At 66.3% G+C, this 57,128-nt stretch carries 48 protein-coding genes (2 of these 48 cut by a window edge); 32 read left to right on the top strand and 16 right to left on the bottom strand.

Annotated elements, in window-relative coordinates; all coding sequences use genetic code 11:
- The 6 genes in view from AC30QB_RS08610 to AC30QB_RS08585 are tightly spaced (at most 54 nt apart) and all read left to right on the top strand, a layout consistent with a single transcriptional unit that may run on beyond the window.
- Positions 1-1,047, top strand: the 3' portion of a protein-coding gene (locus AC30QB_RS08610; protein WP_489545792.1) for a protein kinase domain-containing protein. The gene continues 444 nt to the left of window position 1, outside the view; only the last 1,047 of its 1,491 coding nucleotides appear in the window; its start codon lies off the left edge, out of view; it ends in the stop codon at positions 1,045-1,047.
- Positions 1,048-1,058: 11 nt separating this feature from the next.
- Entirely contained in the window at positions 1,059-1,682 is a 624-nt protein-coding gene (gene kynB / locus AC30QB_RS08605) for an arylformamidase (RefSeq protein WP_489545791.1), read from the top strand.
- Positions 1,682-2,923, top strand: a complete 1,242-nt coding sequence (gene kynU, locus AC30QB_RS08600; protein WP_489545790.1) for a kynureninase — start codon at positions 1,682-1,684, stop codon at positions 2,921-2,923. Before kynB ends, kynU begins: the two co-directional genes overlap by 1 nt.
- Positions 2,920-3,759 carry a tryptophan 2,3-dioxygenase gene (kynA, locus tag AC30QB_RS08595; RefSeq protein ID WP_489545789.1) on the top strand — a complete coding sequence of 280 codons (840 nt, stop codon included), beginning with the start codon at positions 2,920-2,922 and terminating at the stop codon, positions 3,757-3,759. The genes kynU and kynA overlap by 4 nt, the downstream gene beginning before the upstream one ends.
- A 15-nt stretch (positions 3,760-3,774) precedes the next feature.
- Positions 3,775-4,614 carry a helix-turn-helix domain-containing protein gene (locus tag AC30QB_RS08590; RefSeq protein ID WP_489545788.1) on the top strand — a complete coding sequence of 280 codons (840 nt, stop codon included), beginning with the start codon at positions 3,775-3,777 and terminating at the stop codon, positions 4,612-4,614.
- 54 nt (positions 4,615-4,668) lie between these two features.
- Entirely contained in the window at positions 4,669-5,127 is a 459-nt protein-coding gene (locus tag AC30QB_RS08585) for a VOC family protein (protein ID WP_489545787.1), read from the top strand.
- Positions 5,128-5,129: 2 nt separating this feature from the next.
- Here the strand turns inward: AC30QB_RS08585 and AC30QB_RS08580 are convergent, their stop codons facing one another.
- The 4 genes from AC30QB_RS08580 to AC30QB_RS08565 all read right to left on the bottom strand — a co-directional run bounded on the left by AC30QB_RS08580 (position 5,130) and on the right by AC30QB_RS08565 (position 10,751).
- Positions 5,130-5,681, bottom strand: a complete 552-nt coding sequence (locus AC30QB_RS08580; protein ID WP_489545786.1) for a hypothetical protein — start codon at positions 5,679-5,681, stop codon at positions 5,130-5,132.
- Positions 5,682-5,779: 98 nt separating this feature from the next.
- Entirely contained in the window at positions 5,780-7,303 is a 1,524-nt protein-coding gene (locus AC30QB_RS08575) for a Do family serine endopeptidase (protein WP_489545785.1), read from the bottom strand.
- A gap of 98 nt (positions 7,304-7,401) precedes the next feature.
- The gene (locus AC30QB_RS08570) at positions 7,402-9,561 is read right to left on the bottom strand and encodes a hybrid sensor histidine kinase/response regulator (protein ID WP_489545784.1); all 2,160 of its coding nucleotides are present in this window, start codon (positions 9,559-9,561) and stop codon (positions 7,402-7,404) included.
- A gap of 62 nt (positions 9,562-9,623) precedes the next feature.
- Entirely contained in the window at positions 9,624-10,751 is a 1,128-nt protein-coding gene (locus AC30QB_RS08565; RefSeq protein WP_489545783.1) for a pyridoxal-phosphate-dependent aminotransferase family protein, read from the bottom strand.
- A 231-nt stretch (positions 10,752-10,982) separates the two neighbouring features.
- On the opposite strand from AC30QB_RS08565, the gene AC30QB_RS08560 reads away from it, so the two are divergent.
- Both AC30QB_RS08560 and AC30QB_RS08555 read left to right on the top strand, forming a co-directional pair.
- Complete coding sequence (locus AC30QB_RS08560) at positions 10,983-11,450, top strand: VOC family protein (protein WP_489545782.1); 468 nt, start codon at positions 10,983-10,985, stop codon at positions 11,448-11,450.
- Positions 11,451-11,583: 133 nt separating this feature from the next.
- Entirely contained in the window at positions 11,584-12,714 is a 1,131-nt protein-coding gene (locus AC30QB_RS08555; protein ID WP_489545781.1) for a lactonase family protein, read from the top strand.
- A 62-nt stretch (positions 12,715-12,776) separates the two neighbouring features.
- On the opposite strand, the gene AC30QB_RS08550 is transcribed toward AC30QB_RS08555, so the two are convergent.
- From AC30QB_RS08550 to AC30QB_RS08535, 4 genes are all read right to left on the bottom strand, one after another.
- Positions 12,777-14,309 carry a sensor histidine kinase gene (locus AC30QB_RS08550; protein WP_489545780.1) on the bottom strand — a complete coding sequence of 511 codons (1,533 nt, stop codon included), beginning with the start codon at positions 14,307-14,309 and terminating at the stop codon, positions 12,777-12,779.
- Entirely contained in the window at positions 14,306-15,079 is a 774-nt protein-coding gene (locus AC30QB_RS08545; protein WP_489545779.1) for a response regulator transcription factor, read from the bottom strand. The genes AC30QB_RS08550 and AC30QB_RS08545 overlap by 4 nt, the downstream gene beginning before the upstream one ends.
- A gap of 177 nt (positions 15,080-15,256) precedes the next feature.
- Positions 15,257-15,943, bottom strand: a complete 687-nt coding sequence (locus AC30QB_RS08540) for a glutathione S-transferase family protein (RefSeq protein WP_489545778.1) — start codon at positions 15,941-15,943, stop codon at positions 15,257-15,259.
- A gap of 56 nt (positions 15,944-15,999) precedes the next feature.
- Positions 16,000-16,503, bottom strand: a complete 504-nt coding sequence (locus tag AC30QB_RS08535; protein ID WP_489545777.1) for a DUF7482 domain-containing protein — start codon at positions 16,501-16,503, stop codon at positions 16,000-16,002.
- Positions 16,504-16,799: 296 nt separating this feature from the next.
- Here AC30QB_RS08535 and AC30QB_RS08530 point away from each other — a divergent pair, with 296 nt between their 5' ends.
- Complete coding sequence (locus AC30QB_RS08530) at positions 16,800-17,180, top strand: thioredoxin family protein (RefSeq protein WP_489545776.1); 381 nt, start codon at positions 16,800-16,802, stop codon at positions 17,178-17,180.
- 20 nt (positions 17,181-17,200) lie between these two features.
- A complete protein-coding gene (locus AC30QB_RS08525; RefSeq protein WP_489545775.1) occupies positions 17,201-17,935 on the top strand; it encodes a cytochrome c biogenesis CcdA family protein in 735 nt (244 codons plus the stop codon).
- Positions 17,936-17,993: 58 nt separating this feature from the next.
- Here AC30QB_RS08525 and AC30QB_RS08520 read toward each other — a convergent pair whose 3' ends face one another.
- Complete coding sequence (locus tag AC30QB_RS08520; RefSeq protein ID WP_489545774.1) at positions 17,994-18,830, bottom strand: AraC family transcriptional regulator; 837 nt, start codon at positions 18,828-18,830, stop codon at positions 17,994-17,996.
- A gap of 90 nt (positions 18,831-18,920) precedes the next feature.
- On the opposite strand from AC30QB_RS08520, the gene AC30QB_RS08515 reads away from it, so the two are divergent.
- The 14 genes from AC30QB_RS08515 to AC30QB_RS08450 all read left to right on the top strand — a co-directional run bounded on the left by AC30QB_RS08515 (position 18,921) and on the right by AC30QB_RS08450 (position 31,244).
- A complete protein-coding gene (locus tag AC30QB_RS08515; protein WP_489545773.1) occupies positions 18,921-19,457 on the top strand; it encodes a peroxiredoxin-like family protein in 537 nt (178 codons plus the stop codon).
- Positions 19,458-19,544: 87 nt separating this feature from the next.
- Complete coding sequence (locus AC30QB_RS08510; protein ID WP_489545772.1) at positions 19,545-19,997, top strand: DUF302 domain-containing protein; 453 nt, start codon at positions 19,545-19,547, stop codon at positions 19,995-19,997.
- Between the two features lie 2 nt (positions 19,998-19,999).
- Entirely contained in the window at positions 20,000-21,418 is a 1,419-nt protein-coding gene (locus tag AC30QB_RS08505; RefSeq protein ID WP_489545771.1) for a radical SAM protein, read from the top strand.
- Positions 21,415-22,206 carry a DUF547 domain-containing protein gene (locus tag AC30QB_RS08500; protein ID WP_489545770.1) on the top strand — a complete coding sequence of 264 codons (792 nt, stop codon included), beginning with the start codon at positions 21,415-21,417 and terminating at the stop codon, positions 22,204-22,206. Before AC30QB_RS08505 ends, AC30QB_RS08500 begins: the two co-directional genes overlap by 4 nt.
- A 182-nt stretch (positions 22,207-22,388) precedes the next feature.
- On the top strand, positions 22,389-23,273 hold the full coding sequence (locus AC30QB_RS08495) for an SMP-30/gluconolactonase/LRE family protein (protein ID WP_489545769.1): 885 nt from the start codon (positions 22,389-22,391) through the stop codon (positions 23,271-23,273).
- Positions 23,270-23,953, top strand: coding sequence for a GntR family transcriptional regulator (locus AC30QB_RS08490; RefSeq protein ID WP_489545768.1), 684 nt, complete (start codon positions 23,270-23,272; stop codon positions 23,951-23,953). The genes AC30QB_RS08495 and AC30QB_RS08490 overlap by 4 nt, the downstream gene beginning before the upstream one ends.
- 11 nt (positions 23,954-23,964) lie before the next feature.
- Complete coding sequence (locus AC30QB_RS08485; RefSeq protein WP_489545767.1) at positions 23,965-25,050, top strand: isocitrate/isopropylmalate dehydrogenase family protein; 1,086 nt, start codon at positions 23,965-23,967, stop codon at positions 25,048-25,050.
- 12 nt (positions 25,051-25,062) lie between these two features.
- Positions 25,063-26,085: a Gfo/Idh/MocA family protein gene (locus AC30QB_RS08480; protein ID WP_489545766.1), complete on the top strand. Its 1,023-nt coding sequence runs from the start codon at positions 25,063-25,065 to the stop codon at positions 26,083-26,085.
- 59 nt (positions 26,086-26,144) lie between these two features.
- Positions 26,145-27,146: a TRAP transporter substrate-binding protein gene (locus tag AC30QB_RS08475; RefSeq protein ID WP_489545765.1), complete on the top strand. Its 1,002-nt coding sequence runs from the start codon at positions 26,145-26,147 to the stop codon at positions 27,144-27,146.
- A gap of 6 nt (positions 27,147-27,152) precedes the next feature.
- Complete coding sequence (locus AC30QB_RS08470; protein WP_489545764.1) at positions 27,153-27,728, top strand: TRAP transporter small permease; 576 nt, start codon at positions 27,153-27,155, stop codon at positions 27,726-27,728.
- Positions 27,725-29,008: a TRAP transporter large permease gene (locus AC30QB_RS08465; RefSeq protein ID WP_489545763.1), complete on the top strand. Its 1,284-nt coding sequence runs from the start codon at positions 27,725-27,727 to the stop codon at positions 29,006-29,008. Before AC30QB_RS08470 ends, AC30QB_RS08465 begins: the two co-directional genes overlap by 4 nt.
- Positions 29,009-29,041: 33 nt before the next feature.
- The gene (locus AC30QB_RS08460) at positions 29,042-29,332 is read left to right on the top strand and encodes a putative quinol monooxygenase (protein WP_489545762.1); all 291 of its coding nucleotides are present in this window, start codon (positions 29,042-29,044) and stop codon (positions 29,330-29,332) included.
- Positions 29,329-30,588, top strand: coding sequence for a 3-oxo-tetronate kinase (gene otnK / locus AC30QB_RS08455; RefSeq protein ID WP_489545761.1), 1,260 nt, complete (start codon positions 29,329-29,331; stop codon positions 30,586-30,588). Before AC30QB_RS08460 ends, otnK begins: the two co-directional genes overlap by 4 nt.
- Positions 30,588-31,244, top strand: a complete 657-nt coding sequence (locus AC30QB_RS08450) for a class II aldolase/adducin family protein (protein ID WP_489545760.1) — start codon at positions 30,588-30,590, stop codon at positions 31,242-31,244. Before otnK ends, AC30QB_RS08450 begins: the two co-directional genes overlap by 1 nt.
- A 73-nt stretch (positions 31,245-31,317) precedes the next feature.
- On the opposite strand, the gene AC30QB_RS08445 is transcribed toward AC30QB_RS08450, so the two are convergent.
- Together AC30QB_RS08445 and AC30QB_RS08440 are read right to left on the bottom strand one after the other, a co-directional pair.
- Complete coding sequence (locus tag AC30QB_RS08445) at positions 31,318-32,688, bottom strand: NAD-dependent succinate-semialdehyde dehydrogenase (protein WP_489545759.1); 1,371 nt, start codon at positions 32,686-32,688, stop codon at positions 31,318-31,320.
- Positions 32,689-32,734: 46 nt separating this feature from the next.
- Entirely contained in the window at positions 32,735-33,418 is a 684-nt protein-coding gene (locus AC30QB_RS08440) for a type 1 glutamine amidotransferase domain-containing protein (protein WP_489545758.1), read from the bottom strand.
- Between the two features lie 344 nt (positions 33,419-33,762).
- Here AC30QB_RS08440 and AC30QB_RS08435 point away from each other — a divergent pair, with 344 nt between their 5' ends.
- Together AC30QB_RS08435 and AC30QB_RS08430 are read left to right on the top strand one after the other, a co-directional pair.
- Positions 33,763-34,389, top strand: a complete 627-nt coding sequence (locus tag AC30QB_RS08435; protein WP_489545757.1) for a hypothetical protein — start codon at positions 33,763-33,765, stop codon at positions 34,387-34,389.
- Complete coding sequence (locus AC30QB_RS08430) at positions 34,386-35,546, top strand: zinc-binding dehydrogenase (protein ID WP_489545756.1); 1,161 nt, start codon at positions 34,386-34,388, stop codon at positions 35,544-35,546. Before AC30QB_RS08435 ends, AC30QB_RS08430 begins: the two co-directional genes overlap by 4 nt.
- Before the next feature lie 13 nt (positions 35,547-35,559).
- Here the strand turns inward: AC30QB_RS08430 and AC30QB_RS08425 are convergent, their stop codons facing one another.
- From AC30QB_RS08425 to AC30QB_RS08405, 5 genes are all read right to left on the bottom strand, one after another.
- Complete coding sequence (locus AC30QB_RS08425; RefSeq protein ID WP_489545755.1) at positions 35,560-36,036, bottom strand: GNAT family N-acetyltransferase; 477 nt, start codon at positions 36,034-36,036, stop codon at positions 35,560-35,562.
- Between the two features lie 7 nt (positions 36,037-36,043).
- A complete protein-coding gene (locus AC30QB_RS08420; RefSeq protein ID WP_489545754.1) occupies positions 36,044-37,537 on the bottom strand; it encodes a M48 family metalloprotease in 1,494 nt (497 codons plus the stop codon).
- Between the two features lie 265 nt (positions 37,538-37,802).
- Positions 37,803-39,233: an aldehyde dehydrogenase family protein gene (locus tag AC30QB_RS08415; RefSeq protein WP_489545753.1), complete on the bottom strand. Its 1,431-nt coding sequence runs from the start codon at positions 39,231-39,233 to the stop codon at positions 37,803-37,805.
- A 105-nt stretch (positions 39,234-39,338) separates the two neighbouring features.
- On the bottom strand, positions 39,339-40,640 hold the full coding sequence (locus tag AC30QB_RS08410; RefSeq protein WP_489545752.1) for an ATP-binding protein: 1,302 nt from the start codon (positions 40,638-40,640) through the stop codon (positions 39,339-39,341).
- Between the two features lie 73 nt (positions 40,641-40,713).
- A complete protein-coding gene (locus tag AC30QB_RS08405) occupies positions 40,714-41,394 on the bottom strand; it encodes a response regulator (protein WP_489545751.1) in 681 nt (226 codons plus the stop codon).
- 154 nt (positions 41,395-41,548) lie between these two features.
- Here AC30QB_RS08405 and AC30QB_RS08400 point away from each other — a divergent pair, with 154 nt between their 5' ends.
- From AC30QB_RS08400 to AC30QB_RS08375, 6 genes are all read left to right on the top strand, one after another.
- Entirely contained in the window at positions 41,549-43,033 is a 1,485-nt protein-coding gene (locus AC30QB_RS08400) for a TAXI family TRAP transporter solute-binding subunit (RefSeq protein WP_489545750.1), read from the top strand.
- A 95-nt stretch (positions 43,034-43,128) separates the two neighbouring features.
- On the top strand, positions 43,129-44,235 hold the full coding sequence (locus tag AC30QB_RS08395) for a zinc-binding metallopeptidase family protein (RefSeq protein ID WP_489545749.1): 1,107 nt from the start codon (positions 43,129-43,131) through the stop codon (positions 44,233-44,235).
- 153 nt (positions 44,236-44,388) lie between these two features.
- Positions 44,389-47,370 (top strand): hypothetical protein, encoded by a 2,982-nt coding sequence (locus AC30QB_RS08390; protein WP_489545748.1) that lies wholly within the window; start codon positions 44,389-44,391, stop codon positions 47,368-47,370.
- Positions 47,371-47,380: 10 nt separating this feature from the next.
- Positions 47,381-50,881 carry a DUF6603 domain-containing protein gene (locus AC30QB_RS08385; RefSeq protein WP_489545747.1) on the top strand — a complete coding sequence of 1,167 codons (3,501 nt, stop codon included), beginning with the start codon at positions 47,381-47,383 and terminating at the stop codon, positions 50,879-50,881.
- Between the two features lie 33 nt (positions 50,882-50,914).
- Positions 50,915-53,728 (top strand): hypothetical protein, encoded by a 2,814-nt coding sequence (locus AC30QB_RS08380; protein WP_489545746.1) that lies wholly within the window; start codon positions 50,915-50,917, stop codon positions 53,726-53,728.
- Positions 53,725-57,128 carry the 5' portion of a hypothetical protein gene (locus AC30QB_RS08375; protein ID WP_489545745.1) on the top strand. It continues 1,117 nt past the right edge of the window, so 3,404 of the gene's 4,521 nt are visible here — the first part of the coding sequence; its start codon is at positions 53,725-53,727; the stop codon falls past the right edge of the window. Before AC30QB_RS08380 ends, AC30QB_RS08375 begins: the two co-directional genes overlap by 4 nt.

Raw genomic sequence — 57,128 nt, 5'->3', positions numbered from 1 at the left:
CGCCAGCACCTGGTGCACCTCGACGTGAAGCCCAGCAACATCATGTTCCGCCCTCTCGTCGATGGAGCGGGGGGCGAAGCCGTGCTCGTCGACTTCGGCCTCTCGCGCCACGAGCACCTGCCCGACCTGCTCGATGAAGACTTCGAGCTGCCCATGGGCACCGCGCCCTACATGTCGCCTGAGCAGGTGCAGTTCGTGCGTAACGACCCGCGCAGCGACCTCTTCGCGCTGGGCGTGATGCTCTACCACCTCATCACCGGCGAGCGCCCCTTCGGCTCGCCCGACAACGTGCACGGCCTGCGCGAGCGTCTGTACCGCGACCCGGTGCCCCCCATCACACTGCGCCCCGACTGCCCGCCCTGGCTGCAGGAAATTGTCTTGCACGCGCTCGAGCCCTTGCCTGAAGACCGGCAACAGACCGGAGCGCAGCTCGCCTTCGAGTTGCAAAACCCCGATCAGGTGCCACTCACCGAGCGCGCCACGCGCCGCGCCCGCAGCGGCACCATGAAAGTGCTAGGCCGCTGGTTCTCGGCCCTGGGTGCCGAGCCTTCCGTGCGCGCCACCACCTCGGCGCAGCTCGCGCGCAGCCCCATCTTGTTGGTCGCCGTCGATGTGGCCCGGGCCGATCGAGAGTTGCTCGAAACCCTGCGCCTCACTGCCGAGCGCTTGCTGCAAACAGAGCCAGGGGCGCGGCTCGCCTGCCTCGCGATTCTGAAGATCAACCGCATCGGCATGGACGAGCGCATGGAGCCCGACGGCAGCAGCAAGCACGTGAACCTGCTGGTGCAGCTCAAGCATTGGGCGCGCCCACTGATCCAGAACCTGAAGCTGCCCCCGGAAGGGCGCGTCACCTTCCACGTGATCGAAGCCCCCGACACCGCCAACGCCATCGTCGACTACGCGCGCAAGAACCAGGTCGACCACATCATCATGGGCGCGCGCAGCAGTGGCACCTTGCGCCGCTACCTCGGCAGCGTGTCGACCCAGGTGGCGGCAGAGTCTGGTTGCAGCGTCACCGTGGTGCGCGCGCCTCGTCACGACGCATGAGAGGGCAAGCCATGAAACGCCTATGGGACATCTCCCCGCCGATCGCACCCGACTCGCCGCTCTTCCCCGGCGACGAGGCCTACTCGCAGAAATGGACGGCCCGCATCGGCCCCGGCTGCCCCGTGAACCTCTCGGCCATTACCATGTCGCCGCACATCGGCGCGCATGCCGATGCGCCCCTGCACTACGCCGACGGCGCCGCGCCCATCGGTGATGTAGACCTCGCGCCCTACCTCGGCACGTGCCGCGTCTTCCACGCCATCGGCCCGGCGCGCCTGATACAGATCGCCGACCTGGCGAACGCTGCCAAAGACCTGCCGCCGCGCGTGCTCGTGCGCACCTGCAAAACGGCGCCCACCGCCTGGTCGAGCGAGTTCTCGGCCTTCGCCCCTGAGACCCTCACCTGGCTCGCCAGCCTTGGCGTGCGCCTGGTCGGCATCGACAGCCAATCGGTAGACCCCGCCGACAGCAAAACCCTGGCCAGCCACCAACAGTTGTTGAAGCACCACCTGCGCGTGCTCGAAAACCTGGTACTCGACGACGTGCCCGCAGGCGACTACGAGCTCATCGCCCTGCCCCTGAAACTGATGCAGGCCTGCGCCTCGCCGGTGCGCGCCGTGCTGCGAGAGCTGTGATGGCGACCACCAGACAAGACTGCCTCGCGCTCGACGCGCACGACCCTCTCGCCCCCTTGCGCGAGCAGTTCACGCTGCCCGAAGGCGTGATCTACCTCGACGGCAACTCGCTGGGCGTGCTGCCACGCGCCACTGCGGGCCGCGTGCAGCAGGTGGTGCAACACGAATGGGGCGCAGGCCTGATCCGCAGCTGGAACACGGCCGACTGGATCAAGCTCCCGCAACGCGTGGGCAACAAGATCGCCAAACTCGTGGGCGCAGGCGAAGACGAGCTGGTGGTGGCCGACTCCACCTCGGTCAACCTCTTCAAGGTGCTCAGCGCGGCGCTGCGCATCGTTAAGACCGATGCACCTTCGCGCAGGTGCATCGTCTCGGAGCGCAGCAACTTCCCGACCGACCTCTACATCGCCGAAGGCCTGGCACGCGAGCACGGCATGGCGCTGGTGCTGGTTGAGCACGACGAGATCGCCCAGCACCTCAACGCCGACCTCGCCGTGCTGATGCTCACGCAAGTCAACTACCGCACCGGCCGCCTGCATGACATGGCCGCGCTCACCCAGGCCGCGCACGCCGCTGGCGGAGTCACGGTGTGGGACCTGGCGCACAGCGCAGGCGCCCTGCCCGTCGACTTGCGCGGCAGCAACGCCGACTTCGCCGTGGGCTGCGGCTACAAGTACCTCAACGGCGGCCCCGGCGCACCAGCCTTCGTGTGGGCCCACCCGCGCCATGCCGATCGCTTCTGGCAGCCGCTCTCCGGTTGGATGGGGCACGCCGCGCCATTCGAGTTCACGCCCGACTACCGGCCAGCCGCGGGCATCGCGCGCTACCTGTGCGGCACCCCGCCCGTCATCTCGCTTGCCGCACTGGAGTGCGGCGTCGACAGCGTGCTCGCCGCCGACATGCAGGCCCTTCGCCGCAAGTCGATCGCGCTCACTGAGCTCTTCATCGAGCTGGTTGAGTCACGTTGTGCCGGCTTGCAACTCGCCTCGCCAAGAGACGCCAGCACGCGCGGCAGCCAGGCCAGCTTCGCGCACCCGACGAGTGGCTACCCCATCATGCAAGCGCTGATTGCGCGCGGCGTGATTGGTGACTTTCGCGCACCGGACATTCTTCGCTTCGGCTTCACCCCGCTCTACACCCGCTACATAGACGCGTGGGACGCCGTCGAGCACCTGGCTCAGGTGCTGCACAGCGGCGAATGGCGCGAGCCGCGCTTCAACCAGCGGTCGGCGGTGACATGAAAAAGTCCAAGGACATCGTGCAGGAAGAAGGCGCCCAACTCGACTTCTCCAAAGACATGAGCTACGGCGACTACCTGCACCTCGACGAGGTGCTCAACGCCCAGGTGCCGCTCTCGCCCGACCACAACGAGATGCTGTTCATCGTGCAGCACCAGACCAGCGAGCTGTGGATGAAGCTGATGCTGCACGAGCTGGGTGCGGCCATTCAGTGCGTGGCGAAAGACGAGCTGGGCAGCGCCTTCAAGATGCTGGCCCGCGTCAGCAAGATCATGGAGCAGCTGGTGCACGCCTGGGACGTGCTCGCCACCATGACACCGCCCGAGTACTCGGCCATCCGCCCCTACCTCAGCAACAGCAGCGGCTTCCAGAGCGCGCAGTACCGCTGCATTGAGTTTCTCCTGGGCAACAAGAACGCCGCCATGCTCAAGCCGCACGCACACCGGCCCGACCTGCTGGCGCGCGTAGAGGCGGCCTGGCGGGCACCTTCGCTCTATGACGAAGCCCTGCGTCTGCTCGCCCGCCGCGGCCTGCCGGTGCCCAGCAGCCACACCGAGCGCGACTGGACGCAGCCCTACACCGCCAGCCGCGAAGTCGAAGAGGCTTGGCTGGTCGTCTACCGCGACCCGAAGCAACACTGGGATCTCTATCAACTAGGCGAAGAGCTCACCGACCTGGAAGACGCCTTCCGCCTCTGGCGCTTTCGCCACGTCACCACGGTCGAGCGTGTGATCGGCTTCAAGCGCGGCACCGGCGGCACGGGTGGCGTGAGCTACCTGCGCAAGATGCTTGACGTGGTGCTGTTCCCCGAGATTTGGTCGCTGCGCACCGACCTCTGATTCATCATCCAGGCCATGCTGCTCTCGCGCCGCCCTATTGCTCCCCTGTCGCCCTATGTCGACACGCTGTGGGCCAGCGAGCGGGGTGCCATGCCCCATGCGCGTGAGTTCAACCTGCCCACCGGCCGTGCCGACATCGTCGTCCCGCTGCTCGATCACCAGGCCATCACCCGCTATACCAGCGCACAAGACCTGCAAGGCGATCATTTCCGCGGCGGCGTGGCGCAGGGCGCGCAAGACCGGGCCTTTCAGCGCGACACGCAAGGCGCCTCGGCCGTCGTCGGCGTGCACTTCAAACCCGGCGGAGCGGCCGTGTTCTTCGGCGGCGCGCTGCCCGAGCTGTACAACCGCACCGTGCTGCTCGATGCGCTGTGGGGCCCAAGCGCCCGCCTGCTGCGCGAAGAACTGCAAGAGGCTCAAGGCCTGCACGCCCGCCTGCTGCGGCTAGAGGCTTACCTGCTCGCGCGGCTGCAGTGCGCCAAGCCACCCGATGCGATGGCCATGTCAGCCCTGCACACGCTGGCGCAGCAACCCGCCGCCGGACTGATCGAGCCACTGCAGCGCGCCAGCGGCTGCGGCCCCACGCAGTTCATCGCGCGTTTCGAGCAAGCGGTGGGGCTCACGCCCAAGCGCTACGCGCGCGTGCTGCGCTTTCATACACTCATAAAAGGCTTGGCGCGGCAGCCACCCGGCGATTGGGCGCAGACCGCCGCGGAGGCGGGCTATGCCGACCAATCGCACCTCATCCGCGAGTTCAAGCGCCTGGCCGGCATCACGCCCACGGCCTATCAGCCCATCGCGCCTGACCAGCCGACGCACATGGCCGTGGCTGAAAAAATCTCCAATACGCGGTGAACCCTGGTGCATAGGATGCATGGCATCTCACAGCCCCACTCAGGAGTCATTGCCATGACCGCAGCCCGCAACACCATTCACGAGCTCTTCGCCTACCTTTGCGTGCCCGACACGCAAAAAGCCATCGACTTCTACGCCCACGCTTTCGGCGCGACGGAGCTTTACAGGCTCACCGAGCCCTCGGGCCGGATCGGCCATGCGGAGCTGCAAATGGGGCCCAGCGCCGTGCTGATGCTCTCTGACCAGTTCCCCGAGTACGGCATTGCCGCGCCACCGCCCGAGGGCTTGTCTGGCATCAGCATCCATCTGCATGTGGACGATTGCGACGAGATGGCGCGCCAAGCCGTGGCCGCAGGCGCCACCCAACTCAGCGAAGCCGCCGACCAGTTCTACGGTGAGCGCAGCTGCAAGGTGCGAGACCCCTTCGGCCACACTTGGCTGCTCGGGCACTCCATCGAAAAGCTCACGCCCGAAGAGATGCAGCGCCGCTACACCGAGCTGATGGGCGGCTGACCCTACTGCTGTTGGGGCGTGGCGGGTTGCGGGGGAGGTGACTGGCCCACCTTGCTGTCGCTGGTGCCCTGCGGGAAGACGACGATCGCACGCGTCGTCTTGCCATTGCTCACCGCCACCTGAGACTCCTTCAGCTTGCCGCCGAGCGTGGTCTGCAGCTTGTACTGCCCGGGCGGCACCTTGGCCCACAAGTAGGGGCCATCGGTCTTGGCGTCGAGCACCACATTGCCGCTGCGGTCGATCAGCTTGACGCCGGCGCCGGCCGTGAAGCCATTCTTAGCGCCGTCTTTCTCGTAGACCTCGATGTTCAGCGGGAACTGGTTGCGCGAGCTTCTGAATGCCGGCAGCTGTTCATAGCGAGTGCCGCCGGTGACGTAGCTCACCGTACCCGAGGTCTTCGCCTCGGGCAGCGGTACTGCCTCATCCGGCGTGACTGATTTGCCCGCAGCGCCAGGGGGCGGCGAGGTGGCTGGCTCTTCTGCCCAAGCGGCAGAACCACCGAACAACGCGGCCACGGCCACGGCGGAAACGATTCTCTTGAGTGCGAGTGTCATGGAGTGCCTCTTCATTTTTTTCAACACCTCCATTGGGCCCGCAATCAAACCTTTCTGTTCCCCCCGCGGTGCAGGTCGCGGCCAAGTCCTACGCGCGCTCAGCCAAGATTTACCGGCACGAAGATGCGTTCTCCGTCACGCTCCACCAGCAGCGCCACGCTTTTGGGTTTGCCGCTCATCACGCTCTTCACTTGCTCAAGAGAAGTGACCGGCTTTCCGTTGATCGCCACCAACACGTCACCCGCTTCCACACCGGCCCGCGCGGCTGGCCCGCTCACGTTTTCGATCACCAGGCCGCCCTCGCTCTGCACTTGGCCGCGCTCTTCACGGGTGAGCGGGCGCAAGGCCAGGCCCAGCGAGCCAGCGCGGTCACCCGTGTCGTTGTCGGCCACTTGCTTGTCGGCCTCTTCAGCGCCGCCAAGCTTGGCATCTATGTCACGCGAGGCCCGGTCGCGCCAGACGGTGAGCTTCACCTTCTCGCCGGGGCTGGCCATGCCGATCACGCTGCTGAGCGCGCCCGAGCGCACGATGGGCTCGCCGTTGACCTCGGTGATCACATCACCGGGCTTCAAGCCGGCCTGTGCTGCCGCGCTGCCACGCTTCACGCTGGCGATCAGCGCACCATCGGGCCGCTTCATGCCAAACGATTCAGCCAGGGTCTGGTTCACGTCCTGCACGGTCACGCCCAGGCGGCCGTGGGTGGCCTTGCCGGTGGCCACGATTTGGTCCTTGACCTTCAAGGCCACGTCGATGGGGATTGCAAACGACAAGCCCTGGTAGCCACCCGACTGCGAGTAGATTTGCGCGTTGATGCCTACCACTGCGCCGCTGCCGTCGAACAGCGGGCCACCCGAGTTACCCGGGTTCACCGCGGCATCGGTCTGGATGAAAGGCACCACCGAGTCGCCTGGCAACGAACGACCCTTGGCGCTGACGATGCCTTGCGTGGCGGTCTGCTCAAAGCCAAAGGGAGCCCCCACGGCCATCACCGGGTCGCCCACTTCCAGCTGCTTGGGGTTGCCCAAGCGCACGATGGGCAGGTCTTTTGCGTCGATGCGCAGCACCGCAATGTCGGTGGTGGGGTCAGCGCCCAGCACCTTGGCGGCGTATTCGCGGCGGTCGCTCAGCTTGACGGTCACCTCCTTGGCTTCACGCACCACGTGGGCGTTGGTCAAGATGAGGCCATCGGCACTGATGATGAAACCGGAGCCCTGGCCGCGAAACGGCTGCGACGGGTTGCCGCCATGGCCGCGCTGTTGCATGCCGGGCAGGCCGCGGAAGAACTGGAAGAACGGGTCGTTCTCGGCGCCTGGCGGCATACCGCCTTGCTGTTGCTCTTCTAGCGATGCCTTGTGCATGCCTGAGACCGTGACACCCACCACCGCAGGCCCGGCCTGCGCAAAGATGGCGCGGTAGTTGGGCACCGTGGCCAGCGCAGGGATAGGTACCACCGGGGCCATGGCGGCTGCCGCAAGGGTCGGCGTGGCCGCCGCCACTTGCGTGGCGGCTTCGGTGTTCTGCGTCAGCTTGAGCCACTCGGTCTTCACACCGAATGCCCCGGCCGTGCCCATCGCCAGCACGCCAGCAGCCACCAGGGTGGCGTTCAAGGGGTTGAGTTTCATGTGAGCCTCTCTACACAAATTCTGCGCGGGACATTCCGCCTGTTGCAGAAGATAGAGAGGCCCGGTTAGCGCAGCATTAGTGCTGGGTTAAGCCAGGATTAAGCGTGACGCTCCAGAGCCGCGCTCACCTGCCCGTGCTGCCACTCGAAAGCGACCCCAAGCGCCAGCACGCGCTGCGTCTCGCCCATGTCGATGGCCATTTGCAAGGCGCGCGCGGCTTCAGACAAGCCCTCAGCGCCGATGGTGCCGGCCGACGACACCAGCGAGTGCGCAAGACCCGAGGCGCGGTCGAGTTCATTCGCCGCCAGCGCTGTGCGAATCTGCGCACCGCTGTCTTCATGCAGCGCCTGATAGCGATCGAGCAGACGCTGGTACAGGTCTTGGCGCCCCAGGCAGCGTTTCAAGCCCAGCTCGGCGTTGATGCCCGGCGCTGCCACTGGGTCTTCTGCCGCCACCGCCCGCTCTGGCGCTTCAAGCTTCACCCATTTGCCCAACACCCCGAAGAGCTCGCTCGGCTCGAAGGGCTTGGTCACGTAATCATTCATGCCCACGGCCAGGCACTTCTCGCGGTCGCGCAGCATGGCGTGGGCCGTCATCGCGATGATGGGCAGCGCCGCGTAGGCCGCGTCTTGGCGGATCAGGGTGGTGGCCTGGTGGCCGTCCATCACCGGCATCTGCACGTCCATCAGCACCGCGTCGAAAGGCTGCGCGCGCACCAGGTCAACGGCTTCCTGCCCGTTCACCGCCACCGTCACAGTGGCCCCGGCCACGTCGCTCAGCAGCTCGCTGGCCACCATGCGGTTGAACTCGTTGTCTTCGACCAGCAGCAGCCGCTTGCCCTGCAAGAAACCTTCGGTCTCTTCAGCGCCCGTGGGCTGGGCTCGCGCCTCAGGCGCGGCCAGCGGCGCGCTGTTGCCGATACCAAAGACAGCGGTGAAATGAAACTCGCTCCCACCGCCGGGCTCGCTTTGCACGCCGATCTCGCCGCCCATCAACGCCACCAGCTTCTTGCAGATGACCAGGCCCAGCCCCGTGCCGCCATACAGGCGGGTGGTCGAGGCATGGGCCTGGTTGAAGGGTTGGAATAAGCCCTCGATCTGCTCGGGCGTCATGCCCACACCCGAGTCACGCACGGCCAAGCGCAGCATCACGCGGCCCGGTGATACCAGCCCCGCCTTCGCCACGTGAACCACGATCTCGCCGCGGGGCGTGAACTTGACCGCGTTGGCACACAGGTTGACCAGCACCTGCTCCAGCCGCAGCGGGTCGCCCACGAGCGAGGGCGGCACCTCGGGGTCGACCTGCACGCGCAAGCCCAAGTCTTTCTCCTGCGCCTGCAGCGCCACCATCGAGCCCATCTTGTCGAGCACGGCCGAGAGCTGGAACTCGCACGACTCCATGTCGAGCTTGCCCGCCTCGATCTTCGAAAAGTCGAGGATGTCGTTGATGATCACCAGCAGCGAGTCGGCCGCGACCTTGGTTTTGGCGAGGTAACCGCGCTGCTTGGCCGTCATGTCGGTGCGCAGCGCCAAGCCCGTGAGGCCGAGCACGGCGTTCATGGGCGTGCGGATCTCATGGCTCATGTTGGCGAGAAACTCGCTCTTGGCGCGTGTGGCCGACTCGGCCGTGTCGCGCGCCAGCGCAAGGTCGCTGTTGGCAGCTTCGAGCTGGGCGGTGCGCTCGTGCACGCGCTGCTCCAGGCCGGCGTTCAGCCGGTCGAGCTCGCGTTGCTTGGCCAGGCCCGCCTCTACTTCCTTGCTCAGCTCGGCCGTGCGCTTGCTCACCATGCTGCGCAGCTGCAAGATGAAGAGCACGGCCAGCAGCACCAGGGCCAGCAGCGCGACCACGGGCCAATAGTCAAACTCTCGCTCGTAGCGCTGCGCCGTCCACTTCTGGCGAAAGCGCTCGCCGTCGTCTTTGGGTCTGGCGGCCAACGCCTGATTCAACATGCCGGTGAGCTCGGGCCAGCCGTTGCGCACCCACTTGGTCGCCAGACGCTTTCCGGCCAACGAAGGCCTGCCGGTGATGCGCTTGCCCAGCGGCGCAAAAATCACCGTCGGCGTGCTGAGGAAGGGCTCTGTGACCTGCACAAGCTGTCTCAGCAGTGGTGTCACGCGCGGTGCTTGCGCGCCTTGCGCGGCGGCCCACCACGCAAAGGCCAGCAGCGCCCCCAGCAATACGCGCTTCGCGCACTGCACCCAGACAGCGTGGCGTCTCATGGTGCGCAGCGTGATGTCACCGAAGCCCAGAGTAGTCATGGTCGTCATGGCCCGAGGTGGCAAGCATTTTCAAGCTGGCGGCGACCTGAGCCGGTGGCACCTCAGCGCATGCGCTGCAGCGCCTCTTCCAGGTGCCGCACCGTGCGCTCCACATCGCCCAGCTTGTCGAGCCCGAAGAGGCCTATGCGCCAACTGCGGAAGTCGGGCCCTTCATCACATTGCAAAGGCACGCCCGCGGCCGTCTGCAAACCCAGGCCAAGAAACTTTTTCGAAGACTGGATCTCGGGGTCTGTGGTGTAGCTCACCACCACGCCCGGCGCCTCGAAGCCCGGGGCGGCCACACTCTTGAAACCGTTCTTGGCGAGCAGCGCGCGCACGCGGTTGCCCAGCTCCTGCTGCGCGGCGCGCGCCTTCTCAAAGCCGAAGGCGCGGGTTTCGAGCATCGCCTCGCGCACGCGGGTGAGCGCATCGGTCGGCATGGTGGTGTGGTACGCGTGGGCCCCGCTCTCGTAGGTCTCCATGATCTGCAGCCATTTCTTCAGGTCGCATGCAAAGCTGGTGCTGGTGGTTTGGTCGATGCGCTGGCGGGCAAGCTCGCTCAGCATCACAAATGCACAACCGGGCGAGCCGCTCCAGCCCTTTTGCGGCGCGCTGATGAGCACGTCGACACCACAGGCCACCATGTCGACCCACATCGCGCCGGAGGCGATGCAGTCGAGCACAAACAGGCCGCCGTGCGCATGCACCGCCTCGCCCACAGCGCGCAGGTAAGCGTCAGGCAGCATCATTCCCGAAGCGGTTTCCACATGCGCGGCAAACACCACGCCGGGCGCTTCGCGGCGAATGGCGGCCACCACGTCGTCGATTGGGGCCGGCGCAAAAGGGGCCTGCGCTTCGGCCGAGAGGGCCCGCGCCTTCAGCACCGTCGAGCTGGCCGGAATGCCGCCCATGTCGAAGATCTGCGTCCAGCGGTAGCTGAACCAGCCGTTGCGGATCACCAGAGTCTTCTGCCCGGTAGCGAACTGGCGCGCTACCGCTTCCATGCCGAAGGTGCCGCTGCCGGGCACCACGACAGCCGACTTCGCCTTGTAGGCTTCCTTGAGCGTGGCCGAGATGTCGCGCATCACGCCCTGGAACTTCTGCGACATGTGGTTGAGCGCGCGATCGGTGTAGACCACCGAGAACTCAAGCAGGCCTTCGGGGTCGACGTGGGGGAGCAATCCGGGCATGGTGGGCGGGGCAGAGTCAGGGGATGAATCAGCTTAGCACCGCGACACGCGCAGCCCGAGCGGCCGCGGCCCCCGCAGACCAGGGCAGCCCCCGGGTTTTCACCTGCCTTGTCTTGTCGAAACGGCCAAGCCTGGTTCGTCGTGATGATGGAGCCCGCCTCTACTTCTATTCCGGCCGGGCCTCATCTGCCCACACCCGCCACTCCAACTTCTTCTGCCAGGAGCCCACACATGAGCAAGACCCCCGTCAAACCCATTCCCGACGGCTATCACAGCCTCACCCCGCTCCTCGTCTGTGCCAACGCCGCAGGGGCCATCGAGTTCTACAAGAAGGCCTTCGGTGCCGTCGAAGAGGCGCGCATTCCGGGCGCCAGCGGCAAGCTGCTGCACGGGCAGGTGCGCATTGGTGACTCGCCTCTCATGCTCACCGACGAGTGGCCCGACATGGGCGCGCTGGGGCCGGCGTCACTCAAGGGCAGCCCGGTAACCATCCACCTCTTCGTCACCGACGTCGACGCCGCCATGGCCCGCGCCGAAGCGGCCGGCGCCAAGGTCAAGAAGCCTGCGTCTGACATGTTCTGGGGTGACCGCTACGGCGTACTCGAAGACCCGTTCGGCCACAGCTGGTCGCTGGCCACGCATGTACAAGACCTGACGCCTGACGAGATCAAGCAAAACCTGGCCAAGATGAACGGCTGAGCGCAGCTGTCCCGGTGCCGTTCAAAACGTTGACGAACTCGTGAGGACTTGATCGAAGGGTGGCTTCAACACTTGGCATCGCGCCGCAGCCGCAGCGCGACCCTTGCCACCCATCGATCAACGGAGCATCACCATGAATCCCACCCGACGTCACGCGTTCAAAGCCCTAGGCCTGGTCTTGGCCATCAGCAGCCTCAGCCTGCCGGCGTTCGCCCATGGCGACGACGACGACGACGGCTTTCGTGCCGACAAGGTGTTCACCAGCACCAATGCCGTCGCCGGCAACGAGTTGCTGGTCTACGCGGCGACCGGCAGCGGCCTCAGCCTTCAGACCCGTCTCGCGACACAGGGCCAGGGTACCGGCACCGGCCTGGGCAACCAGGGCGCCGTGACGCTGAGCCGCAGCGGCCGCCATTTGTTCGTGGTGAACTCGCTGAGCAACAGCGTGTCGACGTTCGCCATCCGTCGAAGTGGTCTGGTGCTGCAGAGCACGGCCGATTCGGGCGGCCTGCGGCCAATCAGCGTGACCGAGCACGACGGCATCGTGTATGTGCTGAACGCCGATGGCGCCGGCAACGTGACGGGCTTTTGGAATGCGGGCGGTACCTTGAAGCCCTTGCCGAACAGCACCCAGCCGCTGTCGGCTGCGGGTGGCACTGGCCCGGCGCAGGTGGGCTTCAGCCCAGACGGAGACGTGCTGCTGGTCACCGAGAAGGCAAGCAACAAACTCACGAGCTACCGCGTCGGCGCCTACGGAAAGATAGGCGCACCCGTCGTAACGCCCTCAGCCGGCGCAACGCCGTTCGGGTTTGCTTTCGATCGGCGCGGCCACGCCCTGGTGTCCGAAGCCTTTGGCGGTGCCGCCAACGCGAGTGCCTTGTCCTCCTACGGTTTCGAAGACTGGGCGCCTGCCAAACCGATCACGATCAGCGCGTCGGTGGGCACAACCCAGACGGCGGCATGCTGGGTGGTGGTGACGCCCAACGGCCGCTATGCATACACGACGAACACCGGCAGCGGCAGCATCAGCAGCTATGCGGTCCAGCGGCGCACTGGCAAATTGGTGCTGACGCAAGGAGTGGCCGCGACGTCTGGCGCGGGGCCTATCGATGCGGCTGTCGCGGCTGACGGTCGCAGGCTGTATGTGCTGAGTTCGGGCAGCAACACCCTAGGCGCCTATTCAATCGGCAGCGACGGTGCTCTCGTCAATGTCGGTGGTGCGGGTGGCCTGCCGGCTGGTGCCAACGGCCTGGCCGCCAACTGACGCGCCAGGGTCGCGGTAGCGACCGCGTTCTCGCCGCGACGGCGAGAACGCGGTTCTTAAGTTCACTCTGCCTGTGGCAGCAAGAAGTCGAAGCGTGTACCGCGTGCGAATTCCGAATGCACGCGCATGACGCTCCCGTGAAGATCAAGAATGCGCTTGACGATCGCCAGACCCAGACCGGAGCTGGTGCCTGCCGTGCTTTCGCCGGCATCGGTGGCGCGCCAGTACCGCTCGAAGATGTGCGGCAAGTGTTCGGTGGCGATGCCGCGGCCGGTGTCGCTGACGCTGATTTCCATGAAGGCATCGCGCCGCTCAAGGCCTAGGGTCACCTCGCCGCCGACACTGGTGTAACGCAGCGCGTTGTCAACGAGGTTTTGCAGCACGCGTTCGATCATCGCGATGTCGGCCTGCACCTTGGCCTTTATGTGGCTGCCTGTGGACAGCGTGAGCCGGACACCTCGCTGCTGAGCGGCGAGCCGGTAGTTCTGCACCACGTCTTGCAGAAGTTCAGCCAGGCAGAACACCTCTTGCTGAGGCTCGACTCGACCGGCGTCCAGTTTAGAGAGCTCGAACAGATCGGCGATGCGCTTGCCCAGCAGATCGACGTGCCGCAGCGCGGTGCGCAAGTGCTGGGTGCGGGCTTCAGCGGTCAGCTTGTCTGCCCGAACGAGCACGGTCTCTATGTAGCCTTGGATGCTCGACAAGGGCGTGCGAAGGTCGTGCGAGATGTTGCTGACCAATTCGCGCCGCTGCCGGTCACCGTCCTCCAGGCGCCGTATCTGCTGCGCGATGCGCGTCTGCATGGCGCCCACCGCGCGGCGCAGCACGCCAATCTCGTCGCCTGGCTCCTGCCCGGCCGCCGGAGCGGACTCATCGCGGAAGTGCCGCAGCTCATCGGTCAGGTTCCGCAGCGGCCGGGTCAGTTGCAGCCAGGTGACCCAAAGCACGACCGCGGCCAATGCGGTGGCGACCATCACGCCGATGGCCATTGCCTGCAGGGCGTGCGAGTTGGACAGGCTGGCGGACACGCGCTGGGCCATGCTGCCGTTGAGAACGATGTAGAGGTACCCGGGCTGCCCATTGCCAGCTGCTCCGGCAGAGATGGAAGCGACAGAAAAGGTGTTCGCACGTGCGGCATTGCGTGGGTCGGTGCCCAGCAAGGGCAGACGCGGCACGCCGTCAGCCATCTGCTCCAGCAGGTGACGCACCGGCAGCAAATCGACCTGCGCGCCTTCAGGATTCGGCCCCTGCAGGCCCTCCAGCGCATGCGCGAGAACCTGGCCGCGCGAGTCCAGCAGGTACACCTCGACCGCAGGGTTGATCATCATCACGTGCAGCCCCAGTTCCTTCATGCGGGCACGATCGGGTCGGCCATCGGGGCCGATCAAACCCGGGGCTTGATGCTCCACCACGTAGCGTGCCAGGCCGAGGTTCATGCGCTGCCCCGCTTCGAGTGCTGTCTGCGCACTGAAGTGCTGCAGCATGAAATACATGGTGATGCCCAGCGCCAACAGCAGTGGCACGGCGGCCAACGCCGCGCGCACATGCAGGCGTTGCAACACGGGCCATCGAGCGCCGGCCAGCGCGCGCGTCATGCTGCAACCTCGAACCGATAACCCACGCCCCAGACGGTGTGAATGAAGGCGGCCTCCGAGCGCTCATCACCCAGCTTGCTGCGCAGACGGTTGATGTGGCTGTTGACGGTGTGGTCGTAGCCGTCGTGGCCATGGCCCCAAACGTCGGCCAGCAGCTCGCTGCGTGTGAAGACGCGGCCGGGGTGCTGGACGAAGTGCCACAACAGATCGAACTCACGCGGCGCGAACACGATCTCGACGCCATCGAGCCACGCCCTGCGCCGCAGGCGATCGATGCGCAATCTGCCTTGCTCGATCATCGAGGGCTTCTGCGCCGACGCTTGCGTTGCAAGCGCAGAAGTCAGCGCGGAGCGCCTCAGCAAGGCTTTCACTCGCGCCTGAAGCTCAAGCACGCTGAACGGTTTTGTCAGGTAGTCGTCGGCCCCGAGCTCCAGGCCGAGCACGCGGTCGAGCTCGCTGCTGCGCGCGGTGAGCATGAGGATGGGAATGTGTGACAACCGGGCGCGCAGCTCGCGGCACAGGTCCAGGCCATTGAGCCCCGGCAGCCGAATGTCGAGCACGATGGCATCCCAGGGCTGCTGCAGCGCGAGCTGAAGGCCACGTGGCCCATCGTGGGCCAAGGTGATGTCGGCTGGCAGATCGGAAAGGTGCAAGGCAATCAGTTCGGCGATGTCGCGCTCATCCTCTACGACCAGGATCTTGCGCGGCGAGACACCCTGCATCGGCGCATGCGTAAAGCGGCTTGCGTGGTCTGCGGCTTCCATCGTCATCTTGCGCACGAGCGACGTGGTGCAACTTCGCCTTCAAGCGACATGGGGCTCACTCCTTCGTTAGTCCGGCACCCACATCAGAGATCGCAGGCTGCCGCGGCTGTCATCTTGACCGGCCAGCCGCGCGCAGTCCTCACCGATTCATCACGGACAGGAAACCCACTCGCCGCGACGCGGTCAGTCGGCCAGGCGCGCGTTCTGCGGAAACATCGCCTTGCGCGCGTCGTCGTCCATCTCGGCCTTGAAGCTGTGTTTTGTCTTGAGCGCCTCGGCGCGCTGTGCCGCGGGTCGGGCACTGATCTCGTCGAGCAGGCGCTTCACCTGCGGCAGCTTTGCCCAAGCCTCTGGGCCGAGTACGAACGGTACCGCCCGCGCCCAGCCCCAAACCGCCATGTCGACCAAGGTGTAGCGATCGCCTAGCATGTAAGGGTGCTTGGCGAGCTGCGCGTCGACGATGCTCCAGTGACGCCAGGCCTCGAAGTCATAGCGGTTGACAGCGTATGCCTTGGGCTCGGGCGCGAAGTGCTTGAAGTGCACGCATTGGCCGGAATATGGCCCGATGCCAGTGGCCACGAACATCAACCACGAATGCATCTGGGCGCGCGCCGCCGGTGTGTTGTCCGGCAAGAACTGGCAGGTCTTCTCGGCCAAGTAAAGCAGGATCGCGTTGCTGTCGAAGACGACGGCGTCACCGTCGACCAAGGCCGGGGTCTTTGCGTTCGGGTTGATCTCGGTGAACGCCGGCAGGTGCTGGTCACCCTTGCGCGTGTCCACGGGCACCAGCTCGTAGGGCAGGCCACTCTCTTCGAGGAACAGCGCGACCTTGGCGGGGTTGGGAGACGGGTGGTAGTAGAACTTGATCATGTGCTTCCTTCGGTTTGATGGATGAGTGAGCGCCGAATCAGGATGGGTCGGCAGATTCAGCGAAAGAGGATGCGCACGCCCGGCAGCGCGTCTCGCGCACCCCGCTGAACGATCGGGCAGTTCAGCACGACCGGGGTGGTCAACAGGGTCACGTCGCCGGCGTCAGCGGCGGCCAGCACTTGCTCCTGAGATTTCAAGGTGCGCGGCGCACGCCCTGCGCCCCAGGTCACGGTGACCATCTGCCAAAGCGGGCTGTACGCCGCGTCCCGGTTCAGCGCGCCAACGGGTCCTGGCGCCGATGCAAAGATGCTGGCTTGCTCGAAGTTGGTGACGGCGTAGACCTTGTCCACCGCCGAGCGTTGACCCGGCTGGCGCGGCGCCGCCGGCACTGCATCCGCCAACCGCGGTACGTGGTTCGCATGCTTGGCCGCGGCGACCGCCGCATCGGACACGTCGGTGGTGACGTAGAAGACCTCTTCGCCATCGAACCAGCCCTGCAGCAAGGGCAACTGCACAAGCGGCGAAGCGAGAGGCGCCTGCGTTGATGCGCAGCCTGCCATGAGGGCACCCGTGGCCAATAGAAAAGCCAGCGCAACCCGGCGAGGGCGAGTGCGTTGGGTAAGTCCGGAGGAAGGGGTCGATAGGGCTGTTTTCATGTCGATGCAAGAAAGTGCTTGTTCGAACGACCAAGCCGTAGAGGCGCAGCGGTCGAGACAAATGGTATTCGAAGTGAGCGCGTCAGAACCTATTCATCTCGCCTTTGCCACTGCATTAGGCAATCATTCAAGCCTTGGCCGAACCTCAAGATCTGCCTCGGCGGGAGCGATCGGCCGTTAACCCTCTGTAGGAGAACTTCGTGTCACTCATCAAACTGATCGTCTCGGGGCTGCTGGTGTCGGCAGCTGCGCTGGCGCATGCGCTCGACATCAAACCCTACACCGCCGAGGCCTTGGCCGAAGCTCAAAAGGCCGACAAGCCGGTGGCCGTGCTTTTCCATGCCGACTGGTGCCCGACCTGCCGCGCCCAAGACAAGGTCTTGCAGTCGCTGAAAGCCGAGCCTGGGCTCGACCTGACGGTGCTGGTCGCAAACTACGACACCGAGAAGGCCCTGAAGCAGCGATTCAACATCCGCAGCCAGTCGACCTTCGTCGTGCTGCACGGCCAGCAAGAGCGCGGGCGTGCGGTGGGAGCCACAACGGCAGAGGGCATTCGCGCCGTCCTCAAGACGGCACTTTGATGCGCTGATGGGCTGATCCGGTGTCTGTCGCCCTTTCCCTGCCGCAACTCGGGCTCAGCATCGCCGCGGGCAGCCTCACGACTCTGTCGCCTTGCGTGTTTCCTCTGCTGCCGCTGGTATTGGGCGGCGCCTTGCAAGGCCATCGGCTGGCGCCCGTGGCGATGGGGCTGGGCATGACAGCATCGTTCGCTGCCATCGGCATGGCGCTGGGCGCCCTCGGGCCGGCCCTGGGGCTGGACGGCGACACGGTGCGCATCGGTGGTGCCGCCCTGCTGATCGCGTTTGCGCTGGTGATGCTGGTGCCGGCGCTGGGCGAGCGCTTCTCGCAATGGATGTTGCCGATCGCGACCGCTGCCAACGCGGCGTCGACCCGGCTCGACGGGCGCTCGCTGCTCAGCGCCGCGGCGCTGGGCGCCGTGCTGGGCCTGGTGTGGAGCCCGTGCTCCGGGCCATTGTTGGGCTCGGCGCTGACGCTGGTCGCAAGCGAAGGCGGCGTGGCCCGCGGCGGTGTTGTGCTGGCCTTGTTTGGTGTCGGTGCGGCGATCCCGTTGGTGGCGGTGGCCTATGCCTCGCGCAGCGGCTTCACCCGGGTACGTGACTGGGTGCTGGGCCGCATCGATCGCGTGCGGCAGGGGTTCGCGGTGCTGCTGGGCCTGATGGGCATCGGCATCCTGACCGGTGCCGACAAGTGGGTTGAGGCGCGGGTGCTGCAATGGCTGCCTGATGCCTGGGTCAACCTGACCGTGGGCATTTGAACGCCTTGATGTGCCGGCGGCGCCACCAGGCTCGACAACAGGCCGAACAACAGGCCGCTCAGCGCGCGGCCTGGGCCGTGCGCGCCTGCCATGCCGTGGGGCTGGCGCCAAGCTTTTGCGAAAACACACGGCCCAGAGCGCTGGCATTGGCGTAGCCCACTTCGGCGGCAACTTGTTTGACCGACAGGCCTTTTCTGAGCAGTGACCGCGCAAGCCCAAGGCGCCACGAGGTCAGGTATTCGCCGGGCGGCACGCCCACATGGCGCACGAAATGCACGGCGAAGCGCGCCCGAGACATGCCGGCCACGGCGGCCATGGCCTCCAGCGTCCAGGCCTTGGCCGGCTCCGCATGCAAGGCGCTGAGTGCCTTGTTCAGCCGCGGGTCCCCGAGGCCGGCGAGCAGACCTTCATCGACCAGGCGGTGCTCGATCGCGTGACGCAGCAGCTGAATCACCAACACTTCAGTCAAACGGTCGACCGCTGCATCGTGGCCGCAACGTGCGCCGAAGGCCTCGCCGAAGAGCAACTGCTGCGTCAGGTCCAGCCCCGGCATCCGCGCAAGTGGTACGTGCAGCAGGCCCGGCAGCGCCCGCAGCAAGGGGTTCTCGTCGCCTGCACCGAATGCGATGGACGCACACACGACTTCGGCGCCGAGTGTGGGGGCTGCGACGAGCCGATGCGTCGTGGGGCGCGGCAGGAACAGCAAGCAGGGCTGGTCGAAGACATGGTGCAGGCCCGAGCCGTCGGTCAGCTCCAAGGCGCCATCGCGCAGCAGGTGCAGGTGCCCCACGCCCAGCCCGGCGTCGAAATCTGCCGTGCCGCACAAGGCGCCGCTGTGGAAGACGCGGGCACGCAAGTCGAAGCGAAGCAAAAGGGCTGAGAGACGGTCAGACACGAGACGGATCGTATCTCAAGCGATACGTGGTGAACCCGATCATCTCGGGTTGGCGCTTAGACTGGGCCGCCACTGCCAAGGAGCGCCCACATGCTGATACCCCGCCAACCCGTCCCGACCCTGCAAGTGCCCACCCTGAGCCACGAAAATTTCACGCTGAGTGAGGACGCCGCTCCGAACTTCACCATGCTGGTCTTCTACCGAGGTCTGCATTGCCCGATTTGCTTGAAATACCTGCTGGAGCTGGCGCGCACCCAACCGGAGTTCGACAAGCGCGGCGTGAAGGTGATCGCGCTGTCGAGCGACACGCGCGAACGTGCCCAGGCCATGGCAGACAAGTTGAAGGCGCCGGATCTTCGTGTGGGCTATGACTTGACCCTCGCGAATGCGCGTGAGTGGGGCCTGTACATCAGCACCTCTCGCGGTGCCACGTCGATCGGCATCGACGAACCTGCGTTGTTTTCGGAGCCGGGTGTGTTCATCGTCAGACCTGACGACACCCTGTACTACAGCGCCGTGCAGACGATGCCGTTTGCGCGGCCGCATTTCGATGAACTGCTGGGCGCGCTGGATTTCGCCCTGGCCAAGAAATACCCGGCGCGCGGCGAATACGTCGGCGCCGTGTGAGCGCGTTGCCCCGCGCCGATGGGCGTGCTCTTGGTGTCAGATTTGCGCGGGTTGCAACGACTCAGCTCAGTTCCCAAGGAGACCTTCATGCAAACCATCAGATTTTTCCTCGCCACCGCCATGATGGCTTTTTTTGGCTTGGCCTCGGCGGCCGACGGTCTGGTGACCCTCAAGAGCCCCCACAACGTCAAGGACACGATGAGCCGCCTAGAGGAGGCCGTGAAGCAGCGCGGCCTGAACGTGTTTGCCCGAGTGGATCACGCCGGCGGAGCGGCCAAAGTGGGCAAGACCTTGCGTCCGACCGAGGTGCTGATCTTCGGCAACCCGCAGGGCGGAACGCCGTTCATGGAGTGCGAGCAAACGGTGGGCATTGACTTGCCCTTGAAGGCTTTGGTCTGGGAAGACGCTGCCGCCCAAGTTTGGGTGGGCTACAACGACCCAGGGTACCTGGCCCAGCGACATGGCGTGTCGGCGTGCCCCGTGGTCGAGAACCTGCGCAAGGCTCTGGCCGGCATCGCCGAGGCCGCAGTCGCTCGCTGAGCATGACCAGTTCACATCACGGCAATTGCAAGCAGCAAACCCGGCCGCAGTCGCCCTTGTTGAGCGAGGCCGAAACCAGCGCCCTGCGGCCTTCGAACGCGCCGCTCTCCGACCCCCTGGCCGACATGCGCCAGCGCATGCAGCGAAGTGCTCAGTGGCAACCCCATCAGATGGCAGGCCGGCGCTGGCCGGTGGCCTGCGTGTCACTGGAGATCACGCAGCGCTGCAACCTCGACTGCACGCTGTGCTATCTGAGCGACAGCTCGGAGGCGGTGCGCGACTTCCCGATGGAAGAAGTGTTTCGCCGCATCGACATGATCCACGAACACTACGGCCCCGGCACCGATGTGCAGGTCTCCGGCGGAGAGCCTACGCTGCGCGCCCGCGATGAGCTGCTGGCAATCGTTCGGCGCCTGAAGCAACGCGGACTGCGCGCCTCGCTGTTCACCAACGGCATCAAGGCGACACGCGGCTTGCTCATCGAGCTGGCGCAGGCTGGCCTGACCGACGTGGCTTTTCATGTGGATACAACGCAGCAGCGCGCCGGCTATGGCAGCGAGACCGAGCTGAACGCCTTGCGCCGCGAGTACATCGATCGGGCTCGTGGCTTGCCGCTCAGTGTGTTCTTCAACACCACGGTGCACGCCGGCAATTTCGACGACGTGCCGATGCTGGCCGCGTTCTTCAAACACCACGCCGATGTCGTTCGCCTGGCTTCCTTCCAGCTGCAGGCCGAGACCGGGCGCGGGGTACTGGGGGCGCGTGAAGATGCCATCAGCAACGACAGCGTCGCGGCACGCTTGCAGCGCGGCGCGGGCTTGCCGCTGCGCTTCAACGTGCTGATGGCGGGGCACCACGATTGCAACCGCAGCGCGGTGATGCTGGTCATCAACGGCCGCGCCTACGATGCATTCGAAGACACTGCTTTCATTCAGCGTTTCATGCGCGAGACGGCCAACATGACACTCGACCGAGGCACGCCATGGCGCGCGCTGCGCTCGCTGCTGATCGGTGCCGCCCGCCGCCCTCGCCTGCTGCTGGCCACGGCGGCCTGGGCCCTGCGCTTCGTGTGGATGGCCAAAGGCAAGCTCATCGCAGCCCGCGGCCGGGTTCACAAGCTCACGTTTTTCACCCACAACTTCATGGACGCCTGCTCGCTAGACCGGGAGCGCATCGACGCCTGCGTGTTCATGGCCATCACACAAGACGGCCCCTTGAGCATGTGCGCCTACAACGCGCGGCGTGACGAATACCTGCTGCGACCGCTGGCCACTGCGAGTGGGCCGTGGCAACCGCTGGCCCCCTCGAACGGCAAGGTCAGCACCTTCCCGATCAAGCTGCTGAAGGGGCGTGCTCGGGAGGGCTGGCTGCGCGAACACCGCGACAGCCGCTCGCCTCGTATGGAGGAGGCCAAACCGTGAGCCTTCACCGCACCCTCCTCCTCGTGTGGCTGGCAGCTTTGCTGGGCCTGAGCGGGTGCGCCACGGTGGTCGGCGTGCCCGCCGCACCGACGGCATCGGCGGCGCAGGCCGATGCGGCGTGGTCGCGCGTGCTGCAACGCTTCGTCAATGAGCGCGGCGAGGTCGACTTCGCCGCGTTGGCACAGAACGGTGGCGACCTGGCCCTCTACATTCGCTTCGTCGCCGACACGCCGCTCGACGGCTTTCGCGGCCGTGACCAGCGCCTCGCCCACATGATCAACGCCTACAACGCGCTGTCGATGTTCAACGTGATCGACAGCGGCATCCCGGCCACCCATGCCGGGCTGAAGAAGGTGACGTTCTTCTTCTTGCGCAAGTTCACGGTCGGCGGGCAATCGTTGTCGCTCTACGCCTTCGAGAACGATGTGATACGCCCATTCACCCGCGAGATCGGCGAGCCACGGGTGCACTTCGCGCTCAATTGCAGCGCGCGGTCTTGCCCGGTGTTACCGATGACGCCCTTCACCGAGGCCGCGCTTGACACCGAGCTGCAGCGCGAGGCACGTGCCTTCTTCGCGCGCCCCGAAAACTTCCGCATCGACGATGCCACCCGCACCGTATGGCTGAGCGAGATCCTGAAGTTCTATCCCGAGGACTTTGTGCCGGCGCACGGCAGCAGCCTGATCGATTTCGCCAACCGCTATGCGCCACGCGCTGCGCCGCCGGACTACGCAGCCCGGTTCACGCCCTACGACTGGACCGTGGCGAACAGCCGCCCGGCACGCTGAGAGGCCACCCCGGGAGCCAAGGCGCGGGTTGATCCTGATGCGCGCCATCCCCGCATTCTTTAACGTATTCATTAATGGATGCGTCACTGATTCCCCCTCTGTCCGCGGACTCCGTTCGCTGCATCGGCGCCGGCTTGGTTCGCCCCGAATGTGTGCTGGCGACGGCCTCTGGTCATGTCTTCGTGTCCGACTGGCGCGGCGGTGTCAGCGAGATCAATCCGGACGGGCAGGTGCGCTTCCATCACGGCCAGGCGCCTGATGGGGTTGCTCTCAAGCCGAACGGAATCGCGCTGCTCAGCGACGGCAGCTTCCTTCTCGCCCAACTCGGCGACGCCGACGGCGGTGTGTACCGGCTCGAACGATCGGGCGTCGTCACGCCTTGGTTGCTTGAAGTCGAGGGGGTGGCACTGGCGCCTACCAACTTTGTCTTGCCCGATGCCGAGGGGCGCTTCTGGATCACCGTCAGCACCCGTCGGCGGCCGCGTGATGTGGCCTACCGGCCGAACGGTGGCGACGGGTTCATCGTGCTCGTCGACAAACGGGGCGCACGCGTGGTCGCAGACGGGCTCGGCTACACCAACGAGGTCGCGATTCATCCCAGCGGGCGCTGGTTGTACGTCAACGAGACTTTCGCGCGCCGGCTCTCTCGATTCGCACTCGCAACAGACGGCGCGCTCGGCCCGCGCGAAACAGTCACCGAGTTCGGGGCCGGCACTTTCCCCGATGGGCTGGCGTTCGATGAAGAAGGCTGCGCCTGGGTTGTCAGCGTCGTCAGCAACCGCCTGATCCGCGTGGCGCCTGATGGCAAGCCGACGATCTGGTTCGAAGACAGCGACGCCGAGCACCTTGCATGGGTAGAGGCGGCTTTTGCTGCAGGCACCATGGGTCGCCCGCACCTCGACCGCGCCTCTACCGGTCAGCTGAAAAACATTTCGAGCATCGCCTTCACAGGCGCCGACCGCCGCACCGCGGTGCTGGGCTGCCTGCAGGGCGACCAACTCGTCACCCTGCCGCTCCCGGCAGCCGGCGTCTGCCCACCCCATTGGAATTACCCACAGCCCCGATGAACGCCCAATCTGCCGCCGCCCTGCCAGCGTCCATGGTCGATCAGGCCTACGACCAACTGCGCCACCGCATTCTCGACAACATCTGGCCTCCCGGCTACCAGGCGCTCGAACAGGAGGTCGCACTCGAGTTGGGCATGAGCCGCACGCCAGTGCGCGAGGCCATGATGCGGCTGCAGAACGAGGGCCTGGTCGAGGTCGTTCCGCGCCACGGCATGCGCGTGCTGCCCGTCTCGCCGACCGACATGCGCGAGATCTACGAGATCCTGACCGCGCTCGAATGCATGGCCGCGGAATTGGTGGCGCGTCGTTCCCTCTCGGAAACCGAACTCCAGCCGCTGGTCGACGCCACCGACGCGATGGACCAGGCGCTGCGTGACGACGATCTCGACGCGTGGGCCGCCGCCGACGAGCGCTTCCACGCCCAGTTGATCGAGCTCGCCGGCAACCGGCAGTTGCAGCAGACCGTCCTGAACTACTGGGACCGGGCGCACCGGGCACGCATGTTCTCGCTGAAGCTGCGGCCCAAGCCCATCAACTCCACCCGCGAGCACATGCAACTCGTCGAGCGCTTGCGCGCAGGCGATGCCGAGGGCGCTGCGCTCGTCAACCGCGGCCACCGACAACGGGCCTGTGTCGAGCTGACGGCGATCTTCGAGCGCTTTCGAATCTCCCAGATGTGACGCCCTTCGCCATGAGCACTACTTCTTATTCAATCGCAGTCTTGCCCGGCGATGGCATCGGCCCCGAAGTCATGGCCTCGGCAGTCGAGGTGCTGCGCACTCTAGAGCCGCAACTCGGGCGCTCGTTCTCGATCGCCACGCACCCGGCCGGCGCGCAGCATTTCGTCGACACGGGCGTTGCGCTACCCGAGTCGACGCTGAGTGCCTGCCGACGCGCTGACGCCATCCTGTTCGGTGCGATGGGCCTGCCGCACGTTCGCGGGGCTGATGGCACCGAAGTCATCCCGCAGCTCGACATTCGGTTCGCACTCGACCTGTACGCCGGCGTGCGCCCCATCCGCACCTTTGCAGGCCTGCCGGTGCCGCTGTCGAACCCGCTGGCCGCGCACATCGATCTGGTGCTGGTGCGGGAGAACACTGAGGGCCTGTTCCATGCGCGGGGCCGCGGCACGATGGAAGCCGATGGCAACGCGGCACTCGACACCATGCGCATCAGCCGGGCCGGCACCACGCGCATCTGCGACTTCGCCCTGCGCCTGGCGCAGCGTCGCAAGGCGCAGGGCCGGCGCGGCCACGTGACGAACGTCGACAAGGCCAATGTCTTTCGCTCGATGGCCTTCTGGCGCAGCATCTTCGAAGAACGTGCAAAGCAGTTTCCAGACATCACGACCGACAACGCCTATGTCGACGCGATGGCACTCAACCTCGTGCTCAAGCCCTGGACTTGCGACGTGCTCGTCACCGAGAACATGTTCGGCGACATCCTCTCCGACCTCATCGCTGCGCTGGTCGGCGGCATGGGCATGGCGCCATCGGCAGACATCGGCGACGCGCACGGGCTGTTCCAGCCGGCACACGGCACCGCGCCCGACATCGTCGGCCAAGGCATCGCCAACCCGAGCGCGATGATCCTGTCGGCCGCGATGATGCTGGACTGGCTTGCCGATCGCCATGGCGACACGGCGCTCGCCGATGGCGCGCGCCGCATCGAACACGCATTGCAGCAGGCGTTCAAGAGCGGTGCCGTAAAACCGCGTGAGTTCGGTGGCCACAGCGGCACCCGCGACATCACCGGCGCGGTGATAGCGCGGCTCTGAATCGGGCGCACGATGAGCCACCCCATTCGAGTTGCCATGGTCGGCGCCGGCTACTTCGCGCAGTTCCAGCTTGAGGGGTGGCAAGACGCCGGCTCCCCGTGCGTCGCCTTGTGCGATCTCGACCCATCCCGAGTGGCCGCGCTGGCCGATCGCTTCTCGGTTCGCGATCGCTTCGTCGATGTTGCCGCGATGCTCGATGACGTGAAGCCCGACTTGCTCGACGTCGTGCTGCCGCCGGCGGCTCAGGCGGGCGTGGTGCGCGCAGCACTCGAGCGGCGCATTCCGGTGATCTGCCAGAAACCGTTCGGCGTCGACATCGCTGAAGCGCAGGCCCTGACCGAGCTCGCCCGTGCGTGCGCGACACCGCTGATCGTCCACGAAAACTTCCGCTTCACGCCGTGGTTTCGCGAAGCGCGCCAGCTCATCGACCAGGGGCACCTCGGCCAGGTGTACGGCGTGAGCTTCAGGTTGCGCCCGGGCGACGGCCAAGGCGAGCGCGCCTACCTGGACCGTCAACCCTACTTTCAGACCATGCCCCAGTTGCTGGTGCGCGAAACCGGCGTCCACTTCATCGACACCTTCCGCTACCTGATGGGCGAGGTGCACGCGGTGACGGCCCGGCTGCGCCGCCTCAACCCGGTAATACGCGGCGAAGACTCGGGCCTGATCGTCTTCGAATTTGATGCGCAACGCACCGGGCTGTTCGACGGCAACCGCCTCAGCGATCACGTGGCCGACGACCCGCGCCGCACCATGGGCGAGATGTGGCTCGAAGGCTCGCGCGGCGTGTTGCGCCTGGATGGCGACGCCCGCCTGTGGTGGAAGCCGCACCACGGGCCCGAAGCGCAGCACCGCTACCGATGCCCGCCGCAACGCGCATTCGGCGGGGCCTGCGGCGCCCTGCAGGCACATATGGTGGCCCACCTGCAAACGGGCTCGCCTGTGGAGAACGCTGCGGCCGACTACCTGCGCAATCTCGTCGTACAGGAAGCCGTGTACGAATCCGACCGAACTCGGGCCACCGTGACCGTGTGACGGGCCACTGCCCACAAGCCTTTCAACACCGGGGCATCAGCCCAAGAAGGAGACAAGACATGAACAAACGCACCCTGCTCGCTTCTCTCGCGCTGGCGCTCGGCAGCATGCTGTCGGCGAGCGCGACCGCGCAAACCGTGCTGCGCTTCAGCCACACCGATCAGCCCGGTGGCGCCCGCCACAGGGCGGCCGAACTGTTCGGGCAGAAGCTCGAGCAGTACACGCAAGGTCGCTACAAGGTTCAGGTGTACCCGGCGGGTCAGCTGGCCAACGACCCCAAGGCCGTCGAGCAATTGCAGCTCGGCGGTGTCGACTTCACCGTCTCGGGCACCGGAACTTATGCCACGCACGTGCCGACCTTGAATCTCACGGTGCTGCCTTACCTGGTCGAGAGCTATGAGCAGGGCTGGAAGCTTTACGACGAATCGAAGTGGTTGAAGTCGCAGTTCGACAAAGCGCCGGCGAAAGGCTTCAGATTTCTGGCCACCTGGGAAGCGGGCTTTCGCGACATGACGACCAAGGAGCCGCTCGCCAGCCCGGCCGACGCGAAGGGCCGCAAGCTGCGCAGCTACCCGAACGAGATGATGCGCTGGACGCTGGAGGCGATCGGCTTCAACGTCGTGATCTTGCCCTTGCCCGAGGTCTATCTGGCGATCCAGCAGGGGGCGGTGTCGGGCCAAGAGAACCCGATCGACACGGTCTACGCGAACAAGTTCTACGAGGTCGCGCCGAACATCACGCTGACCCACCATGTGTACAGCCCGATCCCGCTCACGGTGAGCGAGAAGACGTGGCAGAAGCTCAGCCCTGCCGACCAGGCCGCCGTGACCAAGGCCGCTGCAGAGGCCGCGGCGTGGAGCCGCAACGAGATCAAGTCCAACGACGACAGGCAGCTGTCCGAGATGCAGGCCAAGGGCGCCAAGGTGGCGCGGCCCAACCTCGCCCCGTTCCGGGAGGCGACCAAAGCCGCCTACGTCAAGGCGCGCGAAAAGTATGGCGCCGACGTCGATCAGTTCATCGCAGAGGCCGAGGCAGTGCGTCAGGCCGTGCCGGCCAAGTAACCCGGCATGGACGACATCAGCATCCATGACCGCCCGGGCGCCGACCCGGCGCGCGCGGAAAGCATCCTGCCGGCGGACCCGCCCGCGCCGGCGCCGATCCGCTGGCTCGGGCGCGTGGTCGACTGGGCCGTACTGGTGATCGGCGCCGTCATGGCCCTGCTGATCTTCTCCAATGTCATCGTCCACAACATCTTCAACGGCGATATCGCCTGGACCACGGAGTTCTGCGAACTGCTGATGGTCTGGGTGACCTTTCTCGGGGGCGCGGCCGCCACGCGGCGCGGGGCGCACATGGTCGTCGGCGAAGTCGTGGGCCGCTTCACGGGCACGGCGCGCCGCTTCGCCGACGCGTTGATCCAGCTCGTGGTGCTGGCGTCGCTCGCGCTGTTGTTCTGGTACGGCCTGGGCATTGCCGACGCAGGGCGCCTGAGCACGCTCACCGTGCTCGGCTGGCCGATGACCTCGCAGTACATCGCGCTGCCGGTGGCCTCGGCGATCACGATGGTCTTCGCCGGCTGGGACCTCGTGCAGATCCTGCGCGGCATGACACCCGAACAACGCTACGGCACCGCATCGCCATGATCCTGTTCGAGGTCTTCGGCCTTTTCATTGCCGCCACCCTGTTCGGTGTGCCGCTGGTCTACGGGCTCCTCTTGTCCACCGCCGGTGTGATCTGGTGGAACAACCTCGGCCATCCGCTGACATCGGTCTTCCTGAGCTACATCGGCGGCGTCGAGTCGTTCGTGCTGATCGCGGTGCCCTTGTTCATGCTGGCGGGCGAGATCCTCTCGCGCGGCGGCGTGGGCCTGCGCATCGTCACATTCGCGACCAAGCTGCTGGGCTTCCTGCCGGGCGGGCTGGGCATCTCCACCGTCACATCGAGCCTGATCTTCGGCGGTGTCTCCGGCTCCGCGATAGCCGACACCGCGGCCATCGGCTCGGTGATGACGCCGGCGATGATCCGCAAGGGCTACAGCCCGGCGTTTGCCGGTGCGCTGATGTCCACCGCCGGCACGCTCGCCATCATCATGCCGCCGTCGATACCGATGCTGGTCTACGCCTTCGTCTCGGGCGCCTCGGTGCGTGACCTGTTCATCGCGGGCGTCGTGCCTGCGGTCCTGTTCGCGATCGGCTTGTCGCTCGATTGCGTGCGCGTCGGCAAGAAGACCGGTTGCGACAACGGCGAGATGCGCGCTTCAGGGCGCGAGATTTGGGTGGCGTTCATGGCGGCGTTCCCGGCGCTGCTGATGCCCGTCATCATCCTCGGGGGCATCTGGTCGGGTTATTTCACGCCGACCGAAGCGGCGGCCGTGGCGGCGGCGTACGGGCTGTTCGTGTCGATGGTGATCTACCGCGACCTGAAGCCACGCGAGCTGCCCGCGCTGTTTCTCAAGTCGTTCACGACCAGTGCTGTCGTGATGGTCGTGATCGGCGCAACGTCGTGCCTGGCGTGGCTGATCACCATCGAGCAGGTGCCAGCGCAGATCGCGGGCCTGGTGACCCACTACGCCACATCGCCCTGGATGTTCCTGCTGCTGGTCAACGTGGCGATGCTGTTGCTCGGCTGCTTCATCGAGCCGGTGCCGGCATTGATCCTGGCCGCGCCGCTGCTGGTGCCGCTGTCGGCGGCGTTCAAGATCGACCCTGTGCACCTCGGCCTGATCATGACCTGCAACCTCGCCATCGGCCTGTACACCCCGCCCGTGGGCGGCACGCTGATGGTCGGCGCGCGGCTCGCGGGCGTCGGCATGGCCGCGGTGATGCGCCCGCTGATCCCGCAGATGATGATCAGCGTGACCATCTTGATGGTCATCACCTACGTGCCCTCCATCAGCATGGCGCTCGTGCACGCGCTGCGCTGAGCAAGCCGCTATCTCTCCAACACAAGGGCTCACATGCAAGTGCTGGTCGTCGAATTCCGCATTCTGCCGGCGCACCGCGAGGCCTTCGCCGACGCCATCCAGGCCAACGCCATCGCGTCGCGCGAGCGCGAGCCTGGCTGTCTGCAGTTCGATGTGTGTCGTGATCCGGCCGACCCCGGCCTGTTCTTCCTGTACGAGCTCTACCGGGATGAAGCCGCCATCCAGGCGCATCTCGTCGCAGCGCATTTTTTGCAGATGAATGCGGCCACCGCGTCATGGGTGGAGAGCAAAAAGGTCAGTCGCTACGTCCGGGTCGAACCATGACCTTCGCCTTGGGCTGCATTGCCGACGATTTCACCGGCGCCACCGACCTCGCGAACAACCTGGTTCGCGCGGGCATGCGCGCGGTGCAAGTCATCGGTGTGCCCGACGCCGACGCACCGGCGCCCGACGACGCTGATGCCGTGGTGGTGGCGCTGAAGTCGCGCACCGCCCCGGTGGGCGAGGCGGTGGCCGCATCGCTGGCGGCCGCACGCTGGCTGCGCGGGTGCGGCGCACGCCAGCTGTATTTCAAGGTCTGTTCGACATTCGATTCCACGCCGCAGGGCAACATCGGCCCGGTGGCCGAGGCGCTGGCCGCGCAGACCGGCGCACCCATCGTGCCGGTGATACCGGCCTTCCCCGGCGCAGGGCGTACGGTCTTCATGGGCCACCTGTTCGTGGGCGAGCAACTGCTGTCGGACAGCGCCATGCGTCAGCACCCCCTGACGCCGATGACCGATGCCAACCTCGTGCGCGTGCTGCAGGCCCAGTTGCGCGGGGGGCGTGCAGGCCTCGTGACGCATCGCGTCGTGGCGCAGGGCGCGATGGCCGTGGCCACACGCCTGCAGTCACTGCAAGCCGAGGGCGTGACGCTGGCCATCATCGACGCGGTCGACGACGGTGATCTTCTGGTTCTGGCCGAAGCGACGCACGCACTGCCTCTGGTGGTGGCCGGGTCAGGGCTGGCGATCGGCCTGCCGCGCTGGCACCGCGCCCAGCCCAACGCACGCGCCGAGCGCCTGCCTCCTGCGCAAGGCGCGGCCGCCGTGGTGTCGGGCAGCTGCTCGGCCGCCACGCAAGCCCAGGTGGCGCACTTCATTCACGCCGGTGGCGCGGCCTTCGCGATCGACCCGCTGCGCGCACTCGGTGCGCACGACCCGGCGGGCGAAGCCTTGGCCTGGGCCGCACCCCGGCTGGGGCAGCGACCAGTCCTCGTCCATGCGACGGCTGGGGCCGAGGCGGTGCGGGCGGTTCAATTGCAGCTGGGGCCACAGCATGCTGCCGCGCTGGTCGAGGAGCTGCTCGGGCGCGTCGCGCTGGGGCTGGTGAAGCGCGGTGTCGGGCGGCTGGTGGTGGCGGGCGGCGAAACCTCCGGTGCTTGCGTGCAGGCACTCGGCATCCGGCAGCTGCGCATCGGTCCGCAGATCGATCCCGGCGTGCCCTGGTGCCACGCCGCAGAGCGCGGGCTGCATCTGGCGCTGAAGTCGGGCAACTTCGGCGGTGTCGACTTCTTCGACCGTGCGTTCTCGGTGCTCTGATGGACGAGTCGTCACTGCGCGAAGAGATCTGCCGGGTCGGCCGCTCGCTGTACGAGCGCGGCTACGTGCATGCCACCGCCGGCAACATCAGCGTGCGGCTCGAAAATGGCTACCTCATCACGCCGACCGATGCCTGTCTGGGCCTGCTGCAACCCGAACAGCTGGCGCGCATCAACGCAGACGGCCGGCAAACGAGCGGCGAGCGTGCCAGCAAGGCGCTGGCCTTGCACAGGCGCATCTACGCAGCCGATGCCACGGCGCGCTGCGTGATCCACACCCACAGCAGGCACTTGGTGGCATTGACACTGCAAGGCGTGTTCCATTGCGATGACATCTTGCCGCCGATCACGCCCTACTTCGTGATGAAGGTCGGCCATGTGCCACTCATCGCCTACCACCGGCCCGGTGACGAAGCGGTGGGCGAACTCGTGGCACAGCGCATCAGCGCCATGGCCGAACGCGGCACGCCGATCCGCGCCGTCATGCTCGATCGGCTTGGGCCGAACGTGTGGCACGGCTCGCCCGCCGAAGCCAGCGCCGTGCTGGAAGAACTGGAAGAGACGGCACGCCTGTGGCTGCTGTGCGATCCCAAGCCAGTGCCGCTGAGCGAACAACACCTGCAGGCCCTGCGCGAAGCATTCGGCGCCCGCTGGTAGAGGGGGGACGAAGGCATGCAGGCGATCGCCACCCGTGCGCGCGCACGACCCAGCGCGCGGCACAAGCTCTACATCAAGCCACGCGGATCAGCTTCTTGTTGACGAACTCGTGTATGCCCGCGGCCGAGAGTTCACGGCCATAGCCCGAATTCTTGGTGCCGCCAAACGGGAGGTCGGGCAGCGACACAGCGGCCGAGTTGACGAACACCATGCCGGTGTCGATGCGGCGCGCGACCCGGCGTCCGCGCTCGGCGTCTTGGGTGAACACCGAGCCGCCCAGGCCGAAGGGCGAGTTGTTGGCCAGCGCCACGGCGGTGGCTTCATTGGGCACGCGGAAGAAAAGCGCCACCGGGCCGAAGAATTCTTCGCTGAACATCGGGTTGTCTTCGGCGACATCGGTCAGGATCGTGGGCTGCATGAAGTTGCCGCGCGTGTCGGCCACCCGTTGACCCCCCAACGCCAGCTTGGCACCGTGCTGCACGGCGGTCTGTACCTGTCGCTCCAGCTTGTCCAGCGCATCCGCCGAACTGAGCGGCGCGAGCGTGCTGCGCTCGTCCATCGGGTCACCTGGCTTGAACTGGGCCATGGCCGCCTTGAACTGATCCAGAAAGGCGTCGGCCACGGCGTCCAGCACGATGAATCGCTTGGACGCGGTGCAGGCCTGACCGGCGTTGCCCATGCGGCCGCTGACGGCGTGTTTCACAGCGCTCGCCATGTCGGCATCTTCCAGCACGATGAAGGCGTCGCTGCCGCCCAGCTCCATGGTCGACTTCTTCAGGTTCTGCCCGGCCCGTGCGGCCACCACCGCACCGGCCGCTTCGCTTCCGGTCAGCGCCACGCCACGCACACGCTCATCGTCGATCAGCGCGGCCACCTGGGCTTTAGAGACGAACAAGTTGGTGTAGCCGCCGGCGGGCAGGCCAGCGTCGAGCATCAGCTGCTCGAAGGCCAGCGCGCACTGCGGCACGTTAGACGCGTGCTTGACCATCACCACATTGCCCGCCATCAGGTTGGGCGCAGCAAAGCGGGCGACCTGGTAGTACGGATAGTTCCAGGGCTCTACACCAAACAGCACGCCCAAAGGGCTGCTCTCCACCACCGCCTGGCCCTTGTCGGTTTTCAGCGGCTCGGGTGCGAGAAACGCCTCGGCATGATCGGCGTAGTAGTCAATGATGGCGGCGCTCAGAGCCACCTCGCCTGCGCTCTGGGCGAGGAGCTTGCCCATCTCCATCGTGGCCAGCTTGGCCAGCGCTTGCTGCCGCTCGCGCATCAAGGCCGCCGCGCGTTTGAGCACGGCCTTTCGCTGCGCGAAGCTCTCGTCACGCCACGTGTTGTCAAAGCAGTCCTGGGCGGCCTGCAGCTTGGCTTGCAACTGCGAGTCGCTTAGTTCATCGAAAGACTTCTCCACCGTGTTGGTGTAGGGGTTGGTACTTTGGTAGGCCATCGGGCACTCCTTTGTTCGGCGGGCTTAAGGGGCAGGTGCGGGTGGCTCAGCGCTTGGCTTGGCGGGCCAGCAACGCACGCGCGGCCGGCTCCGACGAGGCGGGGTTCTGGCCGGTGATGAGTGCACCGTCGGTCACGACATGGGGCTGCCAGTCGGCACCCTTGCTGTACACGCCACCGTTTTCCACCAGCAGGTCTTGCACCAGAAACGGCACCACCTGGGTCAGCCCAGCGGCCTCTTCTTCAGAGTTGGTGAAGCCGGTGACGCGCTTGCCCTTGACCACCGAGGCGCCGTCTGCAGCTTTGGCACGCCACAGCACACCGGGTGCGTGGCACACGGCAGCCACGGTCTTGTCGGCTTGAAGCATTTGCTGGATCAGCTGCAGCGAGTGCGTGTCTTGCGCCAGATCCCACAGCGGGCCGTGGCCACCTGGGTAAAACACAGCGTCGTAGTCGGCTGCCTTCACATCGGCCAGCTTGCCTGTGTGCGCCAGCGCGCGCTGCGAATCGGCATCTGCCTTGAAGCGCCGGGTGGCCTCGGTTTGGGCGTCTGGCTCATCGCTCTTCGGGTCCAGCGGCGGCTGGCCACCCTTGGGCGACACCAGCGTCACCTTGGCGCCTGCGTCTTTGAAAACGTAGTACGGCGCAGCAAATTCTTCCAACCAGAAACCGGTTTTTTTGCCGGTAGCGCCGAGTTGGTCATGTGAGGTCAACACCATCAGAATGTTCATGGGGGATCCTTGTGATTGCGGTGGGTGGCTGTTGCGGTGCTGACCAGCCTCATGGCGAGCGCAGCCCAGCGCAACGGCTTGAGCACGCCGAAACAAGAACCTTAGCGGGCGAGCCGGCATCACGCCGTCCGAGTGCGGCCCAAACGGCTGTAGGACAAGACGACGGTAGAGCCCTGCCAGCGAAGTGGACAGCGTTCCGTCTGTGTCACGACATGTCAAATTTTCGTCGTGCCGCGTCAAACCAAAACAAGCCCGACTCGGTGACCATCTGAGCGTGCGATTGCCCAGACGCGCCAGCCGACCGAACACCCCTACACCGATCCGAGACCAAGGAAACCACCGACATGAGCTCCGAAATCGACATGAGCCGCCTCGACATCACCCGGCAGAACGTTGCCGTGGAGAAGGTGCTCGCCAACACCACCAATCCCCGCCACCGCTACCTGCTGCAGTCTTACCTGCGGCACCGGTACCTTGAATCGGCAGGGCGGTGGCAGGAGATCCTCGACCCGGCCTTGACCGTGGACAAACCGCACTATCGGTTCAACCTTGTCGGGCGCGAGCCGTTCACGCTCGACGGCAAGGAACAGGTCGGCATGCTCTATGGGCACTGGACAGCCACCAACCAGTGCATCTTCTATGTCGAGAACGAAGACGTCGCCGTCGGTGACCACATGGTGATAGGCCGGGGCATCGGCTATCAGCAGACGCTGGGCTCCGAGCTCGTCGCCGCAGGCCTGGACGTCGATCCCACGGCCATGTACCTCAAGAAATCCCAGATCATGATGCTCTGGCCCTACGACGACCAATGCCGACTGCTGGGCGAGGATGTCTGGGAATTCGACACCGCCGAGGCCGGGCTGTTCAAGCTCGACCCCGCCGACGTTTTGACCGCCGAGCAAAGCCGCAAGCTGCTCGACCCCTACATCAAGCCCTTGCCTCCCTTCGACGACAGCCTGCTGCCGAAATGAAGGCCGTCGTATGCCAGGACGCGAAACTCGACGTCATTGATATTCCCGAGCCCAAACCGGGCGAAGGCCAGCTCGTGCTCGACGTCACTCGTTGCGGCATCTGCGGCTCGGATCTGCACGCTCGCCACCACGCCAACATCCAGGCCGACGTGCTGGCAGAGGCCGGCTACAAGGGCTTCGCTCGGTCACACGAGAAGGTGGTGTTTGGCCATGAGTTTTGCGGCACCATCGCCGAGCACGGGCCGGGCACCTCGAAGAGGTACCGCACGGGCACGCCGGTGGTGGCGTTGCCGCTGGTGCAAATGCCCAATGGCATGCACGCCATCGGCTTGTCGGCGTCAGCGCCCGGCGCTTACGCCGAGCGCGTGCTGGTTGAAGAATCGCTGATGATCCCCGTGCCCAACGGCCTCTCGCCCGAGGTGGCGGTGTTGACCGAACCGATGGCGATAGGGCACCACGCCGTCAATCGTTCGCAGATCACCCGCAAAGATGCTGCTGTCGTCATCGGCTGCGGCCCAGTCGGCCTGGCGATCATCTGTCTGCTCAAGACCAAAGGCATCGAGACCATCGTCGCCAGCGACTACTCTCCCGGCCGGCGTGCACTGGCCACGGCCTGCGGCGCCACCATCGTCGTAGACCCCGCCGTGGCATCGCCGTACGCCCCACTGGGCGACCGCGGCTACAGCACTTCCATCGCCCAGTCCGCCGCCGAAGGCCTGCAGGCGATGAAGACTCTGCACAAGCTGCCCGTGCCATGGCACATGGTGTTCCGGGTGCTGGACAAGGTGGGCGTCACGGCGCCGAAACGGCCCATCGTGTTCGAGTGCGTCGGCGTGCCGGGCATCATCGACCGCATCATCACGGACGTCCCACTCAAAACCCGAGTGGTCGTCGCCGGCGTGTGCATGCAACCCGACCAGTTCCGTCCGGTCATGGCCATCAACAAGGAAATCGATCTGCGCTTCGTGCTCGGCTATGACCCGCTGGAGTTTCGCAACACGCTGCACATGCTGGCCGAGGGCAAGATAGATGCATCCCCACTCGTCACCGGCACTGTCGGCCTCGAAGGGGTTGCGGCCGCATTCGAGGCGCTCGCCGTGCCCGAGAAGCACGCCAAGGTGATCATCGATCCCCGCAGCTCGGCCAAGCTCTTGTAGGTGCGGTGCCAGGCTAGTCGCAGCCAGCGCGCGGCCGGCGCAGCTTCACGACGGGTTGCTCATCGGCCCCCATCACGCCCTCGCGGTACACCACAAAGCCGAGCCCGCGGTACAAGGCCAGCGCCGGCCCGTTGGCAGCAACGGCCGACACCGAAAACACCGCGCCCTCGCCTCGCCGCAACGCTTCCAGCATCAGCGCGCGGGCAATGCCCTGGCGCTGATGCTGTGGGTGCACAACCAGGTTGGCCACGCTGATCTGGCCCGCCTCGTCATCAGGCCCCAAGCTCACCGAGCCGACCAACTTCTCGTCGCAGAAAGCCCCCAGGTGAAACTCTTGGCCGGCTTGAACCTCAAGGGCCGTGCCTGCCATAGGGGCCGAGCCAATCCGCTGCAGCAGCACCGCCTCTTGTGCATGTGCCAGCAGCATCACCGCATGAATCTGGCTCGCAACGGCAAAGTCCCGCTGATCGAGCAGGGCGATGCGGACCATCGCGGTGTCAGTTCACGACCTTCACTGCCTGCCCAGGCTTGGGCTCGGCGCTGCCGCCGTAAGCGCTGTTCATCAGCCGGAGCTGGCCCTCGGCCTGCGTGGGCAAGGGTGATGACCGCGCCAGCTCGGCAAAGCCGCCGCGCGGGAAAGGCACGGTCTTCACTGCCCAAGGCCGCGCGGCCGTGCGGTCGGCCGCAGAGAGCGCACGGAAAGACGATTCGGCTTCTGCCATTTGGGCGCTGGCCCGCTGCAGCGCTGCAGCGTCTTTGGAGGCGTACTGCAGCAGGTAGTTGCGCCCACCGGGGCCGCTGACCAGCGTGAGGTTCACGGCTTGGCTTTGCCCCTGCTCGTTGCGCACGGTACCGGTGAAATGCGTGGCCGAAAGGCCGTTCAGGCTGCGCCGCTCGGTGCGGCCGTCAACCGGCTTCACGGTGCTGCGGATGATCTCTTCATGCGTGTTGCCGGCCTTCGCAGGCACCAGCCGCACGATCAGCCCGGCATCGCCGGCGCCGTTGACAAGGGCTATGGCCTCGGCCGAGTTTTTCACCTGCCAGCCGGCCGGCGCCGTGAGCGCAATGCCCAAGCCCTCGTGATAGAAGTTGCGCCCGCGGGTCACACCCTGCTCACGGCCCTCACCGAAGGTCATGCCGTCGACCGCCTGCAGGTAGCGCGTACGCCCATCGTCGCCGTACTGGCCTTTGTACTGGGTGGCGATCTGTGTGATGTCGGCCAGCCGCTTGTCGTTGCTCGGGTGCGAGGCCAGCCAGCTGGCGCCCGTGGGCACCGGCTTGCCCTCAGCCTTGGCCACGTCAGCGGCAAAACGCTCCTGGTTCTTGAGCACGTTGATCACGTCGACCATGTTCTGCGGGTTGTACTTGTTGCGCGCCAGGTATTCGGCGCCGAGCTGGTCGGCCTGCGACTCTTGCTCGCGGCTGTAAGAGGCCACATACCCCGCGGCGGCCGTTTGCGACACCTGGCTCGCGACGTCGGTGGCACCGCCCACGCCGCCTGCTTCAAGCACCGCGCCAAGCACGGTGGCGGCCAGCACGCCGAGGCCGGCGCTCTGCTGGCGCGTGGCACGCTGCGCGCCGTGACGTGCGGTGACGTGGCCGATCTCGTGGCCCATCACGCCAGCCAGCTCGGCTTCGCTGTCGAGGTAGGCCATGATGCCGCGGGTCACGTACACGTAGCCGCCGGGCAAGGCAAAGGCGTTGATCTCGGGGCTGTCGAGTACGGTGAAGGTCCATTTCAGGTTGGCTCGGTGCGACTGCTTGGCAAGCCTTTGGCCCAAGTCGTTCACATAGGCCTGTAGGCGCGGGTCGGCATAGGCACCGTACTCTTGCAGCACCTGCTTGTGTGCCTTGGCGCCTTCGGCGATCTCGGCCTCTTCGCTCATCACCGAGCGCTCGGCCTGGCCGGTGACGGGGTTGACGACCTGCGAGCCGCAAGAGGCCAGCAGAGAGGTGGTCAGCACGAGGGGCAACAGGCGGTGCAGCTTCATTCGATGTCTCCTGGGGGAGGGCGTGTGTGCCGCCCTGGTGTGCGAGCGTAAATCAGAGCCGCACGCAGCGCCCACCGGCTGCTGCCGGTCGCGGCGCTGTCCTACAGGCAACTGCTCTACAAGCAACTGCTGTACACGCAACTGCCCCCATTCACTGCTCGCTCACCCCACCATCGCGCTCCATGCCCCACAAAGACCCGCAGGCATCGACATCAAACCGCGGCAGCCGCGCTTGCGCACGGCGGCCAACCGCCTTGGTGTTGGCTCAAGCCTTGGGCGTGAACCCCAGCATGGCCTTGGTTTCCAGGAACTCGCTGAACGCGTGGTCGCCCCACTCGCGCCCGTTGCCCGACTGCTTGAAGCCGCCAAAAGGCGCCATCAAATCGATGGCCGCGCTGTTGATGTTCACCTGGCCGGCACGCAGGCGCGATGCCACCTTGCGCGTGGCCTCCGGGTTGGTGCCCGACACATAGGCCGCCAAGCCGTAAGGCGTGTCGTTGCCTATGGCCACAGCCTCGTCGACCGTGTCGTAGCCGAGGATGGTGAGCACCGGGCCGAAAATTTCTTCGCGTGCAACCGTCATCTGGTTGTTCACGTTGGCCAGCACGGTGGGTTTCACGTAGTAGCCCTTCTCCAGGCCAGCAGGCTTGCCTGGACCACCGGCCACGACGGTGGCGCCTTCTTCTATGCCCTTGTGGATGAGCGTCTGGATCTTGTCCCATTGCGTGGCCGAGATCACCGGGCCCAGCGCTGCGCCGCTGTCGGGTGCGCCCACGGTGGTGGCCTCGGCCGCGGCCTTGGCGATGGCGATGGCTTCGGCCATGCGCGACTTGGGCACCAGCATGCGCGTGGGGGCGTTGCATGACTGGCCCGAGTTGCCCATCACGCCGCGCACACCGGCGGTCACGGCGGTCTGGAAGTCAGCGTCTTCCAAGATGATGTTGGGCGACTTGCCGCCCAGCTCTTGGTGCACGCGCTTCACGGTGGGCGCCGCATTGCGCGCCACTTCAATGCCGGCACGTGTGGAGCCGGTGAACGACACCATGTCGACCTCGGGGTGGCTGGACAGCGCGGCGCCAACGGTCGGGCCGTCGCCGTTCACCAGGTTGAACACACCCGCGGGCACACCTGCCGCGTGAAGAATCTCGGTCCACACCTGCGCCGAGAACGGCGCGATCTCTGAAGGCTTGAGCACCATGGTGCAGCCCACCGCGAGTGCCGGCGCGACCTTGCAGGCAATCTGGTTCATCGGCCAGTTCCAGGGGGTGATGAAGGCGCACACGCCGATCGGCTCGTGCACGACGCGCGTGCTGCCGCGGTCTTCCTGAAAGGCGTAGCCCTTGAGCACGCCCAGCGCAGTTTGCAGGTGAGCAAGGCCCATCGCGGCCTGCGCCTGGGTTGCCAGCAACACCGGCGCGCCCATCTCTTCAGTGATGGCCGCGGCCATGTCGGTGTAGCGCTTCTGGTACTCGGCAATGATGCGTTCGAGCAGCGCGGCACGCTCATCGACCGAGGTCTGGGAGTAGCTCGCAAACGCAGCGCGTGCGGCCATCACCGCCTTGTCCACATCAGCCGCCGAGCCCATGGAGATGCGGCCGGCCGAGGCCTCGGTGGCAGGGTTGATCACGTCGATGCTTTTTGCAACGGCCGGGTCGACCCATTGGCCGTTCACATAAAACTTGAGGTAGTTGCGCATGGTGTTTTGCTCCAGTAAAGAGGCTTGATTCGAAAACGAGGTGCAGTGCGGAGTATTCGAGACAAGCTCTCGAAGGCCTACTGCGCGCAAACCCTGGGAGAAGATTCACGCGCGGGCAAATTGCACCGTCACCCGCAGACCACCAAGCGGCGACTCTGCGAGCGCGATGGTCGCACCGTGGGCCATAGCCACGCTGCGAACGATGGCAAGGCCCAGGCCTGTGCCCTCTTCGCCCCCGGCGGCGCGGCGATAAAAGCGGTCGAACACCCGCTCTCGCTCTGCCGGCGGGATGCCCGGCCCGGCGTCATCAATCTGGAGCACCGCTGCTCCAGATTGAGACAGCACACGCAGCTCTGTGCGCGAGCCCTTCGGCGAATAGCGCAAAGCGTTGTCGGCCAGGTTGCGCACCAAGAGGCTCAGACTTGCCTTGTCGCCTCGCACCGGCACGGGCTCGTCGGCGAAGAGGGCGAACTCGCTGCCCCGCGACAGGGCATACGGCACGGTGTCGGCCACAGCCTGGCGCACCACCTCGCTCAGGTCCAGTGGCAGCATGGGCGGCGGTGGCGCGCCGGGCTCGCTGCGCGCCAGCGTAAGCAACTGCTCGACGATGCGGGCGGCGCGGTCGATGCCATCGGACAACATGGCCACCGCATCGCCACGCGCGGCCTCGTCGGGCGCTCGCTTGAGCGACTCGATCTGCAGCTTCAGCGCCGTGAGCGGCGAGCGCAGCTCGTGTGCTGCGTCTGAGAGAAAGGTGCGCTGCGTGTCCAGCGTCTGCCCCAGGCGCTGCAGCAAGCCGTTCAAAGCGCTGACGAGAGGCGCCACGTCATGTGGCAGGCCGGCGTCGGGCAACGGCTGCAGCAGCTCGCCATCGCGCGCGCGCACCTCGGCCACCACGCGGCGCAAGGGGGCAAGCGTCAGCGCCGAGAGCCACCACGCCATCAAGGCCATCACCGGCGCCAGAAAGAGCAGCGGCATCACGCTGCGCAGGGCGGCGTCGGCGGCCAGCCGCTGGCGTATACGCAGCGGCTGCGCCACCTGGATCACACGCCCGGGCGTGGCCACACTGAAGGTACGCCAGGTTTCGCCGTACACGCCAACGTCGGCCAAGCCCAGCAGGGCACGACTGGGCAAGGCGCTGTGGTTGCGCGTGGCATAGATGCTGCGGCCATCGATGGTCCAGATCTGCACCACGAAATCGAGCTGCTCATCGGCCAGCGCACCCACCTGGTCGGATGGAATCTCACCCTGGTCGCGCAGTGAGAGCGCCATCTGGCGCAGCTGGTAGTCAAACAGCGTTTGGGTCTCGGCCAGCACGCTGCGGTAAGTCACCGTGCCCATCACCACTGCCACGAGTGCGAGCATGCCCAAGAGGGCCAACAGCAGGCGCGCGCGTATGGAGTTCATGGTGAGCCCACGTCGCTACGCTCCGGCCCCCCGAGGGGGTGCTGTCGAGCTTGGGGCGGCCCGGCGCTCGACTTCATGACGGGACGAAATAACCCACGCCGCGCATGTTCTGGATGAACTCAGCCCCCAGCTTGCGGCGCAACTGGTGGATGTAGACCGACACCGCATTGCTTTCGATCTCTTCGCCCCAGCCGTACAGCTTGTCTTCGAGCTGCGCTCGCGAGAGCAAGGCGCCTGGCCGCGTCATCAGCGCTTCCAGCACGGCGAACTCGCGCGCCGACAGCAGCACCGGTTGGCCGTCTTGCATCACCTGGCGCGTGGCGGGGTCTAGCGTCACACCGCGGTGCGACATCTGCGGCTGCGCGCGGCCACTCTGGCGGCGCAGCACAGCGCGCATGCGGGCGTTCAGCTCGTCGAGCTCGAAAGGCTTGACCAGGTAGTCGTCAGCGCCAGCATCGAGGCCGCTCACGCGGTCACCCAGGCCATCGCGCGCAGTGAGCACGATCACGGGTGTGCTGTCTTGCCGGCCCCGCAACCAGCGCAGCACGCCCAGGCCGCCCTCCCCGCTGGGCGCAGCGTCGGGCAGCGGCGGCAGGCCCAGGTCGAGCAGCACCAGGTCGAAGCACTCGCTGCCGAGCGTGGCCAGTGCAGCGGCGGTGTCGCGCACCCAGTCGACGGCATAGCCCTCCTGGCGCAGCGTGGTGCGCAGGCTTTCGCCGATCATGCGATCGTCTTCTACCAGCAGCAGGCGCATGGGGTTTCAAGTGACAAAAGAACCGGACTGGCGACATACCTGAGCCAAGTTCCAATGGCATGGCTGGGGTTCGTCGCGAATCAGGCAGAAGAATGAGAGCGACTGTGAAAAGCATACGGTATCGTGCAAATCGCTTTCCGGATCGAGCCGCACCATGCCACAAGCCCTGCGCAACACCCTGCTGTCTTTTCGCGACCTGCTGGCCACCGCAGGCCCTTTCATCGTGCTCACGCTGGCACTGCTTGTCGTGGCCTACTGGGTGCTCGACCCCACACCGCCCAAGAAGGTGGTGCTGGCCACCGGCGTAGACCAGGGCGCCTACGCCGAATTCGCCAAGCGCTACGTGCAGCTGCTCAAGCAGCACGACATCACCGTCGAGCTGCGGCCCACCGCTGGTGCAGCTGAAAACCTGAAGCTGCTGCAAGACGAAAACTCGGGCGTCGACATCGCCTTCGTGCAAGGCGGTGCCGACGAAAAAGACCGCCGCCCCGAAGACGAAGAAGGCGACGCGCTGGTGTCGCTGGGCAGCCTTTTCTACGAGCCGGTGTGGCTCTTCTACCGCGAAGACTCGGCCAAGCGCCTGCTTTCAAGTCCTTCGCCGGGCCGCCCCAAGAATGACGGCTCCCGTCGGGGGCTAGGCGTCGCCCGCAACGACCTTGTGGCTGAAGCAACACTGAGCAGCCTGGCGCAACTGCCGGGCTGGAAGGTCAACATCGGCGCACCCGGCAGTGGCGTGCCCAACCTCATGCGCAAGCTCATCGAGGCCAATCACATCGAGCCGGACAGCCTCACGCTGCTGGGTGAGCCGCAAACCCCCGCCGTCGTCGGCTTTCTCGAAGGCAACATTGACGCCGTGGCCTTCGCCTCGGCGCCCGAGTCGCTGATGGTGCAGATGCTGCTGCAAACGCCGGGCATCAAGCTCTTCAACTTCGCTCAGGCCGACGCCTACTCGCGCCGCTTCGCCTTCATCAGCCCCGTGACGCTGCCGCGCGGCGTGGTCGATCTGGCTGGCGACGTACCGCCCAACGACGTGCGCCTGGTGGCCCCTACCGCCATGCTGGTGGCGCGCAAACATACGCACCCCGCGCTGATACAGCTCTTCGTGCAGGCCGCCCAAACCATCCACGGCGAAGCCGGCTGGTTCCAGCGCAAGGGCGACTTCCCGAGCGCCAAGAACACCGAGCGCCCGCTCGCCGCCGAGGCGCAGCGCTTCTACGCCACCGGCGTGCCCACGCTGCAGCGCTACCTGCCCTTCTGGATGGCCAACCTGATCGACCGCATGTGGGTGGTGCTGGTGTCCATCATCGCCATCGCCATCCCGATGACCCGCGTAGTGCCGCCGCTGTACCAGTTCCGCATCCGCTCGCGTGTGTTCCGCTGGTACGGTCGCCTGCGCGCCGTGGAAGACAACGAGGGCCAGCGTCCCACTGACGAGCTCATAAAGGAGCTGACCGACATCGAGCAAGGCGTCGAAGCGGTGAACGTTCCGCTGAGTTACGCCGACGAGCTTTATTCGTTGCGCAGCCACATTGGCATGGTGCGCATCAAAGTGATGGGGCGGGCGTCAGGCGAGGGTGCGGCGCAAACACCCACGACAGTTCTCACTGACAAGGCAGCGTCCTACATCGCCAGCAGCTGATGTCTCATGCACCAATTTCGTCGCACCCAATATCGTTGCGCGATGAAATTCCAAACTTCTCCGGGTTGTGATCTCGCTGCGAAAGCGGCCGAGCAATGAGAACCCTGAATTGCGAGCAGTGCGGGGTTCGGGTTTTCTTTGAAAACGTGGCGTGCCAGAACTGCGGAGCGCAACTCGGCTTCGCGCCGGACGAATTGGCAATGGGCGCATTCGAAGCCAACGCAAGTGGCTGGGTCAGGCTCGCCGCGCACAAGCCAGCCATGCAACCCTGTGCCAACTACGTGTCATTCCAGATTTGCAATTGGATGGTGCCCGCGGGTTCAGTGCAGTCGCTCTGCGTGTGTTGCCGCACCACCGAAATCGTGCCTGCGCTGAGCAAGCCCGAGAACCTCGCGTATTGGCTGGCCCTAGAGCAGGCCAAGCGCCGCCTCTTCTACAGTCTCTTGTCGCTGCAATTGCCCCTCGTGGGAAAAGACAGCGACCGGCAATCAGGCGTGTCGTTCCAGTTTTTGGAAGAGCTGTCTCCAGGCCACAGAGTTTTCACGGGGCATGACAGCGGCGTGATCACCCTCAACATTGCAGAGGCTGACGATGCCCGGCGAGAAATGGCGCGCTCTCGCTTGAATGAACCGTATCGCACCCTGCTGGGCCACTTTCGCCATGAGATCGGGCACTACTACTGGGATCGGCTGGTCGCCAACTCCGTTCACCAAGAGGGATTTCGTTCCTTGTTTGGTGACGAGCGCACCGATTACGCCGCTGCCCTTGAAGCGCACTACGCGAACCCCCGGGTCGATTGGGCCCAAGAATTCGTCAGCGCCTATGCCGCGTCCCACCCCTGGGAAGACTGGGCCGAGTGCTGGGCGCACTACATGCATTTGCAAGACGGGTTGGAGACGGCCGCTGCCTGGGGCATTCAACTGAACAACGCAATGCCGGGGGCCGATGCGGTCAAGCCCTCTGCCTTGGGAGAATCCAGCGGCTCTATTGAAAGATCCATCGTGGAGGATTGGCTGCCGACCGCTCAGTTCGTCAACGCCATGGCACGAAGCTTGGGCATTCACGATGGGTACCCCTTTCTGATTTCTGGCCCGGTGATTCGCAAACTCGATTTCATCCACGATGTGGTGGCCTCGGCGCGTCAATACGCTGCCCCTTTTCAGGAAACGACGGCCGCGCCCTTGCAGATGCCTGGAGCCTGACAAGGCGCCTCTCGGAACTAGGGATGGCCTTCGTGTGCGACTGGCCGCTACCCTGCGGTCGAGTCGCGGGCACGCTCATCATATGCAGCAGCCCGATGCGGTCCATCACACGCCTGCTTCCTAACGCAGGTGCGATCAAGGAATGCAGAACCCGTGGTCAACAAAACGCTCGTAGCGCTTGGGGTTGGAGCCGGTGTCGTGACGGTGGGCGTGCTGGTGGGCCGCAAGCTGCTCGGCAAAGCCGGCAGCAGCCATGCTGCCGCTCCCAGCGCAATCGACCTCAGCTTTGCCACCACCGTGGCAGATGCACTTGCCACAAAGAAAGTCTTGCAGTGCGGCGCCGCCGGTGAAGAAGGCAAGGTCGACCGCCTGCGCTATTTCTTCTTGTATCGCCGCGCCGTCGAGTTGGGGCTAGCCGATGCCTCGCTGCGTGTCGCACCGGGCCTCGCAACCTTGCAGCAACGCGTGGCCCAGCAGTTCGGCCAGGTCGAACAATTCCTCACACCGCTGGTCGGCACTGCGTTAGCCAGAGCCAGAGGCCCGTACTTCGGCGGCCCCCTCGACCCTGCCCAACGCATTCACCACCTCGATCTCGGCTTCTACGTGAGCGTGCGCCTGGTCGACCCAGCACCCACCACCGAGGCCGCCGCCGTGGCGGCCAGCTCGCCCAGCCAAGCGCAGGTGCAAACCCTGCGCGAGCTCGACGTTCGCAAGATGCGCGTGAATGCCATCGTGTGGCGCGCCGCCGCCATCGAGCCCGATGTCTGGGCCGGCACTGGAAACGACGCCGCCCTGAAGCCGGCCGAGCTGACCAAGCTGCTTGACCGGCGCCTGCGCGCGGTGGAGCGCTTGCACTACGAGGTGTCGGCAGGTGTAACGCAAGACCGCAGGTTCTCAGACTCCCCGAGCAACAGAACCTCGACCACTGAAGGCCCTTGGAGCGATGGCTTCGTCTTGCATGCCGTGGAGCGGCCCAGCATGCCGCGCACGGCACGCAGCTTCGACGGCTCGTGGGCGGTGGAAGATTTCTTTCTCAACCAGCACGAGCTCTCACAGCTGCTGCAGTTCGACGGCAACGCCACCGGCGGCAGCTTCACGCTCGAGTTCGATGGCGATGTGTCGCCCGCCATTGCGTTCGATGCAGACCAGACTCAGATTCAAACCGCCATCCACGCCATGCGGGCGGCCAGCAGCCTCACCGTGACCGGCACCAATGGCTCCATGCCCGACTCCATCCTGAAGATTGTGCTCACCGGCATCATGAACCCGGGCAGCCAACTCAAGGTGCATAGCAACAACCTGACCGGTACCCAAAACCCCACACCCAAGGTGCGCGTGATCGAAGACATCACCGCGGTGGAAACACGCGCCGTGCCGCGCTTCTCCCTGGACCAAGTGAACAGGCTCTGGTTTCTCAACCACAGCACTGACGAGCTTGATTGGAACCTGTGGCCGGGCACACGCCTCGTCGGCAACCAGTGGAAGCCGGTGCCCGAGTCTGGCTTCAAGAAAAACTACGGCTGGATGCTCGTGCCACGGGCCGACACGCAGTCACTTTCAATCAGCGGCGCGCCCACGGGCGGCAAATTCACGCTCAGCTTCAATGGGCAGGCCACCACCGAGATCGGCGTCTCTGCCAGCGCCGAGACTGTGCGCAAGGCGCTGGCCGCTTTGCCCGGCGGCGGCCCCAAGGTCGTTTGCATGGGTGGCCCACTGCCGGGGTCGGTCACGTTCTACCTGCACCCTTCGGTGTCACCCAACGCGTTGGCCATCGGTGCCAACCAGCTCACCGGCGACCCCCAAGCAGCACCGCAATTCGGCCTGCGCAACCCGGCCAAGGGCGATCAGCCAGCAGACACCATCAACGAGTTGTTTGCCTTGCTGGTGCCGCCGAAAGAGTTGCCTCCTGCCAGCAACGGCAACCCGCAGTTCACGCCCAGCTTCAACCGCAGCGATTGGTGGGCGCGCTCATGGCTGCATTCAGATGGCGTGATGTCGGGCCTGCACCTCGAAGCCTTGCGCTTTGCACTGATGCGCCAGCCGCAGGCGACGGGCATCGGTTTGCGCCCCGACGACGAGTTCAACGAGTTGCCATGGAAGTTTGGCTTGGCGCTTGACGATTGTTTTGAGCTGCGTGAAGTGACCCACGTCTCCAACGGCATCATGGCCAAGGGCAAGAACGAGTACTTCGAAAACGGTGCGGCTTTGCTCGACGACCTGCAGATCGGCGACCAGGTTCTGTTCGACACCAACCCCGCGCTCGTGGCCCTGGGCACCACAGCATGGGACTACCCCACCGTGCTGGTGACCGACCTTGACACCCCACCCGACAAGCCTGGCATCAACCTGGGCGAGCTCAAGCTGCAGGGCTTAGGCACTGACGAGCTTTCAATGCCTGACTTTCAACTGCTGCACATCAGCAACACCGACGCCATCTTGAAGCGCGTGCAGGAATACATCCCTGCAGAAATCGCCCGCCTGAGCGCCAAGGCCGCCGCCGCTGGCGAGCCCTTCACGCCGCCCACCAAGCTGCCGTGGGACATCGGCATCATCAACTTGTTCGAGCGCGCAACAGGCGATGACACACTGCTGCGCCTGTGGAGCCCGTACGCCGACGACACCTGGGACGCGCCAGGCCCGTGGTGGCTGTGGATCAACGCTCACACAGAGCTCTGGCGCGCAGCCTTCGGCCTGGTGGCACAAGCCGATGCTGATGCCGATGACAACGACGATGACGACGGCCTCGATGTGAGCGCCTTGCTGGCGCGCATACCCGGCGCGCTGATCATGTCGAGCACCACCCAGGTGACGTTTGCCAACCGGCCCAACCCGTGGCGCGCCACCGGGGCGTCGCCCGTCATCGCCACCAGGGCGGACTTTCAGCCGCCACCGCTGGAAGACCTGCGAGACACCCTGGGCGATGCCAACGACGTCATCTTCGTGCCGCTGTTCCAGCCCATGGGTGGCTGGGAAACCTACTTCGAGACCAAATTCAACACCCCTGCCGATTCGCGCTGGCCCCCGCAGCTCGACCCGGTGCGGTCTGACGCGCGCTGGTTCTCGGGCCTGGCCACCAGCCCCACCGACCCGCAGCGTGTACGCGTGATCCGGCCTCGCGCCAAACCCAACCCCTAAGGCCGCAGCCATGGATTCATTGGCCACCGCCGCGCGGCTCGCGTCTCAAACCTTGGCACCGTTTGCCAAGGCCTTGGCCGGCAGCGACGGGCTGCTGCTCGAATACTTTCGCAAACTGGGCTGGGCCTTGCCGGCGGTGCCACCATCGCTTGCGAACCTGCGCACGGCCAGCGGCGATTGGGTCGCCTCGTTCGGCAAGCTCGAAGCCGTGCTGCGCCAGCAAGTGGGTGGCGACATTTCTGAAGACGCTGTGCTGGAGGCCGCCGCCAAGTTCGTGGCCGACCTGGCCAAGCTGGCACTGGCCCTGCGCGCGCTGCCCGCAGGCTTGCGCTCCGAGCTGCCGCAAGCCTTCATCGACGGCAGCCATTTGGCCGAAGAGTTCGTCGAGCGGCTGTTCAACGATGCCATCTACCGCCGAATCGAAAGCCACGGCCGCGCTTCGCTCGAAGCGCTGCGGCTGCTGGGCCTGGCCGAATCCACCGCCATGCCGGCCGACTCGGCGACCTTTCAGCCGGCATACGAGAAGAAGACGATTCGCTGGGATCGCATGGTCGACCTGGTCTCCGACCCGGCCGCCGTCATGGGCGAGCTCTACGGCTGGGGCACGCCCAGCATCCACGCCAGCAAGCTGTTCCTCGCGCTGAGGGATTTGTCGTTCGCCATTCAATGCCCGGTGTATTTCGATTACGCACCGCGCCCGCTGATGAACGCCGTGGTCGCGGGCTTGGCAGACAACGTGCCTCGTCAACCCGGCGTGGTGGTGCCTTTGCTGGCCGATTCGCCGCAAGAGTTCGTGCTCGGCTGTTACGCCATGCCCACGCGCAACGCGGCCGAGGTGCAGGGGCTGATGTTCACGCTGGCGAGCCAGTCGCAGCTGGGCCTGGCCTTCGAGCTGTCGCCTGCGCTCACCTTGAAGATTGACGGCCAGATCGACCTGAACGCAGGCGTGGCGCTCGCACTGTTGCCAGGCCAGGCGCCGCGGCTCATAGGCAACACCAGCGGGCCGTTGCCCGTGGCAATTGCCGGCGCAAGCGCCACCATTGCCTTGCAGTACACGCCGCCCGACAAGCAAAAGCTCTCGCTGCTGAATTTCGACGGCCTCATGCTAGACGCCAAAGGCATCAGCCTCGAAGCCGGCTTCGGCGCTGGAGCCGACCAGGCGACTGACTTTCATGTGCAAGCCACGCTGCCCGGCTTGCACTTGCAGCTGGGTGGGCTCGCGCAAGACTCGTTTCTCTCTGCGCTGCTGCCGAAAGACGCTTCCGTCGAGATGGACCTGGCCTTCGGCTGGTCGCACCTGCGCGGCCTGTATTGGGCCAGCGGCGCCGGGCCCAAGATCACCATCCCCGTTTCCCTGACCCTCGGGCCCGCCAAGATCAAGGCGCTGGAGATCGGCTTCACCTCGTCAGGCGACACCTTCACGCTCAACGTGGGTGTGAGCGCCTCGGCCACGCTCGGGCCGGTGGTGGTGGTGGTCGATGGGGTGGGTGTGGGAATCTCGGTCAACACCAAAGGGGGCAACCTCGGGCCGGTGGATGTCGGCTTTGACTTTGTACCGCCGCACGGTGTAGGCCTGTCGATCGACGCGCACGGCGTGGTCACGGGTGGTGGTTTCATTGACCACGACCCCGCGCTCGGACAGTACGCTGGTTCGCTGGAACTCACGGTGCATGAGCGCTTGAGCCTCAAGGCCTTCGGCCTGGTGGCCACGCGCCTGCCCGATGGTTCGCGTGGCTATTCGATGATCGTGTTCATCACCGCCGAAGGCTTCCAGCCTGTCCAGCTGGGCATGGGCTTCGCGCTGCTGGGCATAGGCGGCATGGTCGCCATCAACCGCACCTTCGACGAAGACGTGCTGCGCGCAGGCTTGAAGAACGACACGCTCGGGCAACTGCTGTTTCCGCGCAACCCGGTGGCCAATGCGCCAGCCATCATTGCCGCGCTAGCTGCCGCTTTTCCGGCGCGGCCGGGCAGCTACCTGCTGGGGCTCTTGGTGCGCATCGGCTGGTTCACCCCCGCGCTGGTCACGCTCGACCTCGCGTTGATCTTCGAGTTCGGCAAGCGGCACCGGCTGCTGATCCTGGGGCGCATTGCTGCGCTGCTGCCCTCGCCCGACAACGACCTGGTGCGGCTGATTCTGGATGCGATGGGTGTGATCGACTTCGACGAAGGCACCGCGTCTATCGACGCGACCTTGGTCGACTCACGGCTGGCACACAAATTCCCGCTCACCGGCGACATGGCCATGCGCGCCCGCTGGACCAAAGGCCCTGGCCGCGGCTTCGTGCTGGCGGTCGGTGGGCTCAACCCGCACTTCGCACAGCCCGAGGCCTTCCCGGCGCTGAAGCGCGTAGCCATCGCGCTCGCTTCGGGCGACAACCCGCGCCTGATGTGTGATGCCTACATCGCCATCACCGACAACACCGTGCAGTTCGGCGCACACGCGAGCCTGCACGCCGCGGCCTACGGTTTCAGCATCGACGGCGACGTCGGCTTCGACGTGCTGATCCAGCTCTGGCCGCTGCACTTCATCGCCGACTTCCACGCGTCGGTGCAGTTGAAGCGCGGCAGCACCAACCTCTTCATGGTGACGGTGCAAGGCGAGCTCGAAGGCCCGCGCCCGCTGCGTGTGAGCGGCAAGGCCACGTTCTCGATCTTCTGGTGCGACTTCACCGTGCGGCTCGACAAGACGCTGGTCGACGGCGAGCTGCCGCCACTGCCCAACCCCATCAACCTGCTGGAGCAGTTGGTGACGACGCTCAGCAACCCTTCGAGCTGGCGCGCGCTGCCAGCCAACGGGCGCACACAAGGCGTGGCCTTGCGCCAGCTGGAAAGCTCCACGCGGCTGGTGCTGGAGCCGCTGGGCCAGCTGCAAGTGCGCCAGCAGCTGGTGCCTTTGTCGACGGTGCGCGAGATCGACACCTTCGGCGGCGCGCCCCTGAGCGGCGCGCGGCGCTTCGTGTTGAAGGCCCTGCTCGATGGTGTGGAGCAGCCCGACAACCCCCTGACCGATGGCTTCGCGCCAGCGCAGTTCTTCGCGATGAGCGATGACGAGAAGCTGGGCGCACCGGCGCTCGAAGACATGGGCTCGGGCCTGGCCTTCGGCGAAGCGGCCGCGCAGTTCGCTGCGGCCGAGTGCGTGGCGGCGCCGCTGGCTTACGAGCAGATCGTGGTCGATGACCTCGCGGCGCCCCCACCACCGCCGCGCGATCGGCCGCGGGTGCACCTGGCGGTCGAGCGGCTGCAAGCCTGGAGCGCCACGGGGGCTGTCGCGCGGGCAGCGGTGCACAACACCGGACGAGCGCGGTTCCGTGTGGAAGGCGAAGCGCCCGCGGTGGTGTTGGCCACGCCCATCTGGCGCATCGTGCCGCTGGCTGATGTAGGTGAGGCCCCGCCGCCGGTGGTGACCGGCACCACGCAGACCTACAGCGAAAACCTGGCTGTGTTGGCCCAGCTCAACCGCGCCGCGCCGCGTTGGCAAATCGTGCCGGCACACGAGCTGATGTCATGAACAGCACCTCGTCATTTCTGCCGGAGTTCCCCCATGCCGCCTGACACCGCCAACCTGGCCTTCCTGCCCTGGGTGCGGCAAGGTGCGGCGAGCGTGATCACCACGGTCGATGCCTTCACCGCCGCGCAGCCTGCCGTGGCCGACCTGGCGGCCGGCATCGCCATCAACGGCGGCCAACCGCTCTCGGTGCCTGTGCGTTTGCGCGGGCCGGCCGACGTGGTTGGCGTCAATGTGCAGCAGGTCGTGCGCATGGACCCGCGCCCCGGCAGCAGCGACTTCGAGCCCAACTACTTTCCGTGCATCGAGTTCGATCGCCCCGATTTCCCCTGGCTCTTCACTCCCCTGAAAGCCGACAACAGCGCGCGACTGCGGCCGTGGTTGGTATTGGTGGTGGTGCGCGTGCAAGACGGCGTGACGATTTCCAACACACCCGATGCACCGCTGCCCACCTTGCGCATCACCGCACCGGCAAAAGCAGCCGACGAGCTGCCCGATCTCGCTGAAAGCTACGCCTGGGCGCACGCACAAGCCGCCTCGGGCAATGCGGGTGCGGCAGCCGTCAGCACAGCACTCGCAGGCCCTGCGCAGCTCTCACTGTCGCGCCTGCTGTGCCCGCGCCTGCTGGCGCCCAACACCGACTACATCGCCTGCGTGGTGCCCGCCTTCGAGCTTGGCCGGCGCGCTGGCCTCGGCTTGCCGGTGACCGATGCCGACCTGATGGCCACCAACGCGCTGGCACCCGCCTGGTCGCTCACCCCGTCCCTGCAGGAAGTGCAGCTGCCGGTCTATCTGCGCTGGGGCTTTCGCACCGGCGTCAGCGGCGACTTCGAATCGCTCGCGCGGCGGCTGGTGCCGCAGCCCGCGCCCGAAGGCCTGGGGCGGCGACCCATCCGCATCGACACCCCCGGCTTTGCATTGCCCGATACCTTCCCGGCCGGCGCCACGCTGGCGCTGGAAGGCGCGCTGCAAACCATCAAGTCGCCTGACGAACCCGCGCCTTGGCCCGCAGACACGCAGGCCGACCTGCAAGCCGCGCTCGCCGACATCATCGACACCCCCGGCCGTGCACTGGCCTTGACCCCAGGAGCCGACCCCATCCTTGCACCACCGGTCTACGGCCGCTGGTTTGCGGGGCGCGCCACCGTCACGCCGGGTGCCGCACCGTGGCTCGACGAGCTGAACCTAGACCCGCGCTGGCGCACCGTCACCGCCTTCGGCACACGCGTCGTGCAAGTGCACCAAGAGGCGCTGATGGCCTCGGCCTGGGAGCAGGCGGCCGAGCTGCAACGAGCCAACCAACGCATGCGGCAACTGCAGCTGAGCATGGTGGTGGGTGTGCGGCTGCACGAGCGCCACTTCGCCACACTGGCCGGTGACGCGATGCTTCGCTTGGCGGCGCCCGCGTTCGGCCGCATACGCTCGGTGCTAGGCAACGAGACCGCGCCACGCACGGTCGTGGCGCGCCTGGCCCACAGCGCACTGCCCTTGCGCGCCACCGGCGTGGCAATGCGTACCGTGGGCCGCACGCGCGGGCCGTTGACCCGCCGGGCCGCCACACAAGGTGTGGTGCGTGCGCCCACCGCCAGCTGGATCGGCACGCTGAGCCTCGGGGTGGGCAGCTTCCTCAACACACCCGTGCTTGACCTGGCCACAGTCGATGGCCTGCGGCAAGCCAGCACCAACCCCAGCGCGCTGCGCTCGTACAGCCAGGCGAATGCAGAAGCCGTAACGGCCATGGGCGGCCAGCCTTTCTTCCAGGTGGTGGCCGAGGGCCTGCCGGTACCGGTGCTGCACCCGCCCGCCTTGCCTACAGCGTCTGACGACCCCGCGGCAGCTGCCTTCCGCGCCGCAGCGGTCGCGCACCTCACGCGCCTGCGGCCCGAGCGGCCGCGCATCATGATTTTTCCGCTGCCACCCCTGGCGATGGACCAGCTGCGCAACATCGTGCGCGCACAAACACAACCACGCGCCACACTCGTTGCGCTGGCAAGCGCTCTGGTGGAAACCGGTGCCAACGCCGTGGCGCCGGTGGGCACTCCCGCCAGCGCGGCGGTGGGCATAGACACCGTGATGGCTGCACCGCACTTCCCGCAGCCCATGTATGCACCGCTGCGCGACCTGTCGCAACAACTGCTGCTGCCCGGTGTCGACGGCCTGCCGCAAGACGGCGTGTTTGGCCTCAAGACCAACCGCCGCTTCATCGAGGCTTTCATGGTTGGCTTGAATTCGGAGATGGGCGCCGAGCTGCTGTGGCGCGGCTTCCCGACCGACCAGCGCGGCACCTGCTTCGCCCAGTTTTGGGACACCGCCGGTGCCGAGGCACCGCGAGTTGACATCACCCCGTTACACGAGTGGCAAGACCGCGCGCTCGGCGCGGTGCAGCCCAACGTGCCACGCGAGCAGTTTGTGATGCTGATGCGCAGCGCGCTGCTGCGTCGCTACCCCAACGCCATGATCACCTCCACCCGCGCCGTGATGACGAACGGCGTGCGCTCGCCCAGCACCCACGCGGCCGACGAAAAGACACCCGCCTTTCGTGGCACGCTGGACCCCGACATCGCGTTCTTCGGCTTCGATTTCGACGAAGACGAAGCCACCGGCGCCGACGGTTCGGCCGGCCGCTACATCGTCATTCAAGAGCACCCGACCGAGCCGCGCTTCGGGCTCGACGTGGGCACCGACACCGGCAGCGCAACCCACCTCCGCCTGGGCAGCGGCCCGCCCACCGGACTGGTGCCCAGCCCCGGCCAGCTGTGGGGCCGCAACGGCGCCCACATGGCCGGCATCGTGCGGCAGCTGCCGGTGCGCATCTGCCTGCATGCCTCACGCTTCATCGCCACACCATGACCACGCCCCTCTTCTTCAGGTCGCGTCTGACGCTGCCGGCCAGTTCGCTGGTGCGCGACCCCGGCGCGCCGCCCGCTGCAACTGCACCAACGCCACCTTCGCAACTCGCCGAGCAGCTGTGCGCCAGCGACCAACCGCTGGCGTTGATGCCCGTGCGTTTGGAAACGCGCTTCTTCGCGCAGCCCGACGGCAGCAGCGAGCTGCGCGTGCGTGTCTATCCCGACAAGCTGCAGATCGACACCCACGAAACCGAGCTCACGCCCGACGAACGCGATTGGGGCCAGCACTACTGGACGCAAGACTGGCTGGCGGGTGCTGATGAGCCACCACGCACAACCGCCTGGAGCCAGCTCGCGACGCGCTTCGGCGCGCAACGCGCCGCATGGATCGCGCGTTTGCTGCTGCCGACCAACGCAGCGCAGCGGCCCGCCGTGCCGCCGCAATTTCCAACCGTCGCCGTGGTCAACGATGGGCAGAACGCCGCCTGGCGCCGCGCCCCACTGGCTCGCCTGCTGCCTGACCGTTGGATTGCTGTGCTGCAGTCGGGCGGCGAGCCGGTGCTCGCAGCGAGCGGCAACACCATCGCGCCGCGCCTGGCCGTTGGTCCCGACCCCACCGCCCCGGAGCAAGCCGCCGACAACACCAGCCCAGCCGTCGACGAAGGCATGCGCTGGATGGTCGACTTTGCCGTCGCCGAATCCGTGGGCATGGCCTTGCGCCTTCGCGTGCCCGCTGCGTTGCTGCAAGCGGGGCTCGACAGCCTGCTGGTGTTCGGCGCCGCCGCGGCAACCGCGCCGGCCCAAGCCGCTGCCGACATGGCTGCGCTGCTCGACGCGCATCACTACACCGACGGGCTGGCCTTCTTGCCGCTGGGCACACCCACCAACAACACCGCCGAGCGCCGCTCTGGCCAGGGCGCCGATGACCTCGGCAACCGCTTGAGTTTTGCAGCGGAGATTGCTGCCAACCCCGCGCAGCTTGATGCGGCCGCCAACGCGTCGCGCCTGGCTGCCGCACTCGGCCTGCCAGCAGGCACCGTGGCCGCAGGCCTGGGCCGTGTGCCCTCGGCGGCCGGCACGCACGAGAAAGACCAGCGCAGCATGAACAGCGCGCTGTGGCAAAGCGGCTGGGGCAACTACCTCGTCAACATGATCGGCTTTGAAGGCACCGGCCTCACACCCGACGACGTGGCCTGGGCGCGTGAGCATTTCGTGGGCCACGTGCGCGCCTTCGGCGCGTTGGCCGCCTTGCGTTGCGGGCGCCAGCCCTATGGCGTGCTGCCCGTGACTTCGCTCGACCTCTGGCAACCACCTGCTGCCGATGCAGCTGCGTTCACACGAGACAGCAAGCTGCGCTCGCTGCTGGTCGCACTGCGCGACGGCTTGTGGCGCCCGCACCTTGCGCAAGCACCGCGTGTCGGCCTGCGCCAAAGCCCGCCCGACCCCGACGCCGATCTGGCCGACGTGATGCGCTCTGATGCGTTATCAGTCGGTGCGAAAGCGCGTGCTGTGCTGGGCCGCCACTACCTGCAGCACTTGCGTGCCTTCCTCGGTGAAGACTTGCGCGCCAGCGGCTTTGTGGCCGCGCAGGACACGATCGCCACGCAGGCGCTGGCCAAAGCCGGCATCACCTGGCGCCCGCGTCTGGCACAGGCCGCGTATGCCAACTTCGACTGGCCGGTGAAGGTGCCGGCTGTGCAGGCTGGCGAGGTCTCGCCGCAGCAGCCGCTGGCGCCCAACTACATCGCCACCCTGCTCGCGCAGCCGAGCATCGACGCACTCGTGCAGGCCCGCCCTGGTTCCGATCCCACTGCGCCGGTGGTGGCCACCAGCCTGCTCGAAGTGCTGTTGCGCCACGCGCTGCTGCGCGAGGTGGCCAGTGCCGCAGCGCAGATCGCCGCCAGCGCACCGGGCGCCAACCTTGCGAGCCTGCTGCGCGATGCCGAGCTCGTTGACCTGGTCGGCGGCTCAACACCCACGCCGCATTGGCGGCGGCAGCTCGACAGCGTGGTGGCGCCCATCACCGGCAGCGCCACCATTCGCGCTTTTCTCGAAAGCCAGACGCAGTTCAACCTGCCCGCCTTGGCCGCACTCGGCGACGCGCGCCGCAGCCTTGCGCACCTGCAGGCGCTCGACAGCGAACGCTTGCAGACGCTGATGCACGGCACGCTCGACCTCTCGGCCCACCGGCTCGATGCGTGGATCACCGCCTTCGCCAGCAAGCGCCTCGCGGCCATGCGCGCGGCGTCGCCTGTCGGCCTGCGCACCGGCGCCTATGGCTGGGTCGAGAACCTGCGGCCTGCGGCGGCGGGCAGCGCTGTGCCCACGCCGGCTGGCGAGACCGGCACTGTCATCGCCGCCCCCGGCGACACCGGCTTCGTCCACGCGCCCTCGGCCACGCACGCAGCTGCCGCCGCACTGCTGCGCAATGCGCACCTGGGCGCTGGCAACACCGCGCAGGCGAAGGGGCCGTTCGCCATCGACGTTTCTTCGCGCCGTGCCCGCGAGGCAGCACGGCTGCTAGCCGGTGTGCGCCAAGGCCAGCCGCTGGGCGCGCTGCTGGGCTACCGCATCGAGCGCACGCTGCACGAGCTGCACCTCGACAGCTTTATCACCACGCTGCGCCGCATTGCCCCGCTGGTGGCCGGCAAGCTGGAGCAGACCAACTTGCCCGCCGAAGCCATTGCTGCGAACAACGTGGTCGATGGCTTGGTGCTGCAACAAATGTGGGCGGCCAACACCTCACAGATCACCAACCCATTGCGAGACGACGGCGCGCTGGGGGTTGACGTGCAAGCCATCGGCAAGGAGCTGGACGCACTCAGCGACACCGTCGACGGCCTGGCCGATGCGCTCACCGCCGAGACGGCCTACCAGATGGCGCGCGGCAACACCTTGCGCACCGCCGCCACGCTGGCCGCCGTGGCCACCGGTGACGCCCCCGCGCCCGAGCTGGAAGTGATACGCACACCACGCAGCGGGCTGGCCGCCACGCACCGGCTGCTGGTGCTCTTTGCCGCAGAGCCCTTGGCACCCGAAGGCTGGGGCAGCGCAGCGAACTCGCCGCGCGCTGCCGCCGAGCCGGTGCTGAACGCCTGGGCCGCGGGCCTGCTCGGCGACCCACGCCGCACACGCTGCACCGTCGAGCGCCTGGGCGACGACGGCCAGGTGGTCGAGCAGCGCCGCTTCGCATTGGCCGAGCTGGGGCTGGCGCCGCTGGACGCCATCTATGGCGTGGAAGACAGTGCGGGCACCGCACCGCAGGCCGGCACCGCAGCCACCGAGTTGGAGCAGGCCGTGCTGGCACATGCGCGCGCCGTGGGTGCGTTCGACACCGACGACGCGTTGCGTTTGGCCTTGCCCCGGCCAGCGGATTTGGCTGCCGGTGAGACGACCTTTGG

Origin of the sequence: Rhizobacter sp. (assembly GCF_046595475.1) — a bacterium.
Taxonomy (GTDB): domain Bacteria; phylum Pseudomonadota; class Gammaproteobacteria; order Burkholderiales; family Burkholderiaceae_C; genus Rhizobacter.
The sequence above is the reverse complement of the archived record's forward strand: the minus strand, read 5'-3'. Positions and strand labels throughout refer to the sequence as shown.

What these genes read in the sequence shown, in the direction of transcription:
- kynB (WP_489545791.1), top strand. Translation starts at nt 1,059, where the DNA reads ATGAAACGCCTATGGGACATCTCCCCGCCGATCGCACCCGACTCGCCG.
- kynU (WP_489545790.1), top strand. Translation starts at nt 1,682, where the DNA reads ATGGCGACCACCAGACAAGACTGCCTCGCGCTCGACGCGCACGACCCT.
- kynA (WP_489545789.1), top strand. Translation starts at nt 2,920, where the DNA reads ATGAAAAAGTCCAAGGACATCGTGCAGGAAGAAGGCGCCCAACTCGAC.
- AC30QB_RS08590 (WP_489545788.1), top strand. Translation starts at nt 3,775, where the DNA reads ATGCTGCTCTCGCGCCGCCCTATTGCTCCCCTGTCGCCCTATGTCGAC.
- AC30QB_RS08585 (WP_489545787.1), top strand. Translation starts at nt 4,669, where the DNA reads ATGACCGCAGCCCGCAACACCATTCACGAGCTCTTCGCCTACCTTTGC.
- AC30QB_RS08580 (WP_489545786.1), bottom strand. Translation starts at nt 5,681, where the DNA reads ATGACACTCGCACTCAAGAGAATCGTTTCCGCCGTGGCCGTGGCCGCG.
- AC30QB_RS08575 (WP_489545785.1), bottom strand. Translation starts at nt 7,303, where the DNA reads ATGAAACTCAACCCCTTGAACGCCACCCTGGTGGCTGCTGGCGTGCTG.
- AC30QB_RS08570 (WP_489545784.1), bottom strand. Translation starts at nt 9,561, where the DNA reads ATGACTACTCTGGGCTTCGGTGACATCACGCTGCGCACCATGAGACGC.
- AC30QB_RS08565 (WP_489545783.1), bottom strand. Translation starts at nt 10,751, where the DNA reads ATGCCCGGATTGCTCCCCCACGTCGACCCCGAAGGCCTGCTTGAGTTC.
- AC30QB_RS08560 (WP_489545782.1), top strand. Translation starts at nt 10,983, where the DNA reads ATGAGCAAGACCCCCGTCAAACCCATTCCCGACGGCTATCACAGCCTC.
- AC30QB_RS08555 (WP_489545781.1), top strand. Translation starts at nt 11,584, where the DNA reads ATGAATCCCACCCGACGTCACGCGTTCAAAGCCCTAGGCCTGGTCTTG.
- AC30QB_RS08550 (WP_489545780.1), bottom strand. Translation starts at nt 14,309, where the DNA reads ATGACGCGCGCGCTGGCCGGCGCTCGATGGCCCGTGTTGCAACGCCTG.
- AC30QB_RS08545 (WP_489545779.1), bottom strand. Translation starts at nt 15,079, where the DNA reads ATGACGATGGAAGCCGCAGACCACGCAAGCCGCTTTACGCATGCGCCG.
- AC30QB_RS08540 (WP_489545778.1), bottom strand. Translation starts at nt 15,943, where the DNA reads ATGATCAAGTTCTACTACCACCCGTCTCCCAACCCCGCCAAGGTCGCG.
- AC30QB_RS08535 (WP_489545777.1), bottom strand. Translation starts at nt 16,503, where the DNA reads ATGGCAGGCTGCGCATCAACGCAGGCGCCTCTCGCTTCGCCGCTTGTG.
- AC30QB_RS08515 (WP_489545773.1), top strand. Translation starts at nt 18,921, where the DNA reads ATGCTGATACCCCGCCAACCCGTCCCGACCCTGCAAGTGCCCACCCTG.
- AC30QB_RS08510 (WP_489545772.1), top strand. Translation starts at nt 19,545, where the DNA reads ATGCAAACCATCAGATTTTTCCTCGCCACCGCCATGATGGCTTTTTTT.
- AC30QB_RS08505 (WP_489545771.1), top strand. Translation starts at nt 20,000, where the DNA reads ATGACCAGTTCACATCACGGCAATTGCAAGCAGCAAACCCGGCCGCAG.
- AC30QB_RS08490 (WP_489545768.1), top strand. Translation starts at nt 23,270, where the DNA reads ATGAACGCCCAATCTGCCGCCGCCCTGCCAGCGTCCATGGTCGATCAG.
- AC30QB_RS08485 (WP_489545767.1), top strand. Translation starts at nt 23,965, where the DNA reads ATGAGCACTACTTCTTATTCAATCGCAGTCTTGCCCGGCGATGGCATC.
- AC30QB_RS08480 (WP_489545766.1), top strand. Translation starts at nt 25,063, where the DNA reads ATGAGCCACCCCATTCGAGTTGCCATGGTCGGCGCCGGCTACTTCGCG.
- AC30QB_RS08475 (WP_489545765.1), top strand. Translation starts at nt 26,145, where the DNA reads ATGAACAAACGCACCCTGCTCGCTTCTCTCGCGCTGGCGCTCGGCAGC.
- AC30QB_RS08470 (WP_489545764.1), top strand. Translation starts at nt 27,153, where the DNA reads ATGGACGACATCAGCATCCATGACCGCCCGGGCGCCGACCCGGCGCGC.
- AC30QB_RS08465 (WP_489545763.1), top strand. Translation starts at nt 27,725, where the DNA reads ATGATCCTGTTCGAGGTCTTCGGCCTTTTCATTGCCGCCACCCTGTTC.
- AC30QB_RS08460 (WP_489545762.1), top strand. Translation starts at nt 29,042, where the DNA reads ATGCAAGTGCTGGTCGTCGAATTCCGCATTCTGCCGGCGCACCGCGAG.
- otnK (WP_489545761.1), top strand. Translation starts at nt 29,329, where the DNA reads ATGACCTTCGCCTTGGGCTGCATTGCCGACGATTTCACCGGCGCCACC.
- AC30QB_RS08450 (WP_489545760.1), top strand. Translation starts at nt 30,588, where the DNA reads ATGGACGAGTCGTCACTGCGCGAAGAGATCTGCCGGGTCGGCCGCTCG.
- AC30QB_RS08445 (WP_489545759.1), bottom strand. Translation starts at nt 32,688, where the DNA reads ATGGCCTACCAAAGTACCAACCCCTACACCAACACGGTGGAGAAGTCT.
- AC30QB_RS08440 (WP_489545758.1), bottom strand. Translation starts at nt 33,418, where the DNA reads ATGAACATTCTGATGGTGTTGACCTCACATGACCAACTCGGCGCTACC.
- AC30QB_RS08435 (WP_489545757.1), top strand. Translation starts at nt 33,763, where the DNA reads ATGAGCTCCGAAATCGACATGAGCCGCCTCGACATCACCCGGCAGAAC.
- AC30QB_RS08430 (WP_489545756.1), top strand. Translation starts at nt 34,386, where the DNA reads ATGAAGGCCGTCGTATGCCAGGACGCGAAACTCGACGTCATTGATATT.
- AC30QB_RS08425 (WP_489545755.1), bottom strand. Translation starts at nt 36,036, where the DNA reads ATGGTCCGCATCGCCCTGCTCGATCAGCGGGACTTTGCCGTTGCGAGC.
- AC30QB_RS08420 (WP_489545754.1), bottom strand. Translation starts at nt 37,537, where the DNA reads ATGAAGCTGCACCGCCTGTTGCCCCTCGTGCTGACCACCTCTCTGCTG.
- AC30QB_RS08415 (WP_489545753.1), bottom strand. Translation starts at nt 39,233, where the DNA reads ATGCGCAACTACCTCAAGTTTTATGTGAACGGCCAATGGGTCGACCCG.
- AC30QB_RS08410 (WP_489545752.1), bottom strand. Translation starts at nt 40,640, where the DNA reads ATGAACTCCATACGCGCGCGCCTGCTGTTGGCCCTCTTGGGCATGCTC.
- AC30QB_RS08405 (WP_489545751.1), bottom strand. Translation starts at nt 41,394, where the DNA reads ATGCGCCTGCTGCTGGTAGAAGACGATCGCATGATCGGCGAAAGCCTG.
- AC30QB_RS08400 (WP_489545750.1), top strand. Translation starts at nt 41,549, where the DNA reads ATGCCACAAGCCCTGCGCAACACCCTGCTGTCTTTTCGCGACCTGCTG.
- AC30QB_RS08395 (WP_489545749.1), top strand. Translation starts at nt 43,129, where the DNA reads ATGAGAACCCTGAATTGCGAGCAGTGCGGGGTTCGGGTTTTCTTTGAA.
- AC30QB_RS08385 (WP_489545747.1), top strand. Translation starts at nt 47,381, where the DNA reads ATGGATTCATTGGCCACCGCCGCGCGGCTCGCGTCTCAAACCTTGGCA.
- AC30QB_RS08380 (WP_489545746.1), top strand. Translation starts at nt 50,915, where the DNA reads ATGCCGCCTGACACCGCCAACCTGGCCTTCCTGCCCTGGGTGCGGCAA.